At 38.8% G+C, this 57,671-nt stretch carries 45 protein-coding genes (1 of these 45 cut by a window edge); 18 read left to right on the top strand and 27 right to left on the bottom strand.

Annotated features, from left to right (window positions below; genetic code table 11):
* Window positions 1-433 carry the 3' portion of a DUF4142 domain-containing protein gene (locus tag B0I21_RS11565; RefSeq protein WP_166637839.1) on the top strand. 80 nt of this gene lie to the left of the window's left edge, so the window shows 433 of its 513 coding nt (coding positions 81-513); its start codon lies off the left edge, out of view; its stop codon occupies window positions 431-433.
* Between the two features lie 88 nt (window positions 434-521).
* Here B0I21_RS11565 and B0I21_RS11560 read toward each other — a convergent pair whose 3' ends face one another.
* Window positions 522-1,571 carry a DNA topoisomerase IB gene (locus B0I21_RS11560; protein ID WP_133640624.1) on the bottom strand — a complete coding sequence of 350 codons (1,050 nt, stop codon included), beginning with the start codon at window positions 1,569-1,571 and terminating at the stop codon, window positions 522-524.
* A 3-nt stretch (window positions 1,572-1,574) separates the two neighbouring features.
* On the bottom strand, window positions 1,575-1,823 hold the full coding sequence (locus B0I21_RS11555) for a DUF7218 family protein (protein ID WP_133640623.1): 249 nt from the start codon (window positions 1,821-1,823) through the stop codon (window positions 1,575-1,577).
* A gap of 304 nt (window positions 1,824-2,127) precedes the next feature.
* On the opposite strand from B0I21_RS11555, the gene B0I21_RS11550 reads away from it, so the two are divergent.
* Window positions 2,128-2,313: a hypothetical protein gene (locus tag B0I21_RS11550; protein ID WP_133640622.1), complete on the top strand. Its 186-nt coding sequence runs from the start codon at window positions 2,128-2,130 to the stop codon at window positions 2,311-2,313.
* A gap of 64 nt (window positions 2,314-2,377) precedes the next feature.
* Here the strand turns inward: B0I21_RS11550 and B0I21_RS11545 are convergent, their stop codons facing one another.
* The 4 genes from B0I21_RS11545 to B0I21_RS11530 form a co-directional block, all read right to left on the bottom strand.
* The gene (locus tag B0I21_RS11545) at window positions 2,378-4,192 is read right to left on the bottom strand and encodes a glycoside hydrolase family 15 protein (RefSeq protein ID WP_133640621.1); all 1,815 of its coding nucleotides are present in this window, start codon (window positions 4,190-4,192) and stop codon (window positions 2,378-2,380) included.
* Window positions 4,189-6,432 carry a bifunctional alpha,alpha-trehalose-phosphate synthase (UDP-forming)/trehalose-phosphatase gene (locus B0I21_RS11540; protein WP_133640620.1) on the bottom strand — a complete coding sequence of 748 codons (2,244 nt, stop codon included), beginning with the start codon at window positions 6,430-6,432 and terminating at the stop codon, window positions 4,189-4,191. The genes B0I21_RS11545 and B0I21_RS11540 overlap by 4 nt, the downstream gene beginning before the upstream one ends.
* 154 nt (window positions 6,433-6,586) lie before the next feature.
* Window positions 6,587-7,708 (bottom strand): baeRF3 domain-containing protein, encoded by a 1,122-nt coding sequence (locus B0I21_RS11535; RefSeq protein WP_133640619.1) that lies wholly within the window; start codon window positions 7,706-7,708, stop codon window positions 6,587-6,589.
* 180 nt (window positions 7,709-7,888) lie between these two features.
* Window positions 7,889-10,081 (bottom strand): ATP-binding protein, encoded by a 2,193-nt coding sequence (locus tag B0I21_RS11530; protein ID WP_133640618.1) that lies wholly within the window; start codon window positions 10,079-10,081, stop codon window positions 7,889-7,891.
* A 417-nt stretch (window positions 10,082-10,498) separates the two neighbouring features.
* Here B0I21_RS11530 and B0I21_RS11525 point away from each other — a divergent pair, with 417 nt between their 5' ends.
* Both B0I21_RS11525 and B0I21_RS11520 read left to right on the top strand, forming a co-directional pair.
* Window positions 10,499-10,702 (top strand): hypothetical protein, encoded by a 204-nt coding sequence (locus B0I21_RS11525; RefSeq protein ID WP_133640617.1) that lies wholly within the window; start codon window positions 10,499-10,501, stop codon window positions 10,700-10,702.
* 104 nt (window positions 10,703-10,806) lie between these two features.
* Complete coding sequence (locus B0I21_RS11520; protein ID WP_317130180.1) at window positions 10,807-11,772, top strand: SDR family oxidoreductase; 966 nt, start codon at window positions 10,807-10,809, stop codon at window positions 11,770-11,772.
* Window positions 11,773-11,877: 105 nt separating this feature from the next.
* On the opposite strand, the gene B0I21_RS11515 is transcribed toward B0I21_RS11520, so the two are convergent.
* A complete protein-coding gene (locus tag B0I21_RS11515) occupies window positions 11,878-12,375 on the bottom strand; it encodes an RNA polymerase sigma factor (RefSeq protein WP_133640616.1) in 498 nt (165 codons plus the stop codon).
* Window positions 12,376-12,888: 513 nt separating this feature from the next.
* Here B0I21_RS11515 and B0I21_RS11510 point away from each other — a divergent pair.
* The 3 genes from B0I21_RS11510 to B0I21_RS11500 all read left to right on the top strand — a co-directional run bounded on the left by B0I21_RS11510 (window position 12,889) and on the right by B0I21_RS11500 (window position 15,925).
* Window positions 12,889-13,965, top strand: a complete 1,077-nt coding sequence (locus B0I21_RS11510) for a sensor histidine kinase (RefSeq protein WP_133640615.1) — start codon at window positions 12,889-12,891, stop codon at window positions 13,963-13,965.
* A gap of 20 nt (window positions 13,966-13,985) precedes the next feature.
* A complete protein-coding gene (locus B0I21_RS11505) occupies window positions 13,986-14,642 on the top strand; it encodes a response regulator (RefSeq protein WP_133640614.1) in 657 nt (218 codons plus the stop codon).
* A 710-nt stretch (window positions 14,643-15,352) separates the two neighbouring features.
* Window positions 15,353-15,925 carry a DUF6273 domain-containing protein gene (locus B0I21_RS11500; protein WP_133640613.1) on the top strand — a complete coding sequence of 191 codons (573 nt, stop codon included), beginning with the start codon at window positions 15,353-15,355 and terminating at the stop codon, window positions 15,923-15,925.
* A gap of 54 nt (window positions 15,926-15,979) precedes the next feature.
* On the opposite strand, the gene estT is transcribed toward B0I21_RS11500, so the two are convergent.
* The 5 genes from estT to B0I21_RS11475 all read right to left on the bottom strand — a co-directional run bounded on the left by estT (window position 15,980) and on the right by B0I21_RS11475 (window position 27,345).
* Window positions 15,980-16,834: a macrolide hydrolase EstT gene (estT, locus tag B0I21_RS11495; protein ID WP_243836063.1), complete on the bottom strand. Its 855-nt coding sequence runs from the start codon at window positions 16,832-16,834 to the stop codon at window positions 15,980-15,982.
* 100 nt (window positions 16,835-16,934) lie between these two features.
* Window positions 16,935-17,738 (bottom strand): helix-turn-helix domain-containing protein, encoded by an 804-nt coding sequence (locus B0I21_RS11490; protein WP_133640611.1) that lies wholly within the window; start codon window positions 17,736-17,738, stop codon window positions 16,935-16,937.
* A gap of 760 nt (window positions 17,739-18,498) precedes the next feature.
* Window positions 18,499-19,905, bottom strand: a complete 1,407-nt coding sequence (locus tag B0I21_RS11485; RefSeq protein ID WP_133640610.1) for a hypothetical protein — start codon at window positions 19,903-19,905, stop codon at window positions 18,499-18,501.
* Window positions 19,906-19,977: 72 nt separating this feature from the next.
* Entirely contained in the window at window positions 19,978-22,734 is a 2,757-nt protein-coding gene (locus tag B0I21_RS11480; RefSeq protein WP_133640609.1) for a hypothetical protein, read from the bottom strand.
* A 45-nt stretch (window positions 22,735-22,779) separates the two neighbouring features.
* Window positions 22,780-27,345: an ATP-binding protein gene (locus B0I21_RS11475; RefSeq protein WP_133640608.1), complete on the bottom strand. Its 4,566-nt coding sequence runs from the start codon at window positions 27,343-27,345 to the stop codon at window positions 22,780-22,782.
* 265 nt (window positions 27,346-27,610) lie between these two features.
* Between B0I21_RS11475 and B0I21_RS11470 the strand changes: the two genes are divergently transcribed.
* From B0I21_RS11470 to B0I21_RS11455, 4 genes are all read left to right on the top strand, one after another.
* The gene (locus B0I21_RS11470) at window positions 27,611-28,459 is read left to right on the top strand and encodes an RteC domain-containing protein (protein WP_133640607.1); all 849 of its coding nucleotides are present in this window, start codon (window positions 27,611-27,613) and stop codon (window positions 28,457-28,459) included.
* Window positions 28,460-28,723: 264 nt separating this feature from the next.
* Complete coding sequence (locus B0I21_RS11465; RefSeq protein ID WP_013632691.1) at window positions 28,724-29,032, top strand: helix-turn-helix domain-containing protein; 309 nt, start codon at window positions 28,724-28,726, stop codon at window positions 29,030-29,032.
* 87 nt (window positions 29,033-29,119) lie between these two features.
* The gene (locus B0I21_RS11460) at window positions 29,120-30,562 is read left to right on the top strand and encodes a DUF4099 domain-containing protein (RefSeq protein ID WP_133640606.1); all 1,443 of its coding nucleotides are present in this window, start codon (window positions 29,120-29,122) and stop codon (window positions 30,560-30,562) included.
* Window positions 30,563-30,657: 95 nt separating this feature from the next.
* Window positions 30,658-32,742, top strand: coding sequence for a type IA DNA topoisomerase (locus B0I21_RS11455; RefSeq protein WP_133640605.1), 2,085 nt, complete (start codon window positions 30,658-30,660; stop codon window positions 32,740-32,742).
* Between the two features lie 162 nt (window positions 32,743-32,904).
* Here B0I21_RS11455 and B0I21_RS11450 read toward each other — a convergent pair whose 3' ends face one another.
* From B0I21_RS11450 to B0I21_RS11430, 5 genes are read right to left on the bottom strand one after another with little or no spacing between them, the layout of a single operon-like run.
* Entirely contained in the window at window positions 32,905-33,732 is an 828-nt protein-coding gene (locus tag B0I21_RS11450) for an RteC domain-containing protein (protein WP_133640604.1), read from the bottom strand.
* A gap of 49 nt (window positions 33,733-33,781) precedes the next feature.
* Window positions 33,782-34,846, bottom strand: coding sequence for a DUF6695 family protein (locus B0I21_RS11445; RefSeq protein ID WP_133640603.1), 1,065 nt, complete (start codon window positions 34,844-34,846; stop codon window positions 33,782-33,784).
* A gap of 3 nt (window positions 34,847-34,849) precedes the next feature.
* Window positions 34,850-37,960: an efflux RND transporter permease subunit gene (locus tag B0I21_RS11440; RefSeq protein WP_166637838.1), complete on the bottom strand. Its 3,111-nt coding sequence runs from the start codon at window positions 37,958-37,960 to the stop codon at window positions 34,850-34,852.
* Window positions 37,961-37,965: 5 nt separating this feature from the next.
* On the bottom strand, window positions 37,966-39,036 hold the full coding sequence (locus B0I21_RS11435) for an efflux RND transporter periplasmic adaptor subunit (RefSeq protein WP_133640601.1): 1,071 nt from the start codon (window positions 39,034-39,036) through the stop codon (window positions 37,966-37,968).
* Window positions 39,037-39,049: 13 nt separating this feature from the next.
* Window positions 39,050-40,399, bottom strand: coding sequence for a TolC family protein (locus tag B0I21_RS11430; RefSeq protein WP_133640600.1), 1,350 nt, complete (start codon window positions 40,397-40,399; stop codon window positions 39,050-39,052).
* Between the two features lie 215 nt (window positions 40,400-40,614).
* Between B0I21_RS11430 and B0I21_RS11425 the strand changes: the two genes are divergently transcribed.
* Window positions 40,615-41,619 carry a sensor histidine kinase gene (locus B0I21_RS11425; RefSeq protein ID WP_133640599.1) on the top strand — a complete coding sequence of 335 codons (1,005 nt, stop codon included), beginning with the start codon at window positions 40,615-40,617 and terminating at the stop codon, window positions 41,617-41,619.
* Window positions 41,616-42,329: a LytR/AlgR family response regulator transcription factor gene (locus B0I21_RS11420; RefSeq protein WP_133640598.1), complete on the top strand. Its 714-nt coding sequence runs from the start codon at window positions 41,616-41,618 to the stop codon at window positions 42,327-42,329. Before B0I21_RS11425 ends, B0I21_RS11420 begins: the two co-directional genes overlap by 4 nt.
* Window positions 42,330-42,567: 238 nt before the next feature.
* Here B0I21_RS11420 and B0I21_RS11415 read toward each other — a convergent pair whose 3' ends face one another.
* Genes B0I21_RS11415 through B0I21_RS11405 form a run of 3 tightly spaced genes read right to left on the bottom strand, consistent with a single transcriptional unit; the run spans window position 42,568 to window position 46,596 of the window.
* Window positions 42,568-44,157 (bottom strand): MFS transporter, encoded by a 1,590-nt coding sequence (locus B0I21_RS11415; protein ID WP_208292324.1) that lies wholly within the window; start codon window positions 44,155-44,157, stop codon window positions 42,568-42,570.
* A gap of 2 nt (window positions 44,158-44,159) precedes the next feature.
* Window positions 44,160-45,206 (bottom strand): HlyD family secretion protein, encoded by a 1,047-nt coding sequence (locus tag B0I21_RS11410; protein WP_133640783.1) that lies wholly within the window; start codon window positions 45,204-45,206, stop codon window positions 44,160-44,162.
* 10 nt (window positions 45,207-45,216) lie between these two features.
* Window positions 45,217-46,596: a TolC family protein gene (locus B0I21_RS11405; protein ID WP_243836061.1), complete on the bottom strand. Its 1,380-nt coding sequence runs from the start codon at window positions 46,594-46,596 to the stop codon at window positions 45,217-45,219.
* 291 nt (window positions 46,597-46,887) lie between these two features.
* Here B0I21_RS11405 and B0I21_RS11400 point away from each other — a divergent pair, with 291 nt between their 5' ends.
* The gene (locus B0I21_RS11400) at window positions 46,888-47,667 is read left to right on the top strand and encodes a helix-turn-helix domain-containing protein (RefSeq protein WP_133640596.1); all 780 of its coding nucleotides are present in this window, start codon (window positions 46,888-46,890) and stop codon (window positions 47,665-47,667) included.
* A gap of 59 nt (window positions 47,668-47,726) precedes the next feature.
* Here the strand turns inward: B0I21_RS11400 and B0I21_RS11395 are convergent, their stop codons facing one another.
* The 6 genes from B0I21_RS11395 to mobC all read right to left on the bottom strand — a co-directional run bounded on the left by B0I21_RS11395 (window position 47,727) and on the right by mobC (window position 54,190).
* Window positions 47,727-48,182, bottom strand: a complete 456-nt coding sequence (locus B0I21_RS11395) for a DinB family protein (protein ID WP_133640595.1) — start codon at window positions 48,180-48,182, stop codon at window positions 47,727-47,729.
* A gap of 201 nt (window positions 48,183-48,383) precedes the next feature.
* Entirely contained in the window at window positions 48,384-49,316 is a 933-nt protein-coding gene (locus B0I21_RS11390) for a siderophore ABC transporter substrate-binding protein (protein WP_133640594.1), read from the bottom strand.
* Window positions 49,317-49,349: 33 nt separating this feature from the next.
* On the bottom strand, window positions 49,350-50,108 hold the full coding sequence (locus B0I21_RS11385; RefSeq protein WP_133640593.1) for an iron ABC transporter ATP-binding protein: 759 nt from the start codon (window positions 50,106-50,108) through the stop codon (window positions 49,350-49,352).
* Window positions 50,105-51,052 carry an iron chelate uptake ABC transporter family permease subunit gene (locus tag B0I21_RS11380; RefSeq protein ID WP_133640592.1) on the bottom strand — a complete coding sequence of 316 codons (948 nt, stop codon included), beginning with the start codon at window positions 51,050-51,052 and terminating at the stop codon, window positions 50,105-50,107. The genes B0I21_RS11385 and B0I21_RS11380 overlap by 4 nt, the downstream gene beginning before the upstream one ends.
* Entirely contained in the window at window positions 51,049-52,032 is a 984-nt protein-coding gene (locus B0I21_RS11375; protein ID WP_243836060.1) for an ABC transporter permease, read from the bottom strand. The genes B0I21_RS11380 and B0I21_RS11375 overlap by 4 nt, the downstream gene beginning before the upstream one ends.
* A 160-nt stretch (window positions 52,033-52,192) precedes the next feature.
* The gene (gene mobC / locus B0I21_RS11370) at window positions 52,193-54,190 is read right to left on the bottom strand and encodes a conjugal transfer protein MobC (protein ID WP_133640591.1); all 1,998 of its coding nucleotides are present in this window, start codon (window positions 54,188-54,190) and stop codon (window positions 52,193-52,195) included.
* A gap of 156 nt (window positions 54,191-54,346) precedes the next feature.
* On the opposite strand from mobC, the gene B0I21_RS11365 reads away from it, so the two are divergent.
* From B0I21_RS11365 to B0I21_RS11355, 3 genes are read left to right on the top strand one after another with little or no spacing between them, the layout of a single operon-like run.
* Window positions 54,347-54,925, top strand: coding sequence for a TetR/AcrR family transcriptional regulator (locus B0I21_RS11365; RefSeq protein ID WP_133640590.1), 579 nt, complete (start codon window positions 54,347-54,349; stop codon window positions 54,923-54,925).
* 44 nt (window positions 54,926-54,969) lie between these two features.
* Complete coding sequence (locus B0I21_RS20290; RefSeq protein WP_208292323.1) at window positions 54,970-56,010, top strand: nuclear transport factor 2 family protein; 1,041 nt, start codon at window positions 54,970-54,972, stop codon at window positions 56,008-56,010.
* A gap of 23 nt (window positions 56,011-56,033) precedes the next feature.
* Window positions 56,034-56,297 (top strand): putative quinol monooxygenase, encoded by a 264-nt coding sequence (locus B0I21_RS11355; protein ID WP_133640589.1) that lies wholly within the window; start codon window positions 56,034-56,036, stop codon window positions 56,295-56,297.
* Window positions 56,298-56,373: 76 nt separating this feature from the next.
* On the opposite strand, the gene B0I21_RS11350 is transcribed toward B0I21_RS11355, so the two are convergent.
* On the bottom strand, window positions 56,374-56,748 hold the full coding sequence (locus B0I21_RS11350; protein ID WP_133640588.1) for a winged helix-turn-helix transcriptional regulator: 375 nt from the start codon (window positions 56,746-56,748) through the stop codon (window positions 56,374-56,376).
* An 86-nt stretch (window positions 56,749-56,834) separates the two neighbouring features.
* Between B0I21_RS11350 and B0I21_RS11345 the strand changes: the two genes are divergently transcribed.
* The gene (locus B0I21_RS11345) at window positions 56,835-57,656 is read left to right on the top strand and encodes an alpha/beta hydrolase (protein WP_133640587.1); all 822 of its coding nucleotides are present in this window, start codon (window positions 56,835-56,837) and stop codon (window positions 57,654-57,656) included.
* Window positions 57,657-57,671 lie beyond the last annotated feature (15 nt).

The following is a 57,671-nucleotide window of genomic DNA, read 5'->3' as shown; positions in this document are numbered from 1 at the left end:
GAATTTAAACCGATTTAAAGTAGCTGTGGCCAGTCAGGCTATCGAAAGATCTAAGAACGATGAAGTGAAGCAGTTTGCACAAACCTTGTTAACTGATCACAAACGCGTTCTCGAAGAAATTGAACAAGCTGCTGTAGCCAAGAAATTGATTCTTCCAGAGAAGATGGATGAAAACCATGCATCGATATTGAAATCAATGGGCGAGTTGTCTGGTCCTGATCTGAACAAAGCATTTAAAGACGTGGTAATTAAAAGCCATGAAGATGCCATCGCCTTGTTCGAAATGGGTGCTGGTCAAAATGGACTCAACGACCCCGAATTGAAGACATGGGCTAGTGAAAAAATTCAGCCATTAAAAAGCCATTTGGAGAGTGCTAGGGCACTAGACGTCGATGCGGGTCAAGCTGTGTCAGAGGCATTAAGTATTTTGTAAGCACATACGCAAAGGAAAGCGTTCTGAATTTCCAAAATAAAAAAGTTCCGTCATACGCGAAGTAGGACGGAACTTTTTTTATACCCATCTAGGATTTTGTTTTCAAGATTTGCAGCAGTTTTTTTTCAAGATCACGCGCATCCAAATCATCGGCTTTTTTCTTCATACGACCTATCCAAGCGTTAAGCTCCGAATTTTCATAAGCTTCTAAAATACTAGGGTGGATATAATGTGATCGCGTAACCGCGCGCGTGTTTCCCAGTGCAGCAGCTACTTGGTCAATGACGGCCAAAACACTTTTTTTTCGCTCAGCAACGGTTTCCGGAATGGGTTGTGCGATAAGAAACTTCAGGGCCATGAGGCAGGCATTCCAGGTGCGAAAGCTTTTGCAGCTGGCGTTGATGCCCATCACTTCTTTTAGATAGCCATTGATATCGCCTGATTCCAATGCCCTAATTTCACCCTCGTCATCAATGTATTGAAAAATACGCTGTCCGGGAAGATCCTTCACCTTAAGCAGCATTTTGATAAGCGTCTTCTCTTGTAAATAGGTCTGTTGTATAACCCCTTTCTTTCCAACGAATTTAAAAAACAATTTATTCGTCGATATCTGCTTGACGTGCTTGTTTTTTAACGTCGTTAAACCGTAGGAGCCATTAGCTTTTTGGTAGACGCTGTTTCCGGCCCGGAACGATGTTTTTTGCATCACCGAGACTGCGACCGCACAAACCTTCTCTCTGGATAAGCTTCGTTTGCGTAAATCTTTTAATACCGTTTTCTTTAACAATGGCAGCTTAGCGCCAAATACATGGAGATCCGTGAACTTCTTCTCGCTCCGTATGGATGTCCATTTTGTGTGGTACCTGTATTGCTTACGCCCGCGTATATCGATGCCGGTAGCTTGGAGGTGACCATTCGGATTGGCACATATCCATACGTCAGTCCAAGCTGGCGGCAGCACCAGCGTTTGAATACGTTTCAATACCGTCTCATTGCTAATTTCGTTTCCCTTCTGATCCAGGTAACGAACCTGTTTACCCTCTACTACCCGGCAATATCCTTTATCATTGCAGGAAACGTAACGTAATCCTATTTGTTGGAGCATGAGCTGCTCATTTGCTTCTCTATTTTCCGACATCGACTAATGGTTTCTAATGGCGTGTATAAGATCCTGTTTTTTCATGCTGTGTCGATTCGTAATGCCAATGTTTTTAGCTTCTTCCAAAAGCTCTTTCACCGTTCTTTTTTCAAGCGTTGAAGCATGCCCCCCTTTTTTGCTCGCGTTTTTGCTATTTGCAATACGCGCCGCTTTTTCTTTACTGGCACCTTGTTCGCGAAGTGCCGCATATTGCGCTTCATTTTTGATGCGCGGATTAGTATTCTTTGCCATAACCTATCTATTTAAGCAAATAGAAATTTGCCATTATATTACCTAATAACAGCTGTATATGGCGGATCGTTTGCTTGCTGAATACTCGTTTTCCGTGCTGAGATAGGGATCAAAAATAAAGGCTGTCTGTACTTTAATTCCAACGATCGTATTACTACTTGTTGGGGAGTACGCATTTATACGTTTTCTTCGAAAGGATTGAACATCGGTAGCGAGCCGGTGTTTTAAGTATACAAACGTAACACGGATCTCTTAACCGATGTGGGTATGGGGACACGTGTACATTCACTAAATTATAATCAATATGGAAGACAAGACAAACATTTACGATCCGGAAGAGCCGAGGGATGATACGCCGCGCAAGGAGGTTCCGCGTCCAGCACAAGAGGAGGTTAACGATAAGCCTGCAGGCAGAACCATTGCATGGACGATAGTCGCAGCTGTGGCTGTCTTAGCCCTCATATATTTCCTGTTTTTTTACGGGAAGTAAATCATGGATAACATAAAAAAACGGGCCGCTTTCGGCCCGTTTTTTTATGCAATCCATGCATTCGCTATTGCTCGTAAAGACTATCAAAAAATGCGGGGCTATCCAATTTCATGGAGATTCGATAAGCGGCATTGACTAAGCCGACATGGCTATAGGCTTGCGGAAAGTTACCCCATTGGCTACCATCAGATTCGTTCACATCTTCACTAAAAAGCATTAAATGGTTTCCGAAAGATAGTAGCTGTTTAAAGACTTCCTGCGCTTCATCCAAGCGTCCTACACAGGCCAGCGCCTCGACATACCAAAAAGCACACACCAAGAAGGTAGCCTTAGGTTTGCCAAAATCATCCGTATGTAGGTAACGGTAAAACAATCCGTGCTCTCCCTTAAGCTCTTTTTCCAATTGTTCCAGATGCATTTTTGCGCGATGACTGGTCGGATCGAGATAGTTCATCATGATAAGCTGTAGGGTAGAGGCATCCAGGTTACCGCTTTCCACCGCGTTGGTGTATACTTCCTTTTGCGCATCATAACAGCTTTCGATATGCGCTGCTGCTTTCTCCCGCAGGCGTATTGCTTTGGCAGCCATATCGGATATATTGTATTGCTTTGCAATTTTTAAAGCAGCCGTCGCACCCGCCCATTGAAACAGATTGGAGTAGCAATGGCGATTTTCAAAATTTCGGAATTCCCAAATACCAGCATCTTTTTCATCAATTGTTGCTTCAATTTTATCCAGGATAAAGTTTGTCCAATCTTTTGTAAAAGCCAGGTTTTGATGCCGAAATCTATGATCTGTAAAAAGCGGTAACAATGCGATAAGTGCCTGTCCATAAACGTCATTCTGAACGTGTTCGGAGGCTTGGTTTCCTACACGTATAGGTCTATTGCCCATATAGCCTTCCAAATAATCCAGCGTATACTCGTCCAGTTTATGTTGCCCCATTATACCATAGAGCGGTTGCAAACGGCCTCTGTCGGTTTGCGTAATATTGGCAATATAAGACGCATACCGTTCCATCTCTTCGAAATGGCCGATATGGCTTAACGCTTGTAAGACATAGTAGCTATCGCGGAGCCAACAATAGCGGTAGTCCCAGTTTCGTCCAGATCCTGGAAATTCGGGTAAGCTCGTTGTGCTCGCAGCGATAATAGCGCCCGTATCTTCGTATTGATGGAGCTTAAGCACCAGCGATGAACGGATCACCTCTTTTTGGTAAAAAGATGGGATAGAGGCATTCTTAACCCATTTACGCCAATATTGCTTGGTGCGTTTTAAAAAGTCCTCTGCGGTGCGTTCTATTGGCGCTTCAAAAGGACTTCCATAGGTCAGGATAAGGTAGATCGGCTTGCTCAATACATAAGGCAAGTCGTCATCAAAAAAATGGCTAATAGGCATGTTAGTAGCCAACCGCATTTTAACATCACCGCGCTCAAACTGGATATGATTGCTGCCGCGTGATTTTTCGAATGCCTGCTGTCCGTAGTTGAACACCGGTTCACACTTCACCCGGATCTTCGGATGGCCAGATACCGGCTCTATCTTTCGGATAAGCATGAGCGGTTTATAGTAGCGCTCATACTGCTCAAAGCGCGGCGCAAAATCTGTGACCTTGTATGTGCCACCTTCGGATTCGACTACGGTAGCAAGGATATTGGTGTTTTCTACGTAATGCTGTGTGGTATTCACGACAGGGGTACTAGGCAGTATGGAAAATTCGCCACCGAGACCTTTGTCAAGCAACCCGCCGAACACGAAGGTGTCCTGAAACGATGGCCAGCACAGCCAGCTGATGTTTGTAGATTTATCGACATGGGCTATGTACGCACAATTGCCTATAATACCCGTGTTGTAGACATGTTTTTTCTCTCTATTCATGTTATAATTTTTGGATGCTGAGCATGTGTTTTGGCGTCATTTAATTGATCAAGGTTGGATGTAGCAAAATAGTCAATCAGGCTGACAGCCTCTTCCTGACTTTCTACGTAGTATTGTGCAGCAGACTTTTTATTACCGACCTTTACAGTGATGGCTTCTTCGGGGAGCTCTAAAAACATATCTTCATCCGTGGCATCATCGCCGATAGCGAATATGAAATCGGGCTTGTAGTGCGCTACCACTTCTTTCGCTGCTTTTCCCTTGTTGAGCTCGCTACTTTTCACTTCAATCACCTTATCCCCCAATAACAATTGTAGGCCATGATGTGGGATCAGGTAGCGAAGGCTATCCACGAGTTCTTGCGATCGTAAATGCCCGAGACCGGTTTGCGTTTTTCTGTAGTGCCAGGCGAGGGAGTAGGTTTTTTCCTCTACAATAGCACCGGCGGTCCGGTTGGCAAATTTGTTCATAATATGTTTGACCGGAATTTTCCATCGGGTGGATATGTGGCTTTTCCCGTGCCACTCGCGATGCGGGTAGTTGCTCCAGGCGCCGTGCTCGGCCACTAAAAAATATTCTTTGTGGCCAAACCAACGGTCTAGGGTTTCATGCGGCCTGCCGCTGATAATGACGATCTGGTTTGCCGGGTTGCTTTGCAACCTTTCTAAGGTTCTATATAGGGATTCGGTTGGGGAGGCGGCATCCGCATCTTTATGAAATCCAATAAGCGTACCGTCATAATCCAAGAAGAACAGCCTGCGCTGTGCAGAACGATACCGTTCGGAAATGCTTTCTTTCACCTCGGAACGTACTCTTCTAGCCATCTCTTGCTTCTGTAGCGTTTTGATCTCGTGCAGTCGATTAAAAAAGATTTTTACCCAATGTCTGATATTGAATTTCTTAACAATCTCAATACTGTCCTGCATACGTTCTCGTTGCTCTTCCTCGGGCATGGCTATCGCGGCTCTAAGCGCTTCCCGTATCTGATCAATCGAGTTCGGGTTCACTTGAATCGCTTCCAATAATTCTTTAGATGCGCCAGCGAGCTCGCTTAAGACCAATACACCGTTCGTATGCTCCTTACTGGCCACGTATTCCTTGCATACCAAATTCATTCCATCGCGTATCGATGTTACTAAGCAGACATCTGCCGCTACGTAGAGCGCGGAAAGCTCTTCCACAGGAAAGGAATTGTAGTAATAGGCGATAGGTTGCCATTCGTTAATACCGTATACGGAATTGATATGGCCCACAGCGCGATCAATTTCATCCCGCAGTAATCGATACTGCGGCACGGTATCGCGCGATGGTACAACTAACATATACAATACAACCTTTTCCCGAAGGTCAGGATATTCTTGCAAAAGACTTTCGAAGGCTTGCAGCCGCTCGATGATCCCCTTGCTGTAGTCTAAGCGGTCGATGCTGAGAATAAATTTTCGATCCTTGTAGTAGTTTCTGATCTCCTGCGCACGATGTTGAATGGGGGCGCTTTCTGCTAATTCGCTGAACTTTTCGAAGTCGATGCCCATGGGGTAAACTTCGGCATAAACACTCCGCCCATCGACGTGCAGGCAATTGTTTTGTATCGGCAAGCCTAATAGGTGGGTGCATGCATTTAGAAAATGCTGGCTGTCATTATAGGTATGGAAAGCAACCAGATCAGCACCGAGGACACCCTTTATCAATTCATCGCGCCAAGGAATGCTTCTAAACACCTCGTCCGGAGGAAAGGGGATATGTTGAAAATAACCGATCGCGATCTCCGGATGCTGTTCGCGCACGAGCTGCGGAAGGAGCATCAACTGATAATCGTGAATCCATACCTCGTCCTTATCGCTTGGATTTTGTTCATTGACCACAGCGGCAAATTTACGGTTTACCTCTTGGTAGGTACGCCAGTTATCCGAATTGTATACCGCGTACGACAAGCGATAATGAAATATAGGCCACAACACTTCATTCGAAAACCCTTCGTAATAGCCCTGCAATTCTTCCTCCGTTAAGAACACGGGTACGAGATTCAGTTCAGCAAGTTTCGCCCGCGTGATGGCTTCCTCCTGTTCATTTTCGGGCACAAATCCAGGCCATCCTACCCAGATGTTACCTTCTTGTTGATAGATCGATCCTAAGCCAGTGGCCAGTCCGCCTTCGCTTGGAATAAAGTGCAATTCATGATCACGCCTTTCTACTCGTACCGGTAATCGATTCGAGATGATTACTGTCTTTTTGTTACGCATATTTATGAAAAAATCTTAAAGTAAGTGGGTCAGGGTAAAACTTACTTATTGTCAATAGGTACAAATTGAACAAGCTAATTCTAAAAATGTTTGAAATTTTATACGATTAGCTTGTTCTCGGCGGGAAATTTGCCGTATGCGTCTGGATTTATAGTTAAAATCTATTAATCGATCCTATTCCCGAAGGAAGTTTTCCAGTATTCGTTTGCAAAGTGTGAATTTGGCCTCCATTTTTATACGTCAGCAGGGCAATTTTATTGATAATATCACTATGGCTATCCGCGTCAGGTTTTATCTTGCGATCCGCTATTGAAATGGATCCGGGCAATTTTTTTCCTTTTGTTATAAAAAGCCGTTCGATGCGGCTGTCCATGGCGTGGCGAGCAATTTCCGCAACTTCATCTGTGGCCAGGTTTTCACTTTTGGCCCCCGCAAATCTTTCCAACTGCTTGTCTAGCCCCTCCGTTTTCTTTGTGTCCAGGATCTCGAGTGCTCGGCTATGCAAAACTTGCTTATCAATACTATCGGCGTTCAACGAGATGCAATCTTTTTCAAGGCACTCATTTTTACTGATGGATTGGAATAAGCTTTCATTTTCTGGTAAGGCCGCTAATATTAACGGCATCTTACGCTGTTTGCTGTATTTCTCGTTGATCTCTTGATCAATGATACGAAAGAAACGTGTATTATCGGTTTCCTTTTCATCCGTTATTTCCATATAGCCATGTATGGCGGCCGAGCCGCCGGCAGCGGCGTGTAAGTGGTTATCGGTAAGATCATACCCCAACGCTTCCTTCATGTTGGATGGAATATTTTGATCCAAATTGATTTCGTCAAACCGATAGCGGTCGCCCTCAAATAAGCGCACATGGTTTTTACCGAGCGCTAGCACCTGAAAGGGTTTATTGTCGCCAGCAAACGCAAGCAGCGGAAGCAGGTAAAAACATTCATCGATATAAAACGTGGCTTCTGTTTGTTCCGGCAGCATCACGATCTCAAAAACCTTTGGGGCGGAGAAAATAGCCAGTGCCCCAGCAGATCCACGAACAAAGTCTTTACTTTCCAAAAAGTTTTCTACAGGTACCAGCAAATCCTCGAGCGCTTGATGATGGGTGACATCGGCGCCACTGCGAATATCTTTGATCAAGTTCTTGAAGGCTAGAAAATCCAGGCTACTTTCGGATACGCTTTTATGAAGCGGCAAGTAGATACTTAAGGACGTTTCCGCTGAATGGGAGGTAAGCTCACGGAGCAATTCGGCATCTAGTGTTTTCATAGTATAGTCTTTAGTGAAACATCGATAATTGAATATGAATAACAGTTGGAGGGAATATTCGTTTTTCCGTGTGCCCCTTAGGCAGTATTAAATTGGGGAAATAGGTATTTACTACGATGCCAGGACAGCATGTTTGAAGGTGTTCTACACCAATAAAATGTTATTGAGTAACGCTGGATGCTAGTTGGGAAAGTCCAAATGGAAACAGGTTCCCTTGCCGATTTCACTTTCCACTATGATCTCTACCCCGAGTCGATCTACAATACGTTTTACGATTGCTAATCCAACACCGGAACCTTCAAACCCATCAGAATTAGACATTCTTTTGAAAATGTCATAAATATTATTTAGCTCTGCGTCGGCTATGCCAATACCATTATCACGAACACTGTAGCGTACCTTCTGCCCCTGCTGAACACTATGGATGCTAATTTGCGCATCATCTCGTTTGCTGGAATATTTAATCGCGTTGCTCACGATATTGAGAAATAGCTGATAGATCAATGTTTTTTCTCCCATGATGGGTAGCAAATCTCCCAATGTTACTTCGCACTGCTGTGTGCCATATCTGGTTTTGCAGTGATCAACAATTTGCGGGATAATTTGATCGGTGTGAATCACGTTTGGTTGGTACCGAAATTCTTTAACCTTGGAGAACTCATAAATTTTATTGAGCATGCTTTCCATCAGTTCGCTCGCATCCTTAATATTGACCGTGAGTTTGGCAAGCAGCTCTGGCGTTATATCGCGTTTCATTTGCAACATTTGAACAGATAGCTTGATAACCGATAGCGGGTTTTTAAGATCGTGACTGACGGTGTAGGAGTATGTATCGAGGGCGTTGTTGAGTAGGATCAATTCCTGATTCAAACTATAGATCTCTTCTGATTTACGTAGCAAGCTTTCCCGGATAAGTTGTCGGATTCGCTTCATGAAGTAAATTTCGATCTCGGTCCAAGCCGGCGAAACACCCTTTACCAATTGCTTCCATGCGTCGAATGAGTTACGTGGCGAAGGTACGAATGCTTGCAGCGCTTGGTCATACGTCATCACCTTGGTCGGTTTCCCAGCCCAAACACGTTCGGTCACTTGTTCGCGCCTAAACCAGATTAAGCTAAATTCTTTTGATGAATCGATATCTATTTTTACTAAGCCCGCAAAATTTACATCGCCCAAAGCCAGTTCTTCTCCGTGGTCAATCACGAAACTCTCTTTGCTGTAGATCATCTTCCGATGATTTTTGTTAATAAAAGCGTGAATTTTACCTACGGTAGCGCTATCTGGCGCGTCACCAAATACCAGTGTCGCTTCTTTATGGCGAATGGCTAAACCATCTGCCTGAACGAAATCACTAAGTTGCTTGGCAAAGGATGAAAGCACAGGAAGTATTTCATTTTTTATAATCAGCTTTTCTTTGAGCGCCAATTCAAATTCCTTGACCTGCTTGTTGAAATTGAGGTCAATTTCTTTCTGTAAGCTCAAGTATCTGTTTACCGCATACTGCGTCAAGAAAACAGCTAGATGTCTTTGGGATAAGTCGACAAATTTGGCGGTCTCGTGCTGGCAAGTCACTAAGCCCCAGAGTTCGCCATGGACAATGATGGAGAAGCTGATGCTAGCTTGTGCGCCAGCATTCTCGAGGTATTGAAGGTGTATCGGGGAAAGCGCCCGAATGGTGCTAAATGATAGGTCTATTTGCTCATTATTTAGCGTATGTATCGGATAGGTGGGACTCGATATATCAGACGTTAACCTCGTCAGGTGCTTCACGTAAAGTGCCCGTGCCTGTTGCGGAATGTCAAATTCCGGATAGTGCAATCCCAGATAACTATCGAGATCTTCTCTAACTTTTTCGGCAATAACTTGCCCACTCTTATCCGCATGGAATCGATAGGTCATAACGCGGTCAAACCCTATGACCTCCGCTATACAGGAACACAAGGCTTCCCAAATGTCTGTGGCCTTTTCAATCTGCTGCGAATAGGCATACAGACTAATAAAAGAGGGGATATGCGTAGGATGTTTTTGTTCGAACTCTAAATATACACGATTATCATAGCCATAGGTCGTCAGGTAAAATGGTCTGTCGTTCAGCATCACTTCCTGCACCGCACGATTTTTTAAACTTTCTTCTGAAAGCCCGTTAAAGGCGCTTTGCACATCTTTTTCCACATGCGGAAAAAACTGCTGAACAACATGTATGAGCTCGTTGCCCAGTATGTCACTATATGGTGTGTTTAACCACGCTGCACAATTCTCACTAGCTCCAATGATGCGCATCTCCGTATTGGCAATCAGTAAAAAACCGATGGTTTGATTCTTTCCGCAAAATTGGATCTGCTCATCTTCACAACGCATGTTGCTCACACTCATATACACCTTTATTTTTGTTAAAAGTAGTCTTTTAAATCGGTTTATACCGTTTTGCGTTAAAATAATTACATACAATCCACCCTTTGCTGAAGAAATTCGACGGCATATGGACGATCTTCAAAGCTGAAAAACAGCAATCTGATGAATTCTCGATAAGCAGGTTGCGCTATGAAACAAATTAAAAATTGCCAATTTTGAAACCCAATGGCACTTATTACTTATCGAGGAGCCCATACTCGTGCTCGCATGTGGCCCGGTAACAAATTGGAAAAGGTATAAATACTGCTTTTTTATCTCGGTTTCTACTTGAATCGAGGTTGCAATGAACCAATATATGCTGGTAGCGTTCATTCCGTAGTGAAAATGATAGGTGAGTTATGAGATTGCAGAGAAATTTATAAACGAAAAATTTTAAATATGAAAAAGGTAATGTTATATGCGGCTATGGGAAGCATGTTTAGTTTCTTATTGGCTTGCGGAAGTCCATCAAACAATAATGATGTTGATGCCGGTGATACGGTAATGAGCGAAGGTGTGGAAGGTGTTCCACCGATGGACACCATCAGACGTGATAGTACGGATACGATAGGGCAACCTATGCCTACGCCGCCAATGAATTAGTGAACAGCTTTTTTATTCTCTCTATACAAAAGGTGGTGGCAGCTTGTTCATCACCTTTTTAGTTGTATTCTACTCGTGCCTGCTAGCGTATAACCCAAGATGCATTGGATATATTACATCAAACGGTTATAGGCTATGCCTACACGGTGATTATTATTAAACCGAATAAACGTGAAGCGATGAAAACAGAAAAACAAGGCAATCCAAAAGATATTTATCCGACACCGCCCTTCCCGAAACAAGAGCAAGCGCCGCCAGGTGTAAGTGCCGACATGCGCCCCGAACCGGATCATGGTGAAGAAACCTATAAAGGTAGTGGCCTATTAAAGGACAAAGTGGTGATTATTACCGGTGGTGATTCAGGCATCGGAAAAGCCGCGGCAATAGCCATGGCAAGAGAAGGCGCTGATATTGTCATATCTTACAAAGATGAGGTGGAAGATGTCGATGCTGAAGATACCAAGAAATGGATTGAGAAGGCGGGACGTAAAGCATTACTTCTTCGGGGCGATATTCGAAGCGAAGAGTGGTGTAAATCGATTGTAGGGCAAACCGTGGCCACATTCAATAAAATTGATGTGTTAGTCAACAATGCCGCTTATCAAATGACGTTTGACGATATTACCGACGTAACCGCTGAAGAATGGAATAAGACATTTGAGACCAACATGAGTGCGATGTTTTACTTTGTTAAGTATGCCAAAAAGCATATGGCGCCCGGCAGTTCCATTATCAATACCACGTCAGTAAACGCGTACAACCCCAACCCAACGCTGATCCCGTATGCTGCAACGAAAGGAGCAATCCAAAACTTTACTTCCAGTTTGGCGCAGCATTTCTTGGAGGATGGTTCTGGCATCCGTGTCAACGCCGTAGCACCTGGCCCGATTTGGACACCACTCATACCGAGTACAATTCCTGATCATGAAAGATTTGGGGAGAATACGCCGATGGGACGCGTGGGACAGCCGGCTGAAATGGCACCCATCTACGTTTTTCTAGCGTCGGATGCCGCTTCTTACATCTCGGGCGCGACTATTCCTGCGACGGGAGGAAGAGCAACGATATAATTTACGAATAAACAAGCAGCTTATCTTGAGGATAGCTGCTTGCTTATCTTGCTTTTCTAGGCTATAAACCGATGTAAAAAGGGAGCGTGCGACCCGTCAAACGCTCTATTTCCTATAAATCTTTAAATTCTTTTTCAAAATTTTCCTCGCCATATGAATCCGGGTTTTTACAGTGCCCTCAGCGATGGCTAAATGATCCGCAATTTCTTGGTATTTAAATCCTTCCATAAACATCGTGAATGCGATATAATAGTCTTTCGGCAATTTGTTTATGGCGTTTTGGATATCCGTCATCACAAATTTAGATTCACTGCTATTGTTAGAAAGCTGCTCGAAGTGCGAAGTGTGCGTAAGTTCGCTTTCGATGGTGCGGTACTTCGATATCTTCCGATAATTGTTGATGTATACGTTACGCATGATGACGAACAGCCAAGCAACGAGTTTCGGATGGTTGATGAAACGCTCCAGCGATGATAGCGACCGGATAAAAGTTTCCTGCACCAACTCTTCGATCTCATATGGATCCTGTGTGAATTTTGTCGCGATCCGTTTTAATAAAGGTTGATTTTGTTCGATGGTGGTGTTTAGAAGTTGAGCACGCATACTTTTGTTTTTTTTTGTTAAACAATAAATATTATGTTATGCTGTTTACAAATTTGGTGCAAAAAGTTTTTAAGCACGGGACACTTTTTATCAAACTTTGCTACCTTACGTCAAATACGCAGGCGCAGAAATTAATACGTTAAATGCCTCTTAGGATCTCTTAAAGCCAACATTTCAACATACATTTTGTCTGACTCGTCTCGATAACGACCTATCTATGGGGGAAAAATTTAGGTGTTTATTTTTTTTAGACGACATTATTACGATCACGTTCTGTCTCCGCTATTAAACATAAATTTCGTGCAAACGTAGACGTTCTTCTGCCAAGCATTTATTTTTGCCGTAGCAAAATCAGCCTTATTAAAATTTATACGTATTTTTACGTATCTCGTTGCTGATTTTTAGGTATTTTTTTTCTACTTATGGGTTTGATTTTTGCAATTGGAGGAATATCATTCCGTCTAGGGTAGGAGGAATGGGTGAATGTAATACCGCCTAAACGGTGACTGACAAATGAGCACAATATATACGAACACTTCAGATATGTCTTTTTCATCTTCATTCCCTGATGGGCCAACCGGGGAACAGCAAAAAGATCTGTCGATCTTCTTTGATGCTGTTCACAATGGGCCTTTCGGTTATCTATTTGTGAATGAAGACGCGCTTGCCGTCCATTTCAACGACAAGGTTTGCGAGCTGTTGTGTATAGAGCCAGCCGTTTTACGGAATAAAAGCATCTATGATTTTTTATTGCAGGAGGAGCACAGCCGCGTGCGCGCCCTGTTGACGAACTGCACCGAAAGCTTCGCTGAGCCCGTGCGTATGGTTAAAGTAAAGTGCAAGAAAAATCGCTTTCGATTTGTGACCATCTACATCAAAAAGTTAGCAAGCCGGGAGTCAGCGGATGGATTGTATATCATGTTGTTTTTGAAGAATGATTTCAATCCGCTAAGCGCATCGAAGGAGGAGAATGAGGCCTTTTATCGGGCGATCATAGAGACACAGGAAGCCGAGCGCGAATTTATCGGGAAAAGTCTTCATGAAAGCATTGCTCAAGAATTATATGCTATCCGCATTAATCTCCAACGGTACATGATGGAATATGGCCATGAAGAACAAATTATGCCCATAAAAAAGATGTTAAATGACACGATTTTTAAAGTGCAGAACATCTCAAATGATCTTGTTCCGACCGTGCTTCGTGATATGGGATTCCATAAAGCAATTGATGATATGGTCTTTCGAATGACGCGCTCAGACGTACGGTTTCTGATGAAGCTAGATAAAGAAATTGGCGGAGAAAGCAAGGAAATACAGTTTTGTGCGTATCGGGTGATACAGGAGCTTTTTAACAATTGTTTGAAGCACACCGATGCAAGACGGATCAGTTTAAAAGTAGGTGTATCGGACGCTTTTATTGCCATTACGGTAGAAGATAACGGTCAAGGGTTTAGTCGGGATATTGAGTCTGCCTTGCAGTTGGGTACCGGATTGAGGAATATACGGAATAGAATAGCCCTTTACGCGGGAACCATGGACATGGTCAGCTCAAGTAAAGGAAGTAAAATGCAGATAAAATTGTACAAATAACACTTTAAGCATATAAATTTATGATAAACATTATTCTTGCGGAAGACCATTTAGTCGTTCGAAACGGAATAAAACTTCTGATAGATTCTCAGGATAATTTGGCCGTCATAGGCGAAGCCAATAATGGTGAAGAGGTGTTATCTCTGCTGGAATCCGGTGTAAAACCAGACATTGTATTGTCTGACATCAGTATGAGTGGGATGGACGGATTGCAGTTGGTAGAAAAGCTGAAGAGTGATTATCCCGAGATTAAAGTCATTATGTTGTCCATGATGAACAGCAGTCAACATGTGTTTCAAGCGTTTGAAAAGGGGGCCCAAGGATATCTGGTCAAAAATGTCGGGTATGATGAATTGTTATTCGCTATTCAGCATATCCATATCGGTGGGCGTTATTTATGCGAGGAATTGGCGATGATGTTGGTTGATAAACTGAGTGATGTGCCATCTTCGGTTACGAATGTAGAGGATTTAATGTCGGAAATGGATATCTCTGACCGGGAACTGGAGGTCTTACAACTCATCAGCGAAGGCTATACGAATATCGAGATCGCGGATCAGCTTTTTTTGAGCAAGCGAACAGTGGAAGGCCATCGTCAAAACCTTATTGATAAGACCGGTGTGCGGAATTCAGCGGCCCTAATCAAATTAGCGGTAAAAAGCGGCCTGATTAAATAATCCGACGTCCATCTATTAAAGATCTAGCGTTCTGTTTTCAGGACGCTTTTTTTGTTGATGATCACTGCAAATGTAATTCTCATACACGTAGGGAATCAATGTTATTCCATCGGTCTGCGAAGAATTTCCGAATCGGCTCGTCGTAGCACTTTGAGCTTATACAAGCTAATGCGTCGCGTCCAATAAGCTTTTGATAATTGTTTTTAAAAATTGCTAACTAATCCGATGACATTGATATCGGAAAATCGACTATTTTTCTCAAGATTTCGCGCATCTATCTTAGCATGTTTGTTAGCATACTTGTGCGCGTTACGTGTATAGATCAAATCATGCAATGAAGCCAACTGTGCTCAAAAGAACCAACAATAAAGTCCTATCCATTTTTTGCATGTTTGGCGACGGCGCGGTTTTTTCGAGTAAATGGTGTTAGCGTAAAAAGCTACACGAAACATGTATGGGACAAATGCATGGCTAAAAAATGAATAGGATAGCGGAAAAATACTTATTTATTTCTATTTTCACACTTCAGATGGGGATATAGTTAAACGGTTTGCCTGTAAAACGTGAATGCAGTGCTGCTGGAAGGAAAATAATGATGAATTTAGAAATTGTACTGTGAAGATGAAAATGGTTTAGAATAAGAGAAAAGGCGTGGCGGAGAATTTGCCCATTGCAATTGATACTACGCTATCCTAAACGATATACGATTAATGATACAGGATGATATAATTGTTTTTGGTGACTACAACTGGAAAGTGCTCGACGTCAAAGATGATAAGCTATTGATTGTTTCAGAAGATATCATCGAACTCCATTGGTATCATCGTGAATTTACAGGTGTGACTTGGGCTGATTGCGCATTACGAAATTACCTTAATAACGAGTTTTATACAAAATTTAGCTCGAATGAAAAGTCGAAGATCCTTGCTGTAACGAACACAAATCTCAATAATCAATGGTTCAGGACAAAAGGAGGAACGGATACCTTGGACAAGGTATTTTTATTGAGCCTTGAAGAGGTGTGTACATACTTTGGCAACAGTGCTGGAAATTTGTTGGTTAAGGGCAAACAAAGATGGTTGATTGATGATGATAACAACGAGATGCGAAAGGCGAAATTCGGTAGTGAGAACCATTGGTGGCGACTTCGTTCTCCGGGTTATTATGACCGAACTTCGGCAAGTGTACAATCAAATGGATGTGTTTATGTTCGGGGAAAAGGCGTTTATGGAAGACCAAAAGACGGAGGTGGGGTTCGTCCTGCGCTATGGTTGAAGACATAATATTAGAAATATTTATAAGCTAACCTTATACAACTATATTAACACATTAATAAATCATTTCCATGCTGCAAATTTGCTTACTGTAGTTGTTATAGTGTCCCAATCGTTGTAATTCAATTCGTGGCCTGTTCCCTCCAATTTCAGAAGTCGTGAATTTCTAATTTCCTCCAAAAGTTTTTTAGTATGGTCGAAATGCCAAATTTTATCTTCTGTTCCATGGATAATCAATGTAGGCGCATTGATTTCATCCACTCTATCATAGTAAGTTTTTCCTCCCTGTATCAAAGCATGGTTAAACATGCTACGATAGTTGACCGCTCGGTAAAACTCTTCCTTAATTCGTTTTTCTTCTCGTAAATAGTCCACCTGTTTACGACCAGCCATAAGATGCGATTTTTGCAACATGTAGCCGACTACCTCGTCTTCATTATTCCAGTTTACATTTTCTGCTTTAGCCTGAAGGTCAATTATTTTCTTATCCATTTCGGGGATATTAGGGTCCGCTGTTCCCCATATACCCGTAGACATCAAGATAAGTGAATTGACTTTATCAGGATTTTTAATCGCTATAATCTGAGCAATCAACCCCCCTAAAGAAATTCCCATTATATTAGCTTTCTTTATTTTATAGGCGTCTAAGATATTGACTGCATCATTTGCAAGATCAAGAATGTCGTATTGGATAGAGCCAATCTTATACGTCGTAGATTTACCTACGTCTCTGTTGTCGTAACGGATTACGAAATATCCCTTATCAGCTAATTGATTGCAAAAGTCTGCATCCCAATACAGCATGGAAACAGTTGCTCCGGCAATTAATAAGATTGCGGGGTTGTCAGGAGTTCCAAAATGTTCAGTACAAATAGAAACATTACCGTTATTAATTATCTTTTCTTTTTGTGTTTTCATACAACTGTTGGTCAAAATAAAAATGAGTGTAAAAAATCCAAAAATTTTCATACCCAAAATTACGGCATGTCCGTAAAATGGAATTGTACATTTTCGACATTTATTCCTTAACAAAAATAGATTGGTCTTCAGAGAGATATGCAGACGGGTTTTTACCCGTAAACGCTCTGTAATCCCTAATCATATGTGCTTGGTCAAAATATCCGGAATGCAGAGCAAGTTCCGTCAATGATAATTGTTGACTATTATATGCCGTTGTGATGCTCTTTTCAAAACGAACGATTCTGGAAAAATATTTAGGAGAAAATCCTGTCAACATTTTGAAGTTACGCTCAAATTGTCTTTGAGATAAAAATTGACTGTTGAGTAATTCCTGCATCTTCGCGTTTCCATCATTCATAATTAAATAACGGATCGTGTTAATTGTGTCTTTGAAATTCGGTGATAAATTATGTATCCTGTGCTCAATAAAACGAGTGATAACGTCAATTCTTTCTCGAGTACTTTTACAATGTAATATTTGCTCTTCTAAAAAAACTCCCTCTGTCCCTAAAATCTCCGTTATTTCAATGTTTTGGTTTGTCATTACATAAGCCGGAATATTAAAAAGTAAAGAAATCGCATAGGGTTGAAAGTAAATGCCAAAAACTCCCACCTTTTGACTGGAGGATAATTGATAGAAAGCATTTGTTTGTGATTGTATTCCGCTTACAAACAATTTGTTACGCTGACCATTTTCCGTAACCACCATTCCGGGAATATATTGAAATGCCAATTTGGGATTAATGGATGCAACAGATGAATGGTTATACAGTGATGTTTCTGCAAAATCTCCCTCAAAATTCCAAAAAAACTGAACGAGGTGTTTAATGCTCGATTTAGGATATATTTTTTTGTATTCCATTACATCTATTGTTTAGAACAATAATGTACGACAAGAGAATGTAATAACCAAACCATTTACAAGATATAAGATTATTGCCGCTGTATCAAATGCTGTAAGTCGGAGTCGTTATTAATCCGCCCCGTTTCGCTTTTTACAATATGCAAAATGTTCCCTTTGATCTGCCTGTGATTGGCTTCAGCGATCTGCTTCAAACACCGGGCAGACAAATAGCATAGGTGAAATTGATACGTCGAAAAAACCAGTACACAAAAAAAGCCCAATCTTTTGATTGAGCTTTCTTTTGTGATCCCGCTGGTATATGTTCCGTCCCACAACCCCGCACACGAGTCAGGAACGAGGGAGTTCGAACCCGTCCCAACCCTTCTGTTCGAATCTTGGCGGAAACAAAAAAAGCCTCAACTTTTGTTGAGACTTTTTTTGTGATCCCGCTGGGATATGTTCCGTCCCACAAGCCCGCACACGAGTCCGGAACGAGGGAGTTCGAACCCGTCCCAACCCTTCTGTTCGAATCTTGGCGGAAACAAAAAAAGCCTCAACTTTCGTTGAGACTTTTTTTGTGAACCCACTGGTACAGAACTCGAACTCTTTTTTGAACGATTTAAGACGCTTGAATCAACTTAAACATACCTCACTATCCACAGATATAGATACAGAAATTCCACAACACAAACTCAACAATAAAACAAGTAAATTAAAAAGATAGTATTTAGACATCTTAACGATTTAGATGCTGTTTTTATTCTATGACATATATTACTTACCTTACTTTTTTATCAATAATCATATTTTCAAAGAATTTAGGAGTATGATTATTATATTCAAGAAAACTGAGCAGTTCACGTAAATTTATAAATGGGTGCCACCTGTTTTTATATGCCTCGACAATAACTAGCTCACAAATAGCCCGTAATTCTTCATCAACAAAATCTGCTAAAATTACTGCAGCAATAACAATTTGATGTACTTGATCAGAATCATTAAGATCAATATTCATAAGAAAATCCCTTAGTACTGAAATTCCTTCTTGATGTTTAATTTTTTTATCAACCAGATACCAACTAATTGAGCCTGGATTTATCTTATATAGATCACCATTTACAAATTGTTCATTCGTAAGTTCCTTATGTCTGTTATCTGATACGAAAGATCTTATTTCCTCAGGAGTCGGAATAAGCATGTTATGTTCTTCTTCCCATCTTTCTTCATATATGTCGATACCAGCTATTGCAACGCATATTACATGGGCTGTCAGATATCTTAGTGTATTGAGGGTATAATCATTGATCCTAGCATTTGGAAAAAATGGTGGAACGGGGAAAATTATCCTATCTTGATATACTCTTCGACCATGTGCGACATTATTTCTATCTTTTATCCAATTTCCAATAAAATATTTTAGTCTTTTACTCATTAAACCTAACTTACCTAGCGCGTAAAGTATCTTTCCTGCGACGGGTAGATCAGAAAGTATAAGTTGATTATTAAGTTGCTTTTTAGAAGTGATCAGAGAGTGTAAATAATTGCCTTCAAATTGCATTATTCCTCCATAAATATCAATTAAGGAGTTTTCAATTTTTTCTTTGATTAATAAGCCCAACTCCTTACTATGCTCTTCTGCTAAGAGTTCAAGCACATGGAAATACGCAATAACTGCTTCGTCATTATACTCTTGACTATCCTCGCTAACATATTGCATATAAACGGCTTTTCGCCAGCGATCCATTAAAGAATAAAAAAGCTTTTGTTTATTGGAATCTACTTCATTTAATTGCCTTAAGAAGTTTGTCAAGTTATTAGAAATATCTTCCTCGCCTATAACAAATATTGTCTCAATTTTCTTTGCTTTTTCTTCTTTAATTGTTACAAATGAAGTTTGATACCCAGTATCAAAAGGTGTCATTGGACGATCCAAAAATAATGAAAGAATATCTAGGATTATTAAAAACATTGGTCTAGCGTGTGCGGCTGCATCGGTTACTGACTCAAAATCTTTTACCAATGTATCAATTGATATAACAAAATACCCAATTATGTCATCTTCGACTTTATCAACACCTAAGGGTTTTAGATCTGAAGAGGTGGATACACGACAATTTTTATACTGAAAACAACAGTAAACATTTTCCTCAAGAGGTATTGTGGTTATATAGGTAACATTTGGCATTCTATAGTAACAAATTTAACAGTGATACGATTTTTTATATTTTCTTCCTTTATTACATGAATCACAATCCTATTAAAAGTCTTTAAGCGTATTCATCAGTAAGTAATAATCATTATCCAAAGTTGGTTTGGAAAAATATTGTCTTTGAGAACCATTGAAGTCTTCAGGCTTCAATAGATTAAAATACAATTTCTGATAGATATTCATGGATTGGATTTTATCGGCTAACTTCCTGTTTTCATATAAGTACTTAATCAGTATATTAAATTCTTCACGGTATAGAAAGCTATTTTCCATCAGTAATGTTGTCACATTACCGCCTACAAAAGCATAATGAAGGCGCATTTTTTGTTGATCTGTACTTTCAAAAACTGGTATACCAGCAGTCCACCAGTCCGTGTTATCTGGATCTGGTCTCATAATTTCGCTGTAGCCAGCTGATTCCAAAATTTTAATCTTTACAGATTTACTACGAAATTTAAAATCTTTGCCAGAAGCTTTAATCTCGCTTAAAACTATTTGGAGAGTAGCAGAAAATTCTTCTCCAATTGCGTTTAACTGTGCCGTATTCTTAAATTTAATTAGCCAGTCAATATTCATTGATTTGAACAGAATCTCCCGTTCTTGTCCAAGATCACTTAACGGTACACCAGTTATCTTACCTCTTAAAATCTTTTTCATTTCCTCTGTGTTTGAGAATTTTCTTTCCAGTGGCAATAAAAGCGGTGGTAACTCTTCTGTATAAATCCAACCCAACTCCTTCTTTTGATTTTCAATAAAAACGCTCAATTCAGGATATAATACTGGTGAACAAATCAGAATTACGGCTAACTCAATTAGAATATTTCTATAGACAGCGTCAGCCTCAATATTCATTGCATCAGATTTAAATTCAATTCTGACTTTGATATATTGACGAAAATCGTCCAGTGCACTGATCCATGCTCCTTGATTATAATCAGCTCTAAACACATATGCATAGCTATCACTAATTCGATTAAGAGCTGTTGCCTCGCCAAAATGAAAACAAGCCCAAACCCCGGCTAAGGCATATTGTTTGGCAGCTATATTTAACCCAAGAATTGAATAAACTTCTGAAAGACCAAGCATTACAATAATGTAATTTTCTTTGGTATCTTTCAATTGAAACAGTTCTTTCGCACGGTGCAGACATTCGAGGGCCTTTAAAAAATTTTTAACAGAAGGTTTTTCAACATATGCAGCAGCCCGATCAGCTAAAGTTTGCGCGGATGTGCTTTGATTACTTGTCTTTTTCGCATGCTCTTCAATTTCGTTTAAAAAAACTTCAACTTCTTCCAATTCCTCATCACTTCTTCCTGCTTTTATGCACTGTTCAAGAATCTGATTCATGATTTCAGACAGCTTGGTAATTGAATAAGAATGGGTTTCTGGTAAAAGAGGTATAATTTGCCTGTAATAATCCAATCCTTGTCTCATTCTATCCTTTAGTGGCCTTTGGTTTTCCGTGTGGTAATGGAAGCTACCTTTAAGCTCCAACAGCTGGCATCTATCATCTATACTTGTTGTGGTTAATAGTTGTTGATCTATGGTGTTGAGGATGTTTATTTTCCAACCTTTCAAATCCTCAAGTGTTAGTTCAACGGTACCATTTAAAATTTGTACTTCGAGAAGTTGCATCAACGTAATATCTTCCTCAATAGAACTGAGAGATAATCGATAGTCAATATTTTCAAAGTAGAAACGGATTAGTTCTTCTTGACCTTCAAAATCATATATGTTACTTCCATCTTCAAGGTTTGGCGATAATAAAAGGAACAAAAACTCGTATATTGCTTTCCGTTTACAGCTTACAATGATATCAGGATGTTCTATGTATTGAATCAAAATCGGTAACCAAATTTCCAAATGAGCAGTCTTTCCCATTTCCCATCTGCAATATCTAACCGCGCTAATTAGCTCGAAAAACACTCCAATATTAAATTGATTTACCTTTTCTACATGTTTCCATTTGTGCAAGGTATCAGCATACCATTGGTGATCTTCATCTCCTGTGCCTAATAGTAAGATATCTAAAAGTTGATTGGTTATCTTACTTGATTCTTCATCTGGATTTAAACTTTTCTGCGCTATTTCGTAATGAAGAACTGAAATGTAGGTAGTTCTTTTTGACTTATCAATTGGCAAAGGAAGCTGGCTGATTAGTGTTTCAATTTCCGCTACAATTTTTGGTATTGCATGAACTTGATCTATTTCGTCAAATTGCCATTTAATTGACTTTATAAAGCGACTCCATGTCTCATCAGAAAGTTGATCGTAAATTATTTTGGCAGTCTGTAAATCAGATTTAGAAATAGAATCCATACGATTTTCATACACTTCATTGATGTATTCATCGAGAATAACTTTAACCTTAAGCCTGCATTTTTCGAGCAATTCCTTACTCATATTGTCTTGGTTTTTATACCATTCCAATAGTAAGCCTGCATCGTTACCTCTGGTTTCACGGGCAATTCCAGAATTGGTTTCAAATAGAAAGGTCACCTCATCAAACAAATAGTTACCCTTTACAAAGAGCATAAAAAAATGTGCAATACTTTTTTTTATTTCCTCCTTAGAAAAGGAAAAGTTTGTAGAGTATAGCTTAATTTGTCTAAATTTCGCTATTCCGGCATAAATATCTCGCTGAAATATATCCTCTTCATAATCGCAAAAAATATCCTCATCTTTTTCCTGTATTCTATTTTCAAGCCAGCTTTTGAGAGTTTTTAATTTTTGAAAATGAAAACCTTTTTCAGTTGCTGAGGCATCTGTTTCTTTTGTAAAGAGGTTTAATTTAGATATATTCATTCTTAGCTTTATTATATACGTACTTATGTTCTATGTTGTAGATAACTAAATGATTTTTTCCAATACATTATCAGCACTTCTTCTTAAACGGTAATCTTTTAATATTTGGTCGAATGACAAAAGAAGTTGCATCCTTTTTGCTTTACTATTACTGTCATTTCCATGTAGGCAATCATAAGCTCCAACAACAAACTTTATCGCTGCCTCATCAGAACGATGATGATACAGTTGTTTGCTTGCATCAGCTTGAGATTGTTTGTTTAATGCTAAATTGAATACATCAATTGCAACGTGGACAGAACGACCGCATTGGTGGATTAAATATTTCATGAAATATTCAGATAGTTTAAACTTGGAGGAAGAGATATACCTTCCTAAGAAGCCGTATATGTCATCAATTTTGATATGTTCAACATTGATAAAATTCAACGTCATGTCCACTTCATCATCTTCACTTACCTGTTCAATAATCATAGCCAACAATTCGTCATTCTTCTCTTTAGTGTTAGGAACCTCATAATAGTATTTCAAAATATCCCCAATCATTCTTGAAGAAATATTTGTACTGGAATGGAGATGCTTTAACAGTAAATCTCGTGAGCCAATTTGATCATGAAGATATGAACCGTAGAGAATGGAAAACAATAGGTAGCTATCATCTTTTCCCATTAAGTTGGAATTAATCAACTTCTCATAAGGTTGCGACAAGATGTCAAGTCCATTGTTTCTCATGTATTGTAATGACCATAGAGATGATGCGATAATATAAATGTCATTTTCTAAATTTATATATTCCGTAAACAATTCATACGCTCTTTTCTGATCTAGATGTAACAGATAAGCAAATCTCCAATACACTACAGCTCTCGCTTCAGGGGGAGCCAGAACTAAAACATTTTTCACTGTATTAAAGATGACATCTTTATAGTTGTCATCTTTAATGTGTAATAAGACTCTAATAGCTGAGCCGAATGTGGTATTGATACCAGCTGTTATAAGGCCATTAATTGTTGTTGTTTTTTCATCCCGATCATCTAAAAATGTCGTCCTTTTGTAATTTTTAAAATCTAATGCTTGGTCAGTAAGAAATCTAATCAGCTCATCGTCATTATCCTTATCACCAATGAGATGAGAAGCAATATCAACACATAATCTTGTTTCTGTACCGAGCTCTCGTTTTAAAATTGCTTTAAACAATGATATAGTTTTCTCTTTTGAATCACTTCTTTTTTCAGTCCAAGCCGATAGTCCGTAAATTGCATACTTGATATTTATTGAACCATCCTCTAATACCTTCTCTATAAGTTTAAGTTTGTAATCTGACGGGTCTTCCTGCACAACCTTATAAAACGACGATACCAATTCGTCCAATCCACCTTTTAGATAATCTTCACCCCACCTTTTTGGGTTGTCATTATATTTGCGAAAAGCTTTGAGCCATTGCTCATTCGACATATATTGATGAGCTTTAGCACTGATAGGGCTATGTATAACTCCTGCCATAGCAGATCTACTCCTTCGCTTTTCCTTTCGATCTGGAAATCTCCTCTCCAGTTCTTGTAAACTACGACTAAGTTCTTTATCCACGGAAACTACTTCTGTTGGTAGGCGTAGTAACCAATAATACTTGGCCAAACCCCAAATTGAATGAAAATGCTTCTTGCGTGGTTCTCCATATTCATGAAAGCGAATTTCATACCTGTTTACATATCCCTTTATTTTCAATATCACATAATCTCTTTGATTTGGTTTGAAGTATTTGAATGCTTTTTCAACAAGAGTGCGTAACTCAAAATCCATGTCGCTATCTTGACCTATCAATCCAGATTCGAATAGCTTTTGAAAAATGATAAATACTTTATCATAATGTTGCTCCTCATTACCATTGAGGCTAAAAAGTAACAATTGCAATATTACCTGATACTTTGAATTTTTCGCTCTCTCAAAGAACGGAACAAAATGTTCGGGATAGCTTTTTGCAGTTCGCTTTAGGCAAATTGCTAATAATTGATAGATAAACTCTGAGCCGAATATCGTATCCTTGTCATTTAAGTCCACGTTGTTGTATTTCCAGTCTCTTATAATGCTTTGCTCATATTCAACCTCCCTTTTTAGATCTATTTCTATACAATTATAGAAAATAGGATATAGTTTATGTGGACACTTTTTTGCCAGAGTTTTCAGTACTTCTTTCTCTTCGTAATCTTTATCTGATTTTGATTTTTCAAAGTGTACAGGGAGTAGTTTTGAAAGTATTTCGACAGCATAGTCTTCATTTCTCTTTGCAATGTTATCCAATACATGGTAAAATCCATAAGGGTCAGTCTTTTCGAAGTCTTTACATCTTTCAAAAAGTTCATAGGATATTGGATTGCTCCAGTCTTCAACTGAATATAAGAGATCTTGGACAATCTTGTCATTTTGTACAGATTTCAAGAACAGCCAAGCATTAGGAGCGTTGTGTGTAACGATATGGTTTCTCAAAAAGAAGAAAACCACCTTTCTCCTGTATGCGATTAAATCCTCAGTGAAATCAGCGTCTTCGATTATCTCACTTTTCAATACGTTCAACAAACCCTCTTTTTCGGCTAACTCGAACCAAACTGTAGACACAGCTAACTCGAAGAACATAAGCTGTAAATGAATTGATTTTTGAATCAATTCTTTAACCAAATCTATTTCTGATTTCGAGGGGTCATTTTGAGAAATCAATAAAGAAAATAGTACATGTTTAATATGGAATAGTAATTCTTGATCTTCAAAAATTAGTTTTATTGTATCTTCATATTGTGTTTCATCATAGTCTCGCAGATACAAAACTATCATTTTTAAGGCGGGGCGTATGTGGATAGATTGCTCAGACTTCTTAATGTATTCTACGATATCTTGAGTGTTCTCCACAAACTGCTTGGCAAAAACAAAGTCATAAAAAGATTGGTGAAAAAATTGCAGCTGCTTATTCTCGCTTTTTAGCAATCTCTCACTTACAAGATATTTTATTTCACTATTATCGTCTTCAAATTTCAGAGAGGAAACGGTTATTCTTTGTGTACTGAACATCTGATCCGCAATTTTATACAATACGGTTTTCAAATTGGTTCGTTGTACAGGAACACTGCTGGGAAGATTTACGACCTTGTTGTTCCACAGCTCTAAGTACAAACTCTGAACGGATGTTGCTTGCAAATTTAAACCTCCCTCTGCAACGACACGTATAAAAATGTTTAAATGATTGGGTATCTTAAGGAGTTCAAACAACTTAGGCGATATGTCTTCTTTTTTAATTTTGATTTTTGATATAACGGACAACACTTCACTTTCACTTAAAGGTTTTAGCTCGAAAGTGGGCATATTTTTATATATGCGTAGGGATGGGTCATAATATAGTTCATAAGGTCTTATGGATATGATTATTCTTACAGAGTTGTCCTTAGTGAATTGGTCAATAAAACTTCTAAATACATTTAAATACTTTCGGTCAGATGCCATCGATTGTGAAAGAGCATCAATTTGATCAATCAGAATAACTGTTTTCTTATGATACTTTTTACACGTTTCAATAAATTCATTAACAGGAATTGGAAATCCCAGACTTTTTTGCAGGCCGTCCAAAGTATAAGTATATAGTTTGTCTGCCTTTAAGCCCAAGACAGGTATACCATTCAAATTACATTTATCATATAAATCTTTTAAAATTACGGTCTTGCCATAGCCCGCTTGTCCCACCAATAGACATACGTTTTGGATTTCTTTAGTCTCGCTTTCTTTTTCAGAAATAATCCAATTGTATAAGTCGTCTGTTTCCTTTCGTGGAAGATGGGAATCCTTTATATCATCAAAGATTTTTTTCTCAGAATTTAAGCTTACCGATCCCGATTTTAATTTTTTACTAACTTCTTCCTTACTTAAATCATATCCTAATTTTTGGATCAGATTATCTAGCTTAACATTGTCAGTGACAGTTCTAACCTCAAAGAATAACGGAATAAGATGGTTAAGGGCTGGCGTGCTAAGATACCTATCTAGATCCTGAGGTACGATTTTTTTTACTTTGATTTCAGAGAGGATAGATTTAACATCATCGTGATCTATGCTCAATGCTAAAGATTTTAACATAGGCATACTTAAGCCTTTAGCAATCCAATCTGATAAACTGGAATCTTCCGGTGCTAATTTATTGAAGTCATCTATAAATTCTGAACAATCAGCTGTAAATCCTTTAGAAACAGAAATGTAATAAGTAAAATCAGATCTATCATGGACTAATGTTTTTTCCAATATACTGAATAACACAAATCTGGTTATTTCTACACCTAAATCATTCTTGCTATAATTTTTATCATACTTCTTACATTGGATCAATCCATATGACTTGCCATCTCGTATTAGTACACAATCCCTCCCCTGATCTCTGACGCCTGTCATCAAACTGATCTCATCAAAACCATCAAACGTATTATTTTCTATTTTTGTTTTGTATATACTATAAAGCAACTCTTCAAATCGCCGAGAGTCAGCAATATCATTATAAGGGAATGATTTATTGGCTAATGCAAGGGGACGAGGCAATGTCCCCTTTTCTATTGTTGGCTTCTCGTATACGATATTCATGCTATCTATATAATTATTAAATAGTGTACATTATTGATATATTGTAATAAGTATGTTTTCAGGTCTTTATTATTCTTAAAGAGAAGGTTTGGAAGGCCAAGAAATTGACATCTGATTACAATGTTTATAAAGATAAATATTATATCATTGGAGTATCAGTTTTTCAAAAAATCTTCCCCTACTTCGTCCTGTCTCATGAAAAAAGGTCGGTACTAATGTTAAAATTTACAGAGGCATATTGGCTTTATTTTAAACCATTAGTATTATGAGACACCTATTACACAAAATCGTCTCCGACATACAGAAACAGGAACGTAAGTTTTCTGTGGAGGCTTCGAGTTTTATGGACGAGGCGTACAGGATGACAGTCTATCTGAAAGAGCTTCTCGGAGACATCAAAGAAGATATAATAAACGAGGGATTTACTACAAAGGAGGACGAAATTCTCTTCTTTAAGCAGATTAAACCAACTGTCTTGGGCAAGCTCATCTATTACAACAAGGTATTCAGGATAGAAACTGCATGCCCTGCAAGTAATGGAAATATCTACGAAGGCTATTTTGCTATGCACCTGCGAGAATTAAAGCAGGAATACACGGAGCATGTCTGCAATTCCGATTTTTACCGCTACTACCGTTCCGGCAGAATTGACAGAGATGAACAATACTTTACACTTGGCAAAATAAACTGCTATGACGGGTTGAACAGCTTTGTATTTGAAATCGACCCCAAATTTTCGACCTACTTTGATTACAAAGTGGCGAAAATCATCGCCAACGAATTAGTTTATAATTACCTGACGACAAAACTAAGCCCCGAACAAAACCCCGATGTCCTGCTACAACAGGACGAAACAAAGGACTTCTTTTGGACACAGACCAAAAACGCCCTTATCGAATTGATTTATGCACTCTACGCCTGCGATGCTATTTCGCACGGAAAGATAGGCATCCGAAAAATCAGCATGGTATTCCAAATCCTGTTCCGTATATCACTGAACGATATACATAACAGCTTCCACCGGATGAAAACCCGTGCAGGCTCACGGACATTGTTTTTAGACCAACTTAAATACAGTTTGGAGGAATATATGGACAGGGAAGACAACCTGTAATTTTTGTCTTCTCTTTCCATCAAAGAGGACAGCATCAATCGGTGCTGTTCTTTTTTTGCCCGTTTGCCTATATGTGTCTATCGGCAAATCCATTGGATTGGATGCCGACCGATTGAACAAAAGTGCGAAAAGCCCCTAAAAACAGCACTTTACATGAATTGTAAAAAAATGAAAAAAGTGCCTTTTTGATAGACACGTATCGGACGACAGCCTCCGCCAATCGCTCCAATTTTGTGGTGTTAGAAATCATTAAAAAGTATTGTTATGAACATCGACAGAATGGAATTTATCGCATGGATGGAACGTATCATGGAGCGTTTTGATATTTTGAAAGAGTACGTCCTAAACATCAAGAAAGAACGGCACAGCATAGACGGCGAGGAATTACTGGACAACCAAGACCTGCTCCTCATGCTGAAAATCAGCCACCGCTCCCTGCAACGATACCGCTCCACGGGCAAGCTACCGTATTACACCATTAGCGGAAAGCTGTATTACAAACTATCGGATGTACACCAGTTCATTAGGGAAAGTTTCAAAGCACCCATACGGCGTACAAAAGAAAACAGATGACGAACCCTACCACGAAAAGACGGGTACGGCTATGCCGTACCTGCTTCACCTACTTTCGGACAATGTAAACTTTAAAAAATTAATATCATGAGCGAACAGACAAATGAAAATCCACAGCAATATCCCGAACAGCTTTCGGATATGCTGTTGGTGATGGACAAGGAAAAAAAGAAAATCCAAGCCGTTACGGGTGTTGACGAAAACGGCAATCTGAAAACCGTTGATGCCACCAAGAAAAACCAAAGCCAATTTATGCGAGTGGACAGAGCCGGAGATTTGTTTACAAATTTCTTCTCCAACTTGTGGCGACAGCTTAAAGACCCGACCCATTTCTCATTCTTTAAAGTACCTGCAAAAGAAGCGGTCGAAACCGCCAAAGAAATGCAGAAACAGGTCAATACTCCAACCAAAGAGGGCGAGGCTGTCATGGCAAAGCACGAGGTCAAAGAGCCAAAGGAGCAACAGCAGGAAACCAAAAAGGATGTAGAAGCACCACAGGCGACACCGGAAACACAGCAAGCAAAGGAGAAAAACGAATACCGCTATAAGGCGGAAGATGTGGACTGGAATTATTTAGCCCAATTTGGAATAAACAAAGAGAGGCTTGAAAAAGACGGGCAGTTGGATTTGCTGTTAAAGGGCTATAAGACCAATAAGGTATATCCCACAAGTGTCAATTTCGGTGCGGTTATCATACGCACGGATGCAAGGCTCGGTTTCCAAGATGGTGAAGACGGAAAACCTGTACTTATGATGTACGGTGTACGCCATGAACCCAACCTCAAAGCCCCTTTCTTTGGTCACGAGTTTACCAAAGAAGACAGGGACAATCTGCTCAAAACCGGAAACATGGGGCGTGTGGTAGAACTGACCAACCGCAAGACAGGCGAAAAGATACCGTCCATTATCAGTATCGACCACCTAACGAACGAGGTTATCGCATTCCGGCAGGACAGGATAAAAGTACCCGATGAGATTAAGGGCGTAAAGCTGACCGAAGACCAAAAACGGGATTTTAAAGATGGGAAAGCCGTTTATTTAGAGGGTTTGGATTTTAAGAACAGTACGAACAAAAATGCCCATGTGCAGTTCAACGCCGACAAAAAATATACGGAGTTTCTTTTTGGCGATAAAGCCCCCAAACAGGGACAGGAAAACGACCCGAAATACTACCGTGGGAAAACGTTCTCCGATGAACAGTATAAGCAACTCACCGAGGGCAAAACGCTTTGCATTTCGGATTTCAAAGATGGGCAGGGAAACCCCTATAAAGGTTACGTTACGCTGAACAAAGAAACAGGGGGTTATAATTTCAACTTTAAGAATCCCAATGCGATGAAAAATAAGGCACAGCCTGCCGAGACGCACAAAACACAGGTTGCCGTAAACTCGAACGGGAAAACCAACGAAGCAACCAAGCACGTCAACGAACCGTTGAAACCGGAGCAACAAACACCGAAAAACAAAACGCAACAGCAACGGCAGAATGACCCCAACCGTTCGACTAAATCCAGAGGGGTAAGAAGATAATACCATCAAAAAACATTTTTCTATGGAAATCCCCTCTCAAAAGAGACGGAGGGGTTTCTCAAAGAGAAATGTCCAACACTTAATCCATTAGCATTATGAAAGCAATCATTGTAGAAAAGCCAAGTGTGGCGAGGGAAATAGCTACCCTGCTGGGAGCGACCGAAAAACGGGATGGCTACCTCACAGGGAATGGCTATCAGGTTACGTGGGCATTGGGGCATTTGGTCGGACTGGCGATGCCCGAAGATTACGGGGTATCGGGTTTCCAAAGGGAAGCCCTGCCCATTTTGCCCGACCCTTTTATACTTACGGTACGCAAGATAAAAAAGGACAAAAGTTATGTTCCCGATAACGGAGCATTAAGACAGTTGAAGATTATCCAACAGGTCATCGGAAGATGCGATAGTATTATCGTGGCCACCGATGCCGGACGTGAGGGGGAACTCATCTTTAGGTACATCTATGAATACCTAAAGTGCCGGAAACCCTTTGAACGTCTATGGATAAGCTCGCTCGCGGAAAAGGCGATTAAACAGGGCTTTGAAAATCTAAAAGCCGGAAGCGATTTTGACGGGCTTTACCGTGCCGGACAAGGGCGAAGCAGAGCCGACTGGCTTGTGGGTATCAATGCCTCGCAGGCATTGAGCATTTCGGCAGGGCGTGGTGTTTACTCGCTTGGAAGAGTACAAACGCCTACGCTTGCCCTTATCTGCAAGCGGTATTTGGAAAACAGGGATTTTACCGTCAAAAAATACTTTCAAATCCAGTTGGAACACCGCAAAGAATTTGTGGACTTTAAGAGCCTTTCCAAGACCAAATGGGATGAGAGGAAACTCGCTGACGACACGCTGAAATCCATTCAGCGCAACGGAACAGCTACCGTTACATCAGTCGAAAGCAAAACGGTTACGGAGCAAACGCCTTTGCTGTTCGACCTAACGGGATTGCAGAAAGAAGCCAATAAAAGAGCATCCTATACCGCCGAGGAAACATTGGACATCGCCCAAAGCCTGTATGAAAAGAAGTTTATCACCTATCCACGTACGGGGAGTAAATATATTCCCGAAGATATATGGTCGGAAATCCCTGCACTGGTAAGGAATTTGGAAGCCCGTGCTTCCTGCAAAAAAGCGGTAGGAAAAGTGAAATGGGGTCGTTTCAATAAACGCATCGTGAATGACGTAAAGGTCACAGACCACCACGGTCTGCTGATTACCGAAAAAATCCCGTTTGAATTAACAGCACACGAAAATGTTATCTATGATATGATTGCGCACCGCCTGTTGGAAGCCCTTTCGTCTGTCTGTACCAAAGAAATAACGGACATCGGATTGCAGGCTTTACACTATGATTTTACACTGAAAGGATGCAAAATTCTCGAAGCCGGCTGGCGTGGCATCAAAGAAAAATTTATAGATGAGGACAACGAGTCTGTTCAGGAACTGCCGGAATTAAAGGTCGGCGATGAGCTGAAAATCAAAGAGGCATCCGTACTGGAAAAGAAAACCAAACCGCCTGTGCTCTACACCGAGGCAGGTCTGTTGTCCGCAATGGAAAATGCCGGAAAGGAAGTGGACAACGAGGACGAACGCAAAGCCCTTAAAGACATCGGTATCGGTACACCTGCCACAAGAGCCTCCATTATAGAAACGCTTTTTAAAAGGGATTATATTCGGCGTGAAAATAAATCTCTAGTCCCGACTGATAAGGGATTGCAGGTTTACGGGGCTGTCAAGGACAAAAAGATTGCCGATGTAGCCATGACCGCCGAATGGGAAATGGCATTACAGAAAATCGAAAACAACGATGCGGATGCAGATGCTTTTCACCGAGATATGGAAACCTATGCTACTACCATTACACGGGAGCTTTTGGACACGGGCATTGCCAAAGAAAAACAACCCGAACTGACCTGCCCCAAATGCAAAAGCCAACAGCTATTGATATGGAACAAGGTTGTAAAATGCCCCGATGAGGCTTGTGGTTGGCTTCAATTCCGTATTGTATGCGGAGTACCATTGAGCGTTACCTATATAGAAAGTCTTTTGACTAAAGGTAAGACCGACCTTATCAAGGGCATGAAAAGCAATTCAGGCAATAAATTCAATGCCTATATCGTCATGAACGATAAAGGCGAAACCTGCTTTGAGTTTGAAAAGAGGAAGCCAAAAAGGAAATAAATGTTTTGTTTTTTTGACGGCATACAGCGTGAGGGATAGAAGCGACATCCTTTTGCGGTCCTCGCAGATCCGCAAAAGATACAGTGGATAGCCCGACCCGTCTGCATTTTTTCGATAGCCTGTTGTATGGTGGCAAAATGCAGACCGTGACACGCCCAAACCCTACTTTTCGTCCTGCTCGTCCATCTTCTTCATAAGCGTTTCCCGAAGTGTATCGAGGAATTTCGTTTGGTTCATCTTTCGGTTTCGCAATTCCAAATATGTTTGGTAGAAGTTACCCAAATTGATATTAAACACATATTCAAAATACTTCGCTATTAGCCTTATATCTGCGTTCCCATTGTCAAAGACACCTTGATAGTGCAGAGAATAAATCAATTCGATTATTGCCACCTTACTACATGTCCAGTTCAGTTTAATTAGGGCTTTTGGATTGTCCTTTTGATCTTTATTGTACAACTGGTCTTCGATATAGACCTGTATCAAATCATTACCTATTATCTTAGCAACCTTATAATCATGCGAGGTGGAAAAAGATAAATCGGACTGAAAATAGCCTGTGTCTAAGCATAGCTTTATATCGTGGTTGCCCCGTAGAAATAGCTTCTCATCAAGCGAAGTATTATTGGTACGGTAGTATTTATAAAAATCAAGGTTGTTGTCAAAGTACCGTTTGAGTTTTTTCAATTCTCTATTGAGGTACTTCTTAATAGATTTTGCCCCGTTGGGTTTCTTCGTCTCAATCTTATAAATGGTATTGTAATAAATGAGTTTTGCAACAAGGGTAGGTTTCTGATATTTGAAAAAGCGAATTTCTTCTTTTTCGCTCTTGAAGCCTCTTTTCAGAGTATACTCTTTAATGTCTACCAAACTTTTGATAATCAAATGTATGATAACTTCTATTCGCATTATTTGATAGTCAGATTCGAGTTCGAGTTCATTGATCGCTGTTTCCAATTTTTTTATCGCTTTATTACAAAATTCGTCCATTTAATTATCTTTTTGTAAATAGAAAGAAGTACTTCCTCTAAGTTATTATTCAAAATTGTTCCAAATGTGTAGTCATTAATCTTGATAAATTATTAGCTAGTTGTTGTCTATGGTAAATCAGAATTTTGCGCCCTTTCTGTATAACATGGGTAAAGAGAAGATGGCTATCATATGTAATTTTCCAAGGTAGTGACAGAGCTAAAGGGGTGGCGGCTTCACCTAGAACAGTATATTCTAGTTCACCATCTGAGTTAAATCTTTTGACGATAAGCATACCATCTTCGGTCGGCTGTAGATGATACCAAGCCCCATCACCCACGCCTCCTAGGTATTGTGCGTCAGAAGGTATACTCCGAGGTCTTACAGTGTGCAACATACATCCTATGATCTGATCGGTGGGCAACAATTTCGCCTTATTGGACTTTACATTATCTCTCAGTTTCTTCAATAAAAAAAATACAGACTGAAATCGGTTCATCTTAAATTGAATTAAGCCTTTTTGTCGCGAGTATAAATATACTATTCTGTCTGAGGTCGCATTTACGACATTACTAATCGGGCTCGCTTTGATCGTTTCGGGGAAGTTGATACCATGAAACCAATTGTACCGAACGGATGAACACATCAGCATTCGGACAATAAAGCGCGAACAATTATTATTTCCACGTGCTACCGCACCATATGGGTAACTACCTTCAAGTACACAATGATCGGCATATTTTTTTGCGAGTGTAAAACTGATGTCTCGCGCAATGGAAAAATATAATATTCCTGTCCCTTTCATTTCTGATTTCAAGAGCTCAAAGTGCGTGATAATTTCTTCTAGATTGGTAATGCGTTCACCGTCAAATTTTGCTTTGAGCTTAATATCCAAACGAGGATCGGAAAATTTTGAGCGCGCACGCCCGTACCCTCGAGGAGTTACATAGCGCCCAAAGTCGTAATAGAGCATCTCGCCGGTCTGTCGTTCAACAATAACAATACCCGTATGACCAACTTTAAAGTTTAAATTTTTCACTAAACCGATTTTCTTAAAGAACATCATCCATTTCTCGTCTCCACGGATGGTCGTGTCGGGCCAGGTTAGAATAAACGCTAGATCTTCTCTTTCCATAGTTTATTCATTTTCCAGAATCACGATTTCTTTTCGTTTGCCTGATCCGATTCGACTCAACAAGCGATCCATCACATAGTAAAAAAGAGGGACGACAATAAGAGTGAGAAATAAAGAGCTGATTAGGCCACCGATAATGACCCACGCTAATCCGTTCTTCCATTCTGCGGCTGCACCTGAAGCTAAAGCGACTGGTAGCATTCCGACAACCATAGCCAAGGTTGTCATCACGATTGGCCTAAACCGCTCATGTGTCGCCTGTAAAAGAGCGTCTTTTAGTGGCACTTCTTGTTCTTTAAGATGGTTGGTAAAGTCTACCAATAAAATTGCATTCTTTGCGACTAAACCAATGAGAACAATCATTCCCAAAAGGGTAAAGACATTTAATGTCTGCATGGTCAAAGCCAAAGCCAATAATGCACCAATAATAGCTAACGGCAGTGAACCTAATACCACCAAGGGATACACAAAGCTGTTGTAGAGCAAAACCATAATAAAGTACACCAAGAAAATGGATACCAATAAGGCCATACCTAATGAGCCGAAGCTGTCACCTTGCATCTCCAACTCTCCCCCAGGGATAATCTCTATCTGTTCTGATAAGTTTAAATGTTCGATGGCCTGATTGATATCAGCGCCTATATCGCCGATGGGTCTTCCACCTACCTGTGCACTCACACTAATGGACGGGTTTCGATCACGTCGTTCTAAAAGTGTTGGACCTTGTGTCTCCGTGATACTAGCAAACTGTTTTAGCTGAACGAGTTGCCCCTTATTGTTCATGACCGAAATATTTTCTACATGCTGGATCTGTTCTCTATCTGCCTGATCCAAACGGATATTAATATCGTATTCTTTATCATCCCGAAGAAGTTTAGCATCTGTATTGCCGCTGAAAGCGAGGCTTAATGTTTGTCCTAGGTCAGCAAAAGCCACACCGAGATCTGCCATCTTTTTTCGGTCGGGTACAATACTGATCTGCGGATTTCCTTCTTTGGTAGATAGCTCTGGATCGACAACACCTTTAATATCTTTCATTTCCTCAAGGAGTAAATGGGCTGCAGCGCGTACAGTGTCTATATGTTGGCCAGTAACGTAGTAGCGAACAGGAGCTTCATCGATATTCCCCATCATATCGGTCATTCCTAGACTAACAATCACATCAGGCAGTGTTCGTTGCAACGTTGATTTCAACTCTTGTGCAAGGTCGCCTGCCGATATTTTTCTGTTTTTATGTGGCACAAGCTTAACACGGAGTTCGGCCAAACTGGCCTGTGATTGCCCATTTTCTTCGGCACCAACGGTAGTAAATACGTTTTCTACGGCCGAATTATTGCGAACGATACTTTCGGCCTGAAAAGTAGAGGCATTGGTTTGTTGGATTGTTACATCTTTTGGGAGTTCAAGCTTAATGACAAATTGTCCCTGATCGCCTTGCGGGGCAAAATCACTACCAATAAACCCTTGGTCAATAAGCGCCATCGAACTGACAAGTAAGACGCCGACCGTCGCAAACACGATAGTTTTATTTGAAAATGACCAGTTCAGGATATTCCCAAACCAAGATGCTACAGAGGTAATCCCACGTTCGAAAGCAACCTGTAATTTACCTAGAAAAGAATCTGGGTTAATTTTTTCCAGTTTGCCAAACCGGGAGTAAATCAACGGAATAACTGTAAAAGCGACGGCTAGGCTCACGATTACCGCAATCGCTATGGTTAGAGCAAATTGACGGAAGACATCGGAGATCGTTCCTTGTGTCAGCGAAATAGGTACAAATACAACAACAATTACTAACGTAATGGATATGACGGTAAATCCAATCTCCTTGACGCCATCATAAGCGGCTTGGACTACAGTTTTACCACGTTCTAGATGCTTATGTATATTTTCGATGACCACAATGGCGTCATCAACCAAAATTCCGATGACCAGTGTCAATCCCAGCAAAGACATGATATTGAGACTAAACCCGAATAGATACATCGGTATAAACGTAATGATCAAAGAAAGCGGTATAGCAACTGCTGCAAAAATAGAATTGCGGAAACTCTGCAAAAAAAGCAAGATGGTGACCGCTACCAAGCCAATGGCCAAGACCAGATCAATTAAAACAGAATTTGCGCTTTCAATTGTAAATTCGGCATTGTCAACCGCTACCACAAAAGAAATTTTTTCTTCTTCATATTTTTTCTTTAACAGCGCTAAGTGGATCGCTACTATTTTTGATATTTCTACCGTATTTGCATCTGCTGAACGCTGTATGGTAATACCAATCGATGGGATACCATTGGTTCGATTGATAGTTGCTACTTCTTTATAAGTATCTGCCACTTCAGCTACATCTTTGACCATTACTGAAGTGCCGTCCGGTAAAGTTTTCAAAATAACATGTCCGATATCAGAAGGTGTTTGAAATTTGCCTTCTAATCGTATCTGTAACTGTTTTTCTTCGTTGATTAATTTCCCGGTAGGAAACTCCATATTGGATGTTATCAGTATCTGGGCAACATGGCTGATGGATAGCTCATAAGATTTGAGCTTATCTTCGTCGATATTCACTTGAACTTCTTTTACAAGGCCTCCGATTAAAGCAACTCTACCTACACCGGATATGCGTTCCAATGCTGGTTTTATCTTACTGTCGACAATTTCATATAGTTCCATTTCATCTATCGACGAGGTAACTCCAATGGTCATAATCGGAATGTCTGTGACTTTAAAATCGGTAACGGCCGGTTCTTTAGCGTCGTCAGGCAATTCTGAACGAATCTTATTGACTTCCCGCTGTGCTTCCTGCATCACTTTTTCGAGATTCGTACCCGGCTTTAGTGTGATGGTTACAAGCGAAAAATTCTCCATCGATGTAGACATAACATTGTCTATACCCTCCAAAGCTGCGGTTGCTTCTTCGATTTTTTTTGTGACCGAGTTTTCAACTTCTTGTACGCCTGCACCTGGATAAAGTGTTGTGATGGAGATGGTATTTGTAGAAACTTTTGGCATAAGTTCCTGATTGATATTCATCAGAGAATAGATCCCGAAAGCTGCTAATGCAATACAGACGATAATGACTGCAGTAGGCCTCTTGATAGATATTTTTGTTAAATTCATTTTTGTTACTTGTTTAAAATCGTGATAGGGAATCCGTCCGATAAGTTGATTTGGCCACTCGTGATGACGGTGTCTTGACATGTTATTCCCGAACGGACAACAATCTGTTTATCGTTGTAAGAACCAAGGCTGATTTCTCTTTTTTGTGCTATTCCGTTCTTAACGACATACACATACGGTTTTTTTGTGCTGCCTACTATCGCTTTGCGGCTAATAACGATATCATCGATATCATTATCTTTGGCTGTCAGGGACAATTCGGCAGATGCAAACATACCTGCTCTTAAATCAGGATTGTTCTCTTTTAGCGTGATGTCAACGATGTAATAGTGCAGGTTATTAGCCTTGGGCGAGATGAGTTCTACGATTCCTTGGATGGGTTGTCCTGCTAAAGCGCTTACCTTAACAGTCACTTCTTGACCTTTTTTAATCATTAAAACATCCGACTCCGCTGTACTCAGGGATAGCTTTAATCCACTGCCCGAGATAATCTGTACAATCTGTCCACCTGTCATGACGAATTGCCCTTCTTCGACATAGTCCGCAGCAATAATACCGTCTACCGGAGACAGGATCGTTGAGTTGGCTATTTGATCCTTTAGGCTCCTGATATGCTCCTCCACATCGCGTAGTGACATCTGTATAGTTTCGAGCTCTTGGCTTGCTACAGCACCATTCTTTTTTAGTATCTGGTACCGCTCCACATCTTTTGCTAGTTTCGCATAATTTGCCTGAGCTGACTGTAGACTTTTTTGTAAGATTTCATTTTCTATCTGCGCGATTGGTTCTCCTTTACGAACGGATTGGCCAGTTTTCTTATACTTTCTGATGATTATTCCTTGCTGTTTTGAAAGAATGGGTATTTCATTTTCAGGCCTAATAGTGCCGTGCAGTACGATGGCATTGTGTAAGGTAGCTTTAGCAGGTGTCTCAATAATTACGGGTACGGTGGTGTTGACTACGAGGGATTTTTCGATGTCTGCAGCCATTTTTTCTTTGTTGGCCGATAGTTGTCCTATTAATAATCCAATTAAAATGACGATAACACCGACTGCTATACTTATTTGCGATTTCATTGTTCTTTTGTTTTTATAAGTTATTTTTAAGTGTTCCTAAGGCCTTCTGAAATTCTATTTCTGCAATTTTATAAGCAATACATTCATTACTGTATGCTGTTTTTGCATCCAGTAGAGATGATTCCGTGCTGAAGACCTCACCGATATCGATCAATCCTTGTTTGTAGAGTAAATTGGTTTTGTTGTAATTGTCTTCGGCTAAATTCAAATTTTGCTTTTGCTCTGTTAGATTTTCCCGTGAGAGTTGTAGTTTATGGAATGCATTACGTTCGTCAGCTTCGAGGTCGTGTTGCTTTTGCAGAATCTGAGATTCGATCCGTTGGTTTTGCCAATGTAATTGCTGTATTCTGCTGCGTTTTGCATGACCATCAAAAATGGGAACTTTAAGACGTAAACCAATGGCAACGGAACTGAACCAAGGATCTTGGGTTATTCTAAACTGATCGGATTGAAACTGATATCCGGCGGAAAATAAACCGGAAAGTGTTGGGAGGTATTTCTTTTTTTCTTGTATAATTTCAAAGTTCACTAGATTTTTTTGGGTCGTTAATAGTTGAATCTCTGTCCGATTTGTGTTATCGTAAGGTGGAAAAGCATCATTAATTTGGGGAGTCAAAGCGATTCCGTATTGGATTGTGAAATCTTCATTGACATTCACACCTATCAAGGCTTTTAAATAATTTGTCTGTTGGTAAATTATGCTTTCTAAGCCTCTTTTTCTAGTTTTTAGACCGTTTATATTCACTTGAATACGGTTACGATCAACGGGCCGACTAATACCTTGTGCGATACGTTCATCGACAATGGTATAGCTTTCGGTTTGTAGAATAAGCATGTCTTCTACATTTTTCAACTCTTCTTTAGTCCGTGCTATTTCGTAGAAAATCGTACTTACATTGTAGATAACTTCTTCTTTTGTAAGCTCCTTCTGAAGAGTCAACAGCTCTTGGTTGGTTTTTGCAATCCTAATCCCCTGAAATAATGCAGGGTCAAAAATGACCTGCTCGATTTGGGCCGAAAAATCAAGGAGATTTTTTGTGCCCATCTGTGCTGGAATTTTTGTCCCAGGTTGACCTACGATTTCTCCAGGAAGTATCATTGTGGGTATAACGATGTTACGGTCTATAACACCACTTCCAGATACCTGAGGTAGCAAGTTAGATTTAACTTCTTGGATTTGGTAATAGTATTCATGATAATCCGCTTCTGATTGTCGGATCTTTGCGTTATTTTCTAATGCATAATTGATGCACTCTTCTAAGGTACCGCCTTTGTTTATCTGTTGTGCGTTAGTTACCGTCGAAACTATCGCCAGACAGAACGTAAGCAAAAACAGACTAAATTGACTTTGTCGTATTCCCATATCATTTTGTTAATGTTGCGGACAAAAATGAAGAGGAGAATGCAAGAGCAGAAAAATATTCAACAAGTGTGCTATCAATCTACATGAACATATGTAAACGATATAAAACACATGAAATTCGAGGTTATACTAGAAAATGGCTCGTTGGTATTGAAATCCGCTAGGTTCGTAGGATATTTTTTGCCAAGCCTATTTATTGCGTATTTTTGTTGTGTATGAAAAAACTGGCTAAAAAACGAATGACAGTGATAGTTGGGATTCTAATCTGCTATGTTAGCTTGGTAAATGTGATCTCACCATACTCCTTCTTTCCGGCAACAGTTATAGCATTGCTGACACCCCTGAACATTTTTTTAGTCTGGATAGTGACCACCAAATTATTGATACCTAAATTGCTAGCTCGATCTAAGATTATTGTGTACATCCTTTGCTCATTTGCACTAATTATACTAGTCAATGTATTGGTATATTTTATTTTAGGAACTTCTCGCACGTTATTTCAGATAGAAATCGACCTTTTATCACAAAAACAAAGTCATAATAATATTTCAGCAATTACTTATATTTTTTGTACTGTAATCTATTTTCTAAATAAAGACAAGGAATCTATTATAGAGCAAAAAACGATGGAGATGAATATGCTTAAATCACAAATTAATTCCCATTTTCTATTTAATGCGTTAAATAATATATATTCCATGACCTATTTTGATTCCAAACAGGCTTCTGATTATGTTATGAAATTGTCTAAAATGCTGCGCTATGTTCTAGAAGAATGTGATGCTAAACACGTGTTGTTGGGTAAAGAAATTGAGTATATAGAACACTATTTGGATTTTCAGAAATCGAGAAATGAAACTGATAAACAAAAGATTATATTTAACCATAGCAATGCCGGAAATCACGATAAGCTTGTGCCACCGATGATTTTTCAGCCGATTATCGAAAACTGCTTTCAATACTGTTCTCTACATTCGGATACAGACTTTGTTCGTTTGGATTTAGCGTGTGAAGAAAATGTTTTGACCTTTAAAGCGGTTAATACAAAATCTTCAGAAGGCGAGATAAGCATTGTAAGGAGTACACATATCGGTTTGCAAAATTTACGGAAAAGATTGGAGATGAATTTTGATAATGACTATTCACTAATCATCCAAGAAAACGACGAGTTGTACAGTTTACAATTGGTTTTTAAAATAGCTAAACAAATAGTATCATGAAGGTATTGGTAGTGGATGATGATTTTCATGCGCGTAAGCTCTTGACACATTATATTGAAAAGGTTCCATTTCTGAATTTAATTGGTTCTTGTAGCGATGTATTTGAAGCAATGGGATTAATGGCCGAGCAGCAGATAGACTTGCTTATTCTTGATATACAGATGCCTAGTATGACAGGAGTAGAGTTTTCAAAAAGCTTACGGAATGGCCCGTTAATTATTTTTTCTACTGCTTATTCAGAGTATGCGTTGGAGGGGTTCGAACAGCACGCAGTAGATTACTTGCTAAAGCCGGTGGAATTTTCGAGATTTTTAACGGCTTGTTATAAGGCTAAAGATAGATTTGACTATGTGAAAAAAGAGATTAAAAGACCGACCGAACAAAATGATCCCAAGGAATACCAATCTTCTTATTTTACGGTAAAAGATGGAACTAAGTTCTACAAAATTAATTATGATGATTTGTTATTCGTTGAGGGACAAAGAGAATATGTAACCTTCCACACAAGCAAGGAGCGAATTACAGCCCTATATACCTTGAAAAGTCTGGAAGATATTTTACCCTCGAAACTATTTAAACGGGTTCATAAGTCATTTATCGTTTCATTACAACATATTGAAATGATTGAAGGGAATAGATTAAAGATAAGCATGCATAAAATTCCAATTGGAGCTTCTTACAAATCCGACTTACTAAAATTAATGGTATAGAATAACTACTTCCTAGTATTTTAGGAACTAGAGAAATGAAAGTCCTAATATCCTAAGGGAGTGTAGTGTATTTGCCGTAGAAACGATTCGCTTTAATATCAAATAACTTAAATACAAGCATTGATCCCAATTTTAAACTGTCTATTTTTAGGGGCACTTACAGAAGTAACATCGATAAGATGATTTTTTAAGATCCTCATCTAATTTATTTGATATGTTGTAGAATATATTGTTCATTCTAATAAGGGATATTACCTTTTCTTAATTTCAAAACAACATGTTGAATTTGTGGCAAGAGGAGCAAAACAACAATTACCAAAATCACACCTATTAGCATCCAGTCGTAATAATCTCTAGTAGCACGAGCCAATATTTGATGACCTACCATTTGATTAAAATATCCTGAGGATACTGCTTTTGAAGTATAGATATCGCTACCGGCATTCGTATATTGATTTTGAATATCCAGTAAGGTAGCTAGCAATTGTGGGTTCGTTTCCGTAACTGCTTCCCGAATCTTTTCGCGAACTCCTGATTTTGCAAATAATTGAAGTTCGTTATTCAGTGCCAGACTAGCTGCAAATCCAGTAAACCTAGCCAATATTCCAACAAGCGATGCATTGATAGCAATTGCTGGCGGTGCTGATGAAGCTGTAAACGAAACAATAGGGACAAATAAGACTCCTGTTGCCACACCATAAAGAAACATCGGTAAAATGAAATCAATTGTTTCGCCCTGTACAGAAACAAATAGTATCATATAAGCATAATAAATCGCCATTATTCCAAAGCCAGCAATAATCATTCTTATCAGGTTGTAGCCCATCAAGACAAATCTAGAGGTAATGAACATACTCACTGTAGTTCCAAAAATTACAGACGTCCATATCGGAATGGTGCTCAGTGGGTCATTTCCTAAAATTACTTCAAGATAGCCGTAAGCAAGTCCTGTACTTCCCTTAAAAATATAAAATGTAAAAAGTAGTAATAGCCCAATGACAAAATTCTTTGTCTTGAAAATCTGTAAGTTGATTAATGGTCGTTTAAGCTTCAATTCTCTCATGATGAAAAGTGAAAGAATAATTAAATTGATTACACTAAGCATAGTGATTAATGAACTACCGAACCATCCCAATTGTCGCCCATATACAAGGATGTATCCTAAGATTAAGATGAAAGACACGTAAAACAGATAACCTATCCAATCCACCTGATAAAGTGGAATCTTTTTGGTAAATCGAGCTTTACTGTTCATTGTTAGCAATACAGTAATTGTTAGCATTAAGAGTATGACAATAAATCCGTAGAATAGCCAGTTAAAATCAAAAAAATCAATGACCAAGCTGGTAAAAATAGAATAAAAAGGAACGGCAATCTGTATGCTGCCATACAGTAGGCTATAAGCGATCACACGTGCACGTACAGACTGTAAACGTGGAAAAATTAGTTGTAACACAATTCCTGACATCAAGGCACAGGTAATTCCTTGAAAAAACTGGCAGATAACAAACAATGTCCAATCTTTGAAATGAAAACAGATTACAGAACATATTGCATTTACGGCAAGGGCAATCAGTAAATATTTCCTAGGGGCAAAATATTTTACGATTCGAAAATCAAGTGCCAGGAAAGCTACGGTAGAGCCGTAAATAACGACCATGCCATATTGTACATCGGTAGGTTGTATACCGTAAAATCCCATTGTTGCAATCGGACTGCTGTAAAAAGCGAAGCTAAACAGACAAGTCATCAGAATGGCAAATATGACGGATCTCGCCACCCATTCAGATACCCAGGATTTGAAAATAGGTTTTTTATGTGCCTGCATCATTAATCTTTTAAAACATAAACATTGGCATTCATTCCGGCAGAGAGTTTTCCTAATTTTTCAGGCGTATCGGTTAGTTTAATACGAACAGGAATCCGTTGGATGATTTTGACAAAATTGCCTGTAGCATTATCTGGTGGAAGTAATGAATAACGTGAACCTGTGGTGGGCGAAAGTGATTCGATAGTACCATTGAATTTTTCATTCGGAAAGGCATCAACTTCAATGGATACAGCTTGTCCGATCTTGAAGTTGCCAATCTGTGTTTCTTTAAAATTTGCAATTACCCATTTTTCCTCAGCTTTGTTCACCAAAAAAGCCAATGTTTGCCCAGCTTGTATCAGTTGACCTTCCTGAATAGTCTTTTTACCAATTTGTCCATCAAAAGGTGCAGTGATAACCGTGTATCGAATGTCTAATTCCTGTCTTTGAAGAAGTGTTTCTTTAATTTTTATCTCTGCCTGTATCGCATTATGTTGCGCTCTAAAATCATTAAGTTTAGATTCTGCTACTTGTAAAGAAGCTTTAGCCTGATCATAATCTGACTGTGCAATGGATAAAGAAGCACTGATGTTATCGAATTTCTGTTGTGTGGTAGATTCATCTGCCAGTAGATTTTTATAACGGTCAAATTCTTTTTGCTGTTGGTTCAATCTTGCTTTAGCTCCTGCCAATTGTGCTTTCATAACCTCAATGCTTTTAAGCTGTGTTTCTTCGTTAGCCGTCAAAATTGGTAATTTGGCGTGTGAACTCATGAGCTCTGCTGATGCAGCATCTTTTTTCAGTCCATACTCGTCCAACTCAATGACCACAAGCGTATCACCTTTTTTAACAAGCTGATTGTCCTTGTAATATATTTGGCTGATATAGCCACCCACTTTTGCGCTTATAGGTGAAAGATAAGCATCTACCTGTGCATCATTGGTCTGTTCATAGCGATACCCTTTTAAGAAATAGGTAGCTCCCCAAATAATGATCCCTACGAATAATGCGATACCAAACCATTTGGTTAGGCTTACAATAATTTTATCTGTTTTATTTTTGTTCATCATATTTGTATTAAAGAATTCCTATAATTGCTAATAGTCTGATATGGGTTACTTTTACGTTTGTTTGTGCTGTTGTAAGATTGAATTTGGCTTCCAACAAAGCGTTTTCTGCTTCCAAAAGATCGGTCAGTAGTGATTCTTGATTTAAGTAGCTACTTCTGATAACACGAACGGTTTCAGTAGTTCTAAGGATATTTTTCTCTGCCGTTTCCACACTCTCCAAAGCCTGTTTTTGCTGTAAATAAGCTTCTTTTACCTGAAGAGAGATTTCGTCCTTCTTCATTTCTGCTTTTTCTTTAGCCTGATTGCTGACAACTTGGACACGAGCAATGGTATGTTTGCTTTTGTACAAATTATCAATCGAATACTGTACTTTAATTCCTGTCTGACCAAATCCCCACAAGTCATTTGAATACGGATAAAAGGAAATCTGTGGATAGTTGTAATTGTAATTAGAGTACAAAGAAACTTTAGGCAATAACGTAGCTTTCACTTGTTTTACGTTCAGTTCACTCCATTTGATGTCACTACCAGCCATTTTGTATTCTGGAGATTTGTTGAAAGCAATGTCTACATAGTCATTGTAGTCACCCTCTGTGATAGCGTTTAATTCAATTGTATCTTCGTATTTGATTGCTAGCCCCATATCATTTTCACGTCCCATCAGAATATTGAGCCGTTGTTTGGCGATTTCAATCTTTTTTGTAACATCGGAAAGACTAAGTTCCAGTTGAGACAATTTCACGGAGGTTCTCAGTACATCACTCTTTAATACGGTGCCGTTTTTATGCAGACTTTCTATCAATCTCAATTGCTTTTTTTCTGCTTCAATCTCTGCATTTAGAAAATCATAGAAATGCAAAAACTTATATAAATCAAAATAAGCAACTGCAACATTATATTTTACACTATGCTTTTGCACATCAACTTCATATTGTTTTCGTGTCTCTTCTTCCTTTTTCATGGCTACGTTTCTCTTGTCCTTACCTCCGTTGTAGAGGTTATAGTTTAAGTTGTATCCCACTCCGTATCCATAGCCTTTTACAGGTACATCCTGTGGAGAAGAAAATAATCCATTGTCGTAAATCAGAAATTTGGAATTAAGTTTTAAATCCCCACCTACTGAAAGTTCGGGCAACAAACGGTCTTTGGCTTCCAATATTTCTATTTTACTTTGCTGAAGATTTAGATCAGATAGTTTCAGTTGTCGATTATTCATTTCTGTAACTTTCCATATTTCTTCCAAACTTAATGGTTGGACTTTTTCTGTATGTTGAGCGTAAATATGGGGTGTAAATAACAGCATCAGTACACCCAGAATCGGAACTGTTTTATATTGTTTCATTAGTTTTTTTATATAATGATTGGTTTCTTTCTCTTTTCTAACCATTGTTTTAATAACTTTTTCAACTCATCAAAAGCAAAGCTTAAATCTACCATTGGCATAAGGGGACTGGAATAGGCACAGGCCAGCCAGTAGATGCTGGCTTTATCTATTTCTTCATCTGTACGAATTAATTTATGTTCAGATTTTGGGGCTTGTATTTCAAGCTCAGAATCTTTGTCTGGTTTTATGATTTTATGTTCATAACGATTCTACGATTATTAACACAACAAAATTATTCAACGTACCAAGCTATCTTTTTATATAATTAGCCTAATATTTGCTATATTTGGCCATATGGAAATTCTTAGCCAATTAATAAATATTGTGGATCAAAATCCTGAGTCAATTCTAGTGATGCGACAACAAACTGAGCAGCGTTTACCTGCTCATCAGCACGATAAGGCTCAGTTATTATTGGTTTATGGGGGAATTGCTTATTTACAAACAGACACAAAAGATTTCTATATTCCGTCTAATCATTATATATGGATACCCAAAAACTACCAGCACAATCTGATGTTTAATACACAGGATTTATACATTATAAATATTTATTTTCCAGATGAAAAAGCAGATAGTTTTTATGATGAACTGGGTATTTATCCTGTTAGTAAGCTTCTGGCAGAAATGCTCTCATTTAGCGAGAAATGGCAAGGTGATTATTGCAAAGGTTCATGGGAATTTGAGTTTTTAACTACGCTTAAAAGCGTATTATCAAAGGAAAACCTCCAAAAATTCTCCATTCAACTTCCTACAACGGACGATCCAAGGCTTAATACCATAATCGACGGTTTTAGAAATCGATTAAATGAAAATCTAAGTTTAGATAGTATTGCTCAGCAATCGGGAATGAGTGTAAGAAGTTTGACCAGATTATTCCAAACGAAATTGCATATCACTTTTGTTCAATACTTAAAAATGCTTCGTATTATTAGAGCAATGGAATTGATTAATAATACAGATTCGAACATGACGGAGATAGCTTATGAAATAGGATATTCAAATATATCTGCGTTTAGCAATAATTTTCAGCAACTAACTAATATGAGACCTACGGAATTTAAAACCAAATAAGAACGGACGCTTTAATTGGTTTAGCGGCATCCTAATTAGGATGCATCAGAAAATTTGCTTTAAACAAATTTTCTGATGCTCATTGCATATCCCAAATGTAACCCTTCGTGAAAGTTATTGCATTCAAACGCATCTTGAATAGAAGTTAAGTGAAATCCAACTCCTGTTGTACGTTCGTTATAGGTAACGAAAGTCCCATTTTCAAAATCATTGATGGTTCGTTCAATCTGAGAAATCAACAGGGATCTAAGTCCGTCTGCTTCTTGTTGAGAAACGGGCGCTGTCGGTTTAGTTCCAGATTGATATTTATTGAATACTTCGTCAGAAAGATATCCTTGCAAATCGGAGCCTATGTAAATCAATTTGTGTTGCGTAGCAATGATGTGTCCGATGTTCCAGATCAGATTGTTATTAAATCCGTTGGGGATTTTATTGAGTTGGTCTAACGAATATTTATCAAAAAAATCCAGATATAATTTCCGACTAGTTTTCCATGTTTTAAATACAGTTTCCATTTTTTATTACATTTGTAAATATCCGATCTGCATTATTACTTCAAAAAGCTCATTCTAAAGATAGGAAGAATCTAAGAGTATTGATGTTGATGGTTTGATTTAACTCAGCATCACATTACAAGCGTTTTCAGATTTCATAATGCACAACAGATTGCAAATAATATAAAAGTACTGATTTTAAAATCTACAGTCCTTTTTTAATTATTTATACCCCTTAAGAATATCCTCTATCATGGTCCTGGTAGAATAAGATCCACCTCCAGAAAGATACCAAACATCAGGGTCAAGATAGATAATTTTATTTTTCTTGTATGCACTGGTTTGTTGAACAAGCTTGTTTTCGATTTCATTTCTATTTGTCACATTTCCCAAGACTGAATTTCGATCAATAATGTATAATACATCAGGGTCTTTTTCAGCGATGTACTCACTTGAGACCACAGTTCCATGATAAATAGCTTCTTCTTTTAAATCATCTGCCGCCTTAGCTTTCAAATCATTAAAGACAAATCCATATCTGGAATCGGAACCAAATGTGCTAAAAGTTCCTGCATTATAAAGCAGAATCATAATTTTATTCGACGAAGAAGCAATCTTTTTAGAAGCTTCGTTTATAGCGTGTTCCAATTCTTTATTTATTTGATCAGTTTGATCAGTTAACTGAAAGACCCGTCCTATAGTATTGATATTTTTTTTGATAGATGACTTAAAGTCTCCATTTTCTATGCCGAGATATAATGTCGGGGCTATAGAAGAAAGTTTTTCATAATCTTTTGCTTGCAAGGCAGATATAATAATAAGATCGGGATTAATCTTACTAACCATTTCAAAGTTAGGTTGTAAAATGGATCCACCATCTTTGACGTTTTTATCGTTAATATATTTATGTAGATATTTAGGTACATAATCCTTACAAATTCCTGCGACAGGTATATTAAGTTCATTCAGAGTTTCGAGACTACCCATATCAAACACCACAACCTTTTTCGGATTAGTTGAGACATTTATTTCTCCGAGTTCATGTTGAACGGTTATACTATCCACTTTGTCTTTTTTGCTTTCATGGTTATTGCAGCTTATAATTAAACTACTGAGACCTCCTAAGAGTGTTAAAAAAAAGTATCTAATTTTCATGATATAAAAAAAATTATTGATTAATTATTTTTGTTATTTATAGTAATTGCAAATAATGACTTTGTCATCTTGTATTATTTTGAATTCGATATCGAATAATTCTTTTAGGTTCTTTTCGGTTATAACTGATTTATTGGGGCCATGAAAAAATACACGACCATTTTTCATAGCAATTATATAATCGCTATAATTTGCCGCAAAATTTATGTCATGGACAACTGTAATTACAGTTTTTCCGTATTCGTCAGCAAGGAATCGTGTTGTATTCATGATTTCTACTGAGTGCTTCATGTCAAGATTATTTAAAGGTTCATCCAGCAGTATATATTCTGTATCTTGAGCGATTACCATGGCTAAAAAGGCTCTTTGAAGCTGACCTCCACTAACTTGATCTATATATGCATGTTTGATATCTTGAAGATTCATTTTATTTATAGATTCTTCAATTTTCATATTATCCTGAATAGTCAGTTGCCCTTTACTGTGAGGAAATCGTCCAAAATCAACCAATTCTTTGATCGTTATCTTCACATCAAACACATTCTGTTGCCTTAAAAATGATATTTTTCTTGAAAGTTGGTCTAATGAATAGTTAGATAACTCTTCACTATCAAGAATAATAGAACCATTGTCTGCTTTTGCCAATCTTGCCATTAATACAAGAAGCGTAGATTTTCCAGCTCCGTTAGGTCCAATTAATGAGATAACTTTCCCTTTTGGAATTTCTAAATTTATATCGTGCAAAATAGGTATGCCTGCATAACTTTTGCTTAGTGAATTGATGTTTATCATTTTTTAGTTCTTAAAGTTCGAAGTATTAATAAAATAAAATAGAGTCCTCCTGCGAGGTTTATCAATACCCCGAGGCTGTGTCTATAATTTAAAATATGTTCAATCACAAATTGAGCCGCCAACATGAACATTGCAGTAATAAAAAATGCAACAGTTATGGTTCTATGATGAAGATATGTGTTAGTCAATCGATAGCTAATATTAGATATAAATACACCTATAAAAGTTATTGGTCCGATAAGTGCTGTGGATACTGCTATTAGTACTGATATTGCTATAAGCTGATTTCTGGCAATCTTGTCATAATCTACTCCAAGTCCCATGCTATATTCTCTACCAAGAACCAGAATATCTAAAAATTTAAAGAATCGAGATAAATAGATTATGACAATCAATATCGTAACTATGGCTATTGAAATAGTTTTTATCGAGATTCTACTCAACGAGGAAAACATAGCACCTTGGATATACCCAAACTCATTTGGGTTGATAATCATTTGTAAAAACTGAGTCGAAGTATTGAAGAATATCCCAAGTACTAAACCTATAAGTAAAATAAAGTATACATTTTTCTTATTTCTCTTAAAAAACACTCTATAGAGAACTAGGGAATAAACGATCATGATGCTTGAAGCAAAAATGAAACTTAATTCTTTAGATCTGAAAAACAAGCTATTGCCACCAAATATTAATAAAAGTAACACCTGTGAAAAGACATACAAATACTCGTATCCCATTAAAGAGGGGGTAAGAATTTTATTGGCCGAAATAGTTTGAAATACCACTGTAGAGTAAGAGATACTGATACTTACAAGAATTAATGCTACTAAACGTTCCATTCTTCCTGCAACAACGAATTTGTTACTGAAATCTATATCGTAACTTAGGAATGCTAACACAATTAAGAGCAGAAATGTCAACAAAATGAACAATAGTTTTTTCATCGATTCCTATTTGTTAGAATAATTAAGAAAATGACAGCTCCTAATGACCCTACAATCATACTGACAGGTATTTCATAAGGATAAATGACAAGTCTTCCTACAATGTCGCAAATCAGTAATGCCAGAGCACCGTAACATGCTGTAAAAGGTAGATTTTTACGCACATTATCACCGTGTATAAATGCTACGATATTTGGAATTATGAGGTCGATGAATGGTAATGAGCCAACCGTCAAAATAGTTGTGCTTACCATGATAGAAGTAAGAATCAGACCAATGATAACAACCATTTGATAATTGATTCCTAAAGATGTTGAAAAATCTCGTCCCATCGATGCTATAGTAAACTTACGGGCATATAGGTAGCATATGACAAACAAAGGCAACATCAAATAAATTATTTCATATTGCCCCTGCAATGTTTTTGTGAAATTTCCGACCATCCAACTCTCCATATTCTGTACTATGTTAAGTTCAACACCAAATAGATTACTTATTGAGTTGAGTGTATAACCGAACATTATTCCCAATATGGGTATAAGAACTGTATTGCGGTTGGCTAACTTGGTAATTGAAAAAATAAAAAGTAAAGTAAAGCCGAAACAGAAAAGAACACTAAACAGTAGTTTAGTAAATACACTGTACTGGGGAAACAAAAACAAACTAAATAATATACCAAGTTTTGCAGAATCCAATGTTCCAGATGTTGTGGGAGAAATAAACTTATTGTGGGAAAGTTGCTGTAATATAATACCACAGATTGAAAGCCCTGCACCTGTCAAAATAAGTGTAACTGTTCGAGGAATTCTACTTATAATAAGTATTTGTAGATCTGAGTGTTTTAGCAATGTAACACTATTTGGCAATATTGATTTAACCCCAATAAGAAGTGATGCAGCAGTAGCGACTAATAAGATAAAATATAGCGTTACAATATGTATTACATTAGTTTTGTTTTTCAAATAATAAAGTTTTGTCATTCCTTCTTTGAATAAGAATTAAATTCCAAAATTATTAAAGATGAAGGCTTGTTAGTGTCTATAATTAGCCTAATATTTGTTGTATTTAGCCAATGGGTTTTCTATTTACGATATGAAATATTTATCAAATCAAGAACTGTCTTATGGCAAGAAAGGCTTGTTATTTTTCGGTTATCAAATGCTGTAAATTAGGATCATTCTTAATCCGCTCCATTTCGCTTTCTACAATCTGCATAACGTCCGCTTTGACCTGCCTGTAATTGGCTTCAATGACTTGCTTCATATTATCGTTGCCGTGTTCATCGGCAAAGGATAATATCTGCGGTATCTTCTTATAGGCTTTGGTTTCGGCAGAAACCTTTTTGTTATCCACGACAATTTCAGCATGAAATATTTTCTGCTCGATACGCTCATCAAAATTATCTGAAACAGACCCAACGAACATTCCCTGTGTCAAGGTAGATATTTTGGATGCAGGTATAAGCGTGTCCAGTTGGGTGGATATAGAGGTGGATTTGTCATTGCGGTTAATGGTGATGCTCTGACGTTTCTGCAAGACCTTTCCGAACCGTTCAGAAAGTGTCTTTGCTGTCTCTCCAACGACCTGTCCACTAAAGATATTACCGACCAAGTTTTGTATAACCTTGCTTTCCTTATCGCCGTAATCCCTCGTCAACTGCGAATAGTCTTGGATGCCAAAAAGTGACGAAATCCGATTTGAACGTGCCGTACTGATAAAATCCAAACCCCTAAAATAAATGGTGGGCAATTCGTCTATGACAATGGAACTTTGAAGCTGTCCTTTCTTATTGATGAGTTTTACAATCCTCGAATTGTACAACCCTAAAGCGGACGAATAGATATTTTGGCGGTCGGGATTATTGCCCACGCACAAGATTTTCGGCTCTTGGGGGTTGTTGATGTCCAGAGAAAAATCATCCCCCGTCATCACCCAATAAAGCTGTGGCGAAATCATCCGTGACAATGGGATTTTTGCCGATGCTATCTGCCCCTGCAACTGGTCTTGCGCTCCGCCCTGCCACGCATCCATGAAAGCCGAAAGATAGTTTTCAAGTTCGGGATATGAGGTGAGTATCGTAAATACGTCTACATATTTTTTATTCAGCAATTCAATAGCGTGTGGGAATGTGCAATACTTTCCGTTTTCATAGATTTTCAGAAACCAAATGATTGAAGCAAGCAATATAATTGGGCTTTCCACGAAAAAATCCCCTTGCTTCAAAATCCACGACCTGTTGAGGTTAAGCATGATGGTATAAGAGGCTTCGTAAGCATCGGATATATCCGTCATAAAGGCAGGACTTAACGGATTGCATCGGTGGCTTCGGCGTGGGTCGTCAAAATTGATAACATAAAATTTCGGCTTTACCTTATACTTATCGGAGTGTTTCAGCAAATGGTTGTAGGCAATGGTGGAAAGGTCGTCAAACTTGAAATCGTAGATATACATCGCAAACCCCTTTTCGATATGTTGCTTGATGTAGTTGTTTACGATGGCGTAGGATTTTCCCGAGCCGGGAGTACCAAGTACAATCGAAGCTCGAAAAGGGTTGACGATATTAACCCATCCATTGTTCCACTTGCCTTTGTAATAAAACCTTGTGGGAAGATTGACCGAGTATTCATTTTCTATCAGACGGGTTTCCTGTTGGAAACTCTCATTTTCGTTATTGAAAACATCGTCCATGAGATTATTGCGGAGTAGTCGGCTCATCCATACCCCTGCCATGAGCAAGGCTATATAACCCAAACTCGTTGTAAGGATGTAAAGCGATGTGGCAACCCCTGCCGACAGCCCTAACAATGGTGTGTTCAGAAAGAACAGCACAAAGCCGATAACTAAGGCGGTGTAAATCTTAGCCCATGTTATCTTTTCATTCTTTACGCCTTTAGTGCCGAGACAGCTTAACACCAACAACAGCAATGCAAAAATCTTGGTGTAAAGTGTGTGGGCAAACAGCCCTGCGGTACGGTTGAAATTGGTCAGTATCTTGCCGATGATTTCCAGTGTCCAACCACGTTCGGCAAAGAATCCGTAACAGAACCAATAAAAGTGCATCAGTACCAAAAGAATACTTACAGCACGCATAAAAGCCATGATTTTGGCTAATCCTCTCAAATCGTCTTCTCCCTGCATAACAAAAATTTTTAGTGATGCCCGAATTTAGAGGGTATTTAAAAGGGCTTATCCAAAGCGGTTTCGGATGGCTTTTGGTGGCAACATTTGACCAAGTACGTAAAATACCGAATGGCTATTTTGTAACAACTGTTACAAAACACTATCTTTGCAACCATGCCGAGAAATAAGGAATTTGATTACAATGAAAAACTGGAAATAGTGCGTAACCTATTTTGGGAAAAAGGTTACCATGCAACCTCCATGAAAGACATTGAGCATGTAATGCAACTTAGCATTACCAGTATCTATAATGCCTATGGGAATAAACATAAACTGTTTCTTGAGTGCCTCGGCAATTATGCCCAAATGAAAACGGCTCAATATCAAGGAGCAATCAAACATAACGGTTCACCCTCTGCAGTACTTTCCCATGTGGTACATGATGTGGTGAACCAAACAATAAAGGACAGAAAGGCCTGCCTTATTATCCGTACAATCTTTGAATTGGGGGATAGCGATAAAGAGATAAGCAAATTGATTACTGCGAATGCCAAAGTTTTGGAGGGGATATTCAAAGACCTTATAGAAAAAGCAAAAATGGCAAAAGAGATTGTAAGTGATATTATACCCGAAGTGGTAGCAAGATTTATCCTTTCATCTTTTAGCGGATTTCACAAACATTACGTTTTATCGGGGAGCAAAAAGGAAGTGGAACAAATGGTTGATTTTATGCTAAACTCAATGAAAGCATAAAATTTTTTGAAACATTTTGTAACGTTCACTACAAAATAAAATTTATGAGAAAACAACTAAGTATAATTTTAATGTGCGCAATTATTACGACAAATGTAGCGTATGCACAGCAATTCATAAAAAACAGCAAAGAAGTAATTATGGTAAACAATTCACAACAGGAAGTGCAACGACTGGTTGCGCAATCCTATTACGAAAAAATCGATAGTGGAAATTTCAATGATGACAGTTATTATGACCTGTTTACAGAAGATGTAAAGGTATTCTATCCAAAATTTGGCTTCGCCGAGGGCAAGGCAGGTGTAAAGAAATTCGGTGAACCGGTAAGGAAATTGTTTAACAACCTCACTTTTGAGTTGGACAAATTCAATTTTATCGTAACCGATAATACCGTTGTGGTGGAGGGTGTGGAAAAAGGAGCGATACATAGGGGAGTTGCCTTTCCCGATAATAAAGTGTCATTTGGAAAGTTTTGTACAGTGTTTGAATTTGAGGGCAACCGCATAAAGAGAATGTACTGCTATGTCGACCCCGACCATGCAGGCGTGGATAAAGAAGTTGTGTCATTGCTCAAAACTGACTATGAGCATGACAGTACTTCCTTACAGGAAAAGCAACGGAAAGATGCCAAGGCATATTTTAGAAAAGTTGATGCACGCGAATTTGACAGCGGTTACTACAACCTGTTCACGGAAGATGTGGAACTGTACTTTCCAAAGTTTGGATATAGCAAGGGTAAAGAGGGTATCAAACAGTTTGGCGTAGCAATGTCCGATTTTCTACAAGGGCTTACTCACGATATAGAAAATTTCAACTATGTGGTTTCAAACAATACAGTTGTCGTTGAGGGTACTGAAAAGGGCGTAACCATTGACGGCAAATCGTGGCCGGACAATGTTACAGCCTTTGGTAAGTTCTGTAATGTTTTTGAGTTTGAGGGAGATTTAATCAAACGTATACATATTTATGTTGACCCCGATGTTGCTTCTGAAGACATAATAAGGATGACAAGGTTAAATAACAGCTATGCGAACAATAAAACCGATAAACAACATCGGATAAACAGGAAGTTGAGATTATTGTAGAATTTAGCCTTAAACCCAACGTAATGGATGAATTTGAAGCTATACTACTTCCACATTTGGAACGTGTAGCTTCGGAAGAAACCTGTATTACGATGATTGCAAACCGCGACCCTAACGATAAAACCCGCTATATGCTTTACGAAAGATGGGCAGATGAAAAGGAGTTTTTGGAGGTGCAGATAAAAAGACCATACAGAGTTCCCTATGAGGAAAAAGTAGGGCCATTGGAAGCCGCACCACGTAAGGTGAGTATATGGAAAGCTACGTTGATAAGGAATAAAAGATAATCTGAACGTGGCTGTAAAAGCAAAAATCAATGACCAAGATGTGAATCCTGATCATTGTTATGTTTCATAGAATGACCTACGCCAAGCATGCCGATATTTCTTTGCCGTCCGCATAAAGTTTGCCCCAATTGCAAAGGCTTTCCAAAATCGAAACTAAATCTAAACCCTTATTGGTCAGAACGTATTCTACCCCCAAAGGCACTGTATCGGGAATTTCCTTTTTTATGATGATGGCGTGGATTTCCAGTTCTTTAAGCTGTCTGCCCAGCACCTGCTCCGAAATATTGGGCAATTCCTTTTTCAGCAAATGAAAGCGGTTATTTCCCTGCGAAATGGAATAGACAATCTGCGCTTTCCAACGACCGCCGATTATTGCGATTGCTGAATTTAATTCACAGACTTGAAAAAGGAACTGTTCATTTATGGTATTGGTGGAATTTTCTTTACGCATAAGTATTATCCTTTAGTGGCTCACAATTTTGTTCGTTATTGCACACGACAAAATGCTTGCTGAATTTTGTAACAAAATTACAAAATATGAACAGAACATTATTTATACTGATTGGCTTATGGACAATAAGTCTTTCTCTGCAAGCACAGGAAAAATGGATTTTGAAATCGGAATATTTGTCAAAACCCGATACGGTACTGGTGTTTAAACCGGACACGTATAACGACCGAAAACAATATCCTTTGGTCTATCTTCTACACGGGTATAGTGAAAACTATAAGCAGTGGTCAGAGACAACTGACTTACAGAAGTTAGCCGACCAATATGGAATGGTTATCGTTACACCGGACGGCTACGTATCATGGTATGTGAATAGCTCGTTTGACAAAGGTTCGAGGATGGAAGATTTTTTCTTCAAAGACCTTGTGCCAAAAGTGCACCAATCACTTAGCATTGACTACAAAAATATTTTTATCAGTGGTTTAAGTATGGGTGGCTACGGTGCTTTACGATACTTTATGCTTCACAATGATTATTTCAATTCGGCTGGTTCTACGAGCGGAGGATTGAACGTAGACTTTGATATTTTTGAAAAGGCAAGTTTAACATTCTTCAATAATACAAGGGTAACGGATGATTTAACCCGATTGTTGGGAAACCATTTGGAAAACGACTGGCATCAGTATAGCATTTCCGAACTTTTGAAACGCCATAAAACAAAAAAGGAATTTTTAATAGATTGCGGAACGGAGGATATTTTATATCCGGCTACGGCGGAATTAAAATCTTTGGCGGACAGCTTAAACATTCCGGTAACTTTCATGACCCAATCGGGTGACCATAATCCACAGTATTGGAGTAAATCCATAGAACATCACTTTGTTTTCTTTAAGCAACGTCTAAAGTAAAGTGATAAGCCCATA

The sequence above is a fragment of the Sphingobacterium paludis genome, from assembly GCF_004364125.1.
In the GTDB taxonomy this organism is placed as follows: domain Bacteria; phylum Bacteroidota; class Bacteroidia; order Sphingobacteriales; family Sphingobacteriaceae; genus Sphingobacterium; species Sphingobacterium paludis.
This window is presented reverse-complemented; position numbering and strand designations above follow the sequence as displayed.

Bases quoted from the DNA above. Each gene is read 5' to 3' on its own strand.
- B0I21_RS11560 (WP_133640624.1), bottom strand. From the start codon at position 1,571: ATGTCGGAAAATAGAGAAGCAAATGAGCAGCTCATGCTCCAACAAATA.
- B0I21_RS11555 (WP_133640623.1), bottom strand. From the start codon at position 1,823: ATGGCAAAGAATACTAATCCGCGCATCAAAAATGAAGCGCAATATGCG.
- B0I21_RS11550 (WP_133640622.1), top strand. From the start codon at position 2,128: ATGGAAGACAAGACAAACATTTACGATCCGGAAGAGCCGAGGGATGAT.
- B0I21_RS11545 (WP_133640621.1), bottom strand. From the start codon at position 4,192: ATGAATAGAGAGAAAAAACATGTCTACAACACGGGTATTATAGGCAAT.
- B0I21_RS11540 (WP_133640620.1), bottom strand. From the start codon at position 6,432: ATGCGTAACAAAAAGACAGTAATCATCTCGAATCGATTACCGGTACGA.
- B0I21_RS11535 (WP_133640619.1), bottom strand. From the start codon at position 7,708: ATGAAAACACTAGATGCCGAATTGCTCCGTGAGCTTACCTCCCATTCA.
- B0I21_RS11530 (WP_133640618.1), bottom strand. From the start codon at position 10,081: ATGAGTGTGAGCAACATGCGTTGTGAAGATGAGCAGATCCAATTTTGC.
- B0I21_RS11525 (WP_133640617.1), top strand. From the start codon at position 10,499: ATGAAAAAGGTAATGTTATATGCGGCTATGGGAAGCATGTTTAGTTTC.
- B0I21_RS11515 (WP_133640616.1), bottom strand. From the start codon at position 12,375: ATGCGTGCTCAACTTCTAAACACCACCATCGAACAAAATCAACCTTTA.
- B0I21_RS11510 (WP_133640615.1), top strand. From the start codon at position 12,889: ATGAGCACAATATATACGAACACTTCAGATATGTCTTTTTCATCTTCA.
- B0I21_RS11505 (WP_133640614.1), top strand. From the start codon at position 13,986: ATGATAAACATTATTCTTGCGGAAGACCATTTAGTCGTTCGAAACGGA.
- B0I21_RS11500 (WP_133640613.1), top strand. From the start codon at position 15,353: ATGATACAGGATGATATAATTGTTTTTGGTGACTACAACTGGAAAGTG.
- estT (WP_243836063.1), bottom strand. From the start codon at position 16,834: ATGAAAACACAAAAAGAAAAGATAATTAATAACGGTAATGTTTCTATT.
- B0I21_RS11490 (WP_133640611.1), bottom strand. From the start codon at position 17,738: ATGGAATACAAAAAAATATATCCTAAATCGAGCATTAAACACCTCGTT.
- B0I21_RS11485 (WP_133640610.1), bottom strand. From the start codon at position 19,905: ATGCCAAATGTTACCTATATAACCACAATACCTCTTGAGGAAAATGTT.
- B0I21_RS11480 (WP_133640609.1), bottom strand. From the start codon at position 22,734: ATGAATATATCTAAATTAAACCTCTTTACAAAAGAAACAGATGCCTCA.
- B0I21_RS11475 (WP_133640608.1), bottom strand. From the start codon at position 27,345: ATGAATATCGTATACGAGAAGCCAACAATAGAAAAGGGGACATTGCCT.
- B0I21_RS11470 (WP_133640607.1), top strand. From the start codon at position 27,611: ATGAGACACCTATTACACAAAATCGTCTCCGACATACAGAAACAGGAA.
- B0I21_RS11465 (WP_013632691.1), top strand. From the start codon at position 28,724: ATGAACATCGACAGAATGGAATTTATCGCATGGATGGAACGTATCATG.
- B0I21_RS11460 (WP_133640606.1), top strand. From the start codon at position 29,120: ATGAGCGAACAGACAAATGAAAATCCACAGCAATATCCCGAACAGCTT.
- B0I21_RS11455 (WP_133640605.1), top strand. From the start codon at position 30,658: ATGAAAGCAATCATTGTAGAAAAGCCAAGTGTGGCGAGGGAAATAGCT.
- B0I21_RS11450 (WP_133640604.1), bottom strand. From the start codon at position 33,732: ATGGACGAATTTTGTAATAAAGCGATAAAAAAATTGGAAACAGCGATC.
- B0I21_RS11445 (WP_133640603.1), bottom strand. From the start codon at position 34,846: ATGGAAAGAGAAGATCTAGCGTTTATTCTAACCTGGCCCGACACGACC.
- B0I21_RS11440 (WP_166637838.1), bottom strand. From the start codon at position 37,960: ATGAATTTAACAAAAATATCTATCAAGAGGCCTACTGCAGTCATTATC.
- B0I21_RS11435 (WP_133640601.1), bottom strand. From the start codon at position 39,036: ATGAAATCGCAAATAAGTATAGCAGTCGGTGTTATCGTCATTTTAATT.
- B0I21_RS11430 (WP_133640600.1), bottom strand. From the start codon at position 40,399: ATGGGAATACGACAAAGTCAATTTAGTCTGTTTTTGCTTACGTTCTGT.
- B0I21_RS11425 (WP_133640599.1), top strand. From the start codon at position 40,615: ATGAAAAAACTGGCTAAAAAACGAATGACAGTGATAGTTGGGATTCTA.
- B0I21_RS11420 (WP_133640598.1), top strand. From the start codon at position 41,616: ATGAAGGTATTGGTAGTGGATGATGATTTTCATGCGCGTAAGCTCTTG.
- B0I21_RS11415 (WP_208292324.1), bottom strand. From the start codon at position 44,157: ATGCAGGCACATAAAAAACCTATTTTCAAATCCTGGGTATCTGAATGG.
- B0I21_RS11410 (WP_133640783.1), bottom strand. From the start codon at position 45,206: ATGAACAAAAATAAAACAGATAAAATTATTGTAAGCCTAACCAAATGG.
- B0I21_RS11405 (WP_243836061.1), bottom strand. From the start codon at position 46,596: ATGGTTAGAAAAGAGAAAGAAACCAATCATTATATAAAAAAACTAATG.
- B0I21_RS11400 (WP_133640596.1), top strand. From the start codon at position 46,888: ATGGAAATTCTTAGCCAATTAATAAATATTGTGGATCAAAATCCTGAG.
- B0I21_RS11395 (WP_133640595.1), bottom strand. From the start codon at position 48,182: ATGGAAACTGTATTTAAAACATGGAAAACTAGTCGGAAATTATATCTG.
- B0I21_RS11390 (WP_133640594.1), bottom strand. From the start codon at position 49,316: ATGAAAATTAGATACTTTTTTTTAACACTCTTAGGAGGTCTCAGTAGT.
- B0I21_RS11385 (WP_133640593.1), bottom strand. From the start codon at position 50,108: ATGATAAACATCAATTCACTAAGCAAAAGTTATGCAGGCATACCTATT.
- B0I21_RS11380 (WP_133640592.1), bottom strand. From the start codon at position 51,052: ATGAAAAAACTATTGTTCATTTTGTTGACATTTCTGCTCTTAATTGTG.
- B0I21_RS11375 (WP_243836060.1), bottom strand. From the start codon at position 52,032: ATGACAAAACTTTATTATTTGAAAAACAAAACTAATGTAATACATATT.
- mobC (WP_133640591.1), bottom strand. From the start codon at position 54,190: ATGCAGGGAGAAGACGATTTGAGAGGATTAGCCAAAATCATGGCTTTT.
- B0I21_RS11365 (WP_133640590.1), top strand. From the start codon at position 54,347: ATGCCGAGAAATAAGGAATTTGATTACAATGAAAAACTGGAAATAGTG.
- B0I21_RS20290 (WP_208292323.1), top strand. From the start codon at position 54,970: ATGAGAAAACAACTAAGTATAATTTTAATGTGCGCAATTATTACGACA.
- B0I21_RS11355 (WP_133640589.1), top strand. From the start codon at position 56,034: ATGGATGAATTTGAAGCTATACTACTTCCACATTTGGAACGTGTAGCT.
- B0I21_RS11350 (WP_133640588.1), bottom strand. From the start codon at position 56,748: ATGCGTAAAGAAAATTCCACCAATACCATAAATGAACAGTTCCTTTTT.
- B0I21_RS11345 (WP_133640587.1), top strand. From the start codon at position 56,835: ATGAACAGAACATTATTTATACTGATTGGCTTATGGACAATAAGTCTT.